At 60.5% G+C, this 57394-nt stretch carries 49 protein-coding genes; 25 read left to right on the plus strand and 24 right to left on the minus strand.

What is annotated here, in order from left to right; genetic code table 11:
• Positions 1–85 precede the first annotated feature (85 nt).
• On the plus strand, positions 86–1363 hold the full coding sequence (gene gabT / locus KW838_RS22685) for a 4-aminobutyrate--2-oxoglutarate transaminase (protein ID WP_007975624.1): 1278 nt from the start codon (positions 86–88) through the stop codon (positions 1361–1363).
• 137 nt (positions 1364–1500) lie between these two features.
• Positions 1501–2715, plus strand: coding sequence for a response regulator (locus tag KW838_RS22690; RefSeq protein ID WP_218503657.1), 1215 nt, complete (start codon positions 1501–1503; stop codon positions 2713–2715).
• Positions 2716–2840: 125 nt separating this feature from the next.
• Here the strand turns inward: KW838_RS22690 and KW838_RS22695 are convergent, their stop codons facing one another.
• Both KW838_RS22695 and desA read right to left on the minus strand, forming a co-directional pair.
• Positions 2841–3830, minus strand: a complete 990-nt coding sequence (locus KW838_RS22695; RefSeq protein WP_218503658.1) for a sensor domain-containing diguanylate cyclase — start codon at positions 3828–3830, stop codon at positions 2841–2843.
• A 254-nt stretch (positions 3831–4084) separates the two neighbouring features.
• Positions 4085–5269 carry a delta-9 fatty acid desaturase DesA gene (gene desA, locus KW838_RS22700; protein ID WP_095964474.1) on the minus strand — a complete coding sequence of 395 codons (1185 nt, stop codon included), beginning with the start codon at positions 5267–5269 and terminating at the stop codon, positions 4085–4087.
• A 147-nt stretch (positions 5270–5416) separates the two neighbouring features.
• On the opposite strand from desA, the gene dibA reads away from it, so the two are divergent.
• From dibA to KW838_RS22730, 6 genes are all read left to right on the plus strand, one after another.
• Entirely contained in the window at positions 5417–7330 is a 1914-nt protein-coding gene (gene dibA, locus KW838_RS22705; RefSeq protein WP_218503659.1) for a phosphodiesterase DibA, read from the plus strand.
• Positions 7331–7633: 303 nt separating this feature from the next.
• The gene (gene oscA / locus KW838_RS22710) at positions 7634–7816 is read left to right on the plus strand and encodes a sulfur starvation response protein OscA (RefSeq protein ID WP_007975618.1); all 183 of its coding nucleotides are present in this window, start codon (positions 7634–7636) and stop codon (positions 7814–7816) included.
• A gap of 114 nt (positions 7817–7930) precedes the next feature.
• Positions 7931–8944 carry a sulfate ABC transporter substrate-binding protein gene (locus tag KW838_RS22715; RefSeq protein WP_102701901.1) on the plus strand — a complete coding sequence of 338 codons (1014 nt, stop codon included), beginning with the start codon at positions 7931–7933 and terminating at the stop codon, positions 8942–8944.
• A 181-nt stretch (positions 8945–9125) separates the two neighbouring features.
• A complete protein-coding gene (gene cysT / locus KW838_RS22720; protein ID WP_007972956.1) occupies positions 9126–9944 on the plus strand; it encodes a sulfate ABC transporter permease subunit CysT in 819 nt (272 codons plus the stop codon).
• Between the two features lie 12 nt (positions 9945–9956).
• The gene (cysW, locus tag KW838_RS22725; protein ID WP_007972954.1) at positions 9957–10826 is read left to right on the plus strand and encodes a sulfate ABC transporter permease subunit CysW; all 870 of its coding nucleotides are present in this window, start codon (positions 9957–9959) and stop codon (positions 10824–10826) included.
• Positions 10827–10829: 3 nt separating this feature from the next.
• Positions 10830–11819 (plus strand): sulfate/molybdate ABC transporter ATP-binding protein, encoded by a 990-nt coding sequence (locus KW838_RS22730; protein WP_015092978.1) that lies wholly within the window; start codon positions 10830–10832, stop codon positions 11817–11819.
• 107 nt (positions 11820–11926) lie between these two features.
• Here the strand turns inward: KW838_RS22730 and KW838_RS22735 are convergent, their stop codons facing one another.
• Positions 11927–12451 (minus strand): DUF962 domain-containing protein, encoded by a 525-nt coding sequence (locus KW838_RS22735; protein ID WP_218503660.1) that lies wholly within the window; start codon positions 12449–12451, stop codon positions 11927–11929.
• Positions 12452–12534: 83 nt separating this feature from the next.
• Here KW838_RS22735 and KW838_RS22740 point away from each other — a divergent pair, with 83 nt between their 5' ends.
• Complete coding sequence (locus tag KW838_RS22740; protein ID WP_102701898.1) at positions 12535–13221, plus strand: Crp/Fnr family transcriptional regulator; 687 nt, start codon at positions 12535–12537, stop codon at positions 13219–13221.
• A 208-nt stretch (positions 13222–13429) separates the two neighbouring features.
• On the opposite strand, the gene KW838_RS22745 is transcribed toward KW838_RS22740, so the two are convergent.
• Positions 13430–14434 carry an AraC family transcriptional regulator gene (locus KW838_RS22745; RefSeq protein WP_102701897.1) on the minus strand — a complete coding sequence of 335 codons (1005 nt, stop codon included), beginning with the start codon at positions 14432–14434 and terminating at the stop codon, positions 13430–13432.
• Between the two features lie 100 nt (positions 14435–14534).
• Here KW838_RS22745 and KW838_RS22750 point away from each other — a divergent pair, with 100 nt between their 5' ends.
• On the plus strand, positions 14535–15608 hold the full coding sequence (locus tag KW838_RS22750; protein ID WP_218503661.1) for a fatty acid desaturase: 1074 nt from the start codon (positions 14535–14537) through the stop codon (positions 15606–15608).
• A 306-nt stretch (positions 15609–15914) separates the two neighbouring features.
• Here the strand turns inward: KW838_RS22750 and KW838_RS22755 are convergent, their stop codons facing one another.
• The 4 genes from KW838_RS22755 to KW838_RS22770 form a co-directional block, all read right to left on the minus strand.
• On the minus strand, positions 15915–16478 hold the full coding sequence (locus KW838_RS22755) for a hypothetical protein (RefSeq protein WP_146025405.1): 564 nt from the start codon (positions 16476–16478) through the stop codon (positions 15915–15917).
• 177 nt (positions 16479–16655) lie between these two features.
• Positions 16656–18266, minus strand: a complete 1611-nt coding sequence (locus tag KW838_RS22760) for an arylsulfatase (RefSeq protein ID WP_218503662.1) — start codon at positions 18264–18266, stop codon at positions 16656–16658.
• Between the two features lie 15 nt (positions 18267–18281).
• The gene (locus tag KW838_RS22765; protein ID WP_218503663.1) at positions 18282–19097 is read right to left on the minus strand and encodes an ABC transporter ATP-binding protein; all 816 of its coding nucleotides are present in this window, start codon (positions 19095–19097) and stop codon (positions 18282–18284) included.
• Positions 19094–20692 carry an ABC transporter permease gene (locus KW838_RS22770; protein ID WP_102701894.1) on the minus strand — a complete coding sequence of 533 codons (1599 nt, stop codon included), beginning with the start codon at positions 20690–20692 and terminating at the stop codon, positions 19094–19096. Before KW838_RS22770 ends, KW838_RS22765 begins: the two co-directional genes overlap by 4 nt.
• Before the next feature lie 403 nt (positions 20693–21095).
• On the opposite strand from KW838_RS22770, the gene KW838_RS22775 reads away from it, so the two are divergent.
• Positions 21096–22109: an ABC transporter substrate-binding protein gene (locus tag KW838_RS22775; protein ID WP_102701893.1), complete on the plus strand. Its 1014-nt coding sequence runs from the start codon at positions 21096–21098 to the stop codon at positions 22107–22109.
• A 123-nt stretch (positions 22110–22232) separates the two neighbouring features.
• Here KW838_RS22775 and KW838_RS22780 read toward each other — a convergent pair whose 3' ends face one another.
• A complete protein-coding gene (locus tag KW838_RS22780) occupies positions 22233–23153 on the minus strand; it encodes a LysR family transcriptional regulator (protein WP_218503664.1) in 921 nt (306 codons plus the stop codon).
• A gap of 183 nt (positions 23154–23336) precedes the next feature.
• Here KW838_RS22780 and KW838_RS22785 point away from each other — a divergent pair, with 183 nt between their 5' ends.
• The 8 genes from KW838_RS22785 (at position 23337) to KW838_RS22820 (ending at position 31873) form a co-directional block, all read left to right on the plus strand.
• Positions 23337–24257: a TauD/TfdA family dioxygenase gene (locus tag KW838_RS22785; RefSeq protein ID WP_218503665.1), complete on the plus strand. Its 921-nt coding sequence runs from the start codon at positions 23337–23339 to the stop codon at positions 24255–24257.
• A gap of 134 nt (positions 24258–24391) precedes the next feature.
• Positions 24392–26752, plus strand: a complete 2361-nt coding sequence (locus KW838_RS22790) for a TonB-dependent receptor (protein ID WP_218503666.1) — start codon at positions 24392–24394, stop codon at positions 26750–26752.
• A 257-nt stretch (positions 26753–27009) separates the two neighbouring features.
• On the plus strand, positions 27010–27819 hold the full coding sequence (locus tag KW838_RS22795; protein ID WP_218503667.1) for an energy transducer TonB: 810 nt from the start codon (positions 27010–27012) through the stop codon (positions 27817–27819).
• Between the two features lie 44 nt (positions 27820–27863).
• Entirely contained in the window at positions 27864–28589 is a 726-nt protein-coding gene (locus KW838_RS22800; RefSeq protein ID WP_007972931.1) for a MotA/TolQ/ExbB proton channel family protein, read from the plus strand.
• 1 nt (position 28590) lies between these two features.
• Positions 28591–28992 carry a biopolymer transporter ExbD gene (locus tag KW838_RS22805; RefSeq protein WP_007972930.1) on the plus strand — a complete coding sequence of 134 codons (402 nt, stop codon included), beginning with the start codon at positions 28591–28593 and terminating at the stop codon, positions 28990–28992.
• A 288-nt stretch (positions 28993–29280) separates the two neighbouring features.
• Complete coding sequence (locus KW838_RS22810) at positions 29281–29862, plus strand: alpha/beta hydrolase (protein WP_007972928.1); 582 nt, start codon at positions 29281–29283, stop codon at positions 29860–29862.
• A gap of 55 nt (positions 29863–29917) precedes the next feature.
• Complete coding sequence (locus tag KW838_RS22815; protein ID WP_218503668.1) at positions 29918–30838, plus strand: sigma 54-interacting transcriptional regulator; 921 nt, start codon at positions 29918–29920, stop codon at positions 30836–30838.
• Positions 30839–31090: 252 nt separating this feature from the next.
• Complete coding sequence (locus KW838_RS22820) at positions 31091–31873, plus strand: MetQ/NlpA family ABC transporter substrate-binding protein (protein WP_007972924.1); 783 nt, start codon at positions 31091–31093, stop codon at positions 31871–31873.
• Between the two features lie 460 nt (positions 31874–32333).
• On the opposite strand, the gene KW838_RS22825 is transcribed toward KW838_RS22820, so the two are convergent.
• The gene (locus KW838_RS22825) at positions 32334–33530 is read right to left on the minus strand and encodes an AAA family ATPase (protein ID WP_218503669.1); all 1197 of its coding nucleotides are present in this window, start codon (positions 33528–33530) and stop codon (positions 32334–32336) included.
• A 177-nt stretch (positions 33531–33707) separates the two neighbouring features.
• Between KW838_RS22825 and KW838_RS22830 the strand changes: the two genes are divergently transcribed.
• From KW838_RS22830 to KW838_RS22840, 3 genes are read left to right on the plus strand one after another with little or no spacing between them, the layout of a single operon-like run.
• Positions 33708–34811, plus strand: a complete 1104-nt coding sequence (locus KW838_RS22830) for an efflux RND transporter periplasmic adaptor subunit (RefSeq protein ID WP_102701885.1) — start codon at positions 33708–33710, stop codon at positions 34809–34811.
• On the plus strand, positions 34808–35872 hold the full coding sequence (locus tag KW838_RS22835) for an efflux RND transporter periplasmic adaptor subunit (RefSeq protein WP_218503670.1): 1065 nt from the start codon (positions 34808–34810) through the stop codon (positions 35870–35872). Before KW838_RS22830 ends, KW838_RS22835 begins: the two co-directional genes overlap by 4 nt.
• The gene (locus KW838_RS22840) at positions 35869–38919 is read left to right on the plus strand and encodes an efflux RND transporter permease subunit (protein ID WP_218503671.1); all 3051 of its coding nucleotides are present in this window, start codon (positions 35869–35871) and stop codon (positions 38917–38919) included. The genes KW838_RS22835 and KW838_RS22840 overlap by 4 nt, the downstream gene beginning before the upstream one ends.
• A gap of 98 nt (positions 38920–39017) precedes the next feature.
• Here KW838_RS22840 and KW838_RS22845 read toward each other — a convergent pair whose 3' ends face one another.
• The 13 genes from KW838_RS22845 to KW838_RS22905 form a co-directional block, all read right to left on the minus strand.
• Positions 39018–39647, minus strand: coding sequence for a bifunctional 2-polyprenyl-6-hydroxyphenol methylase/3-demethylubiquinol 3-O-methyltransferase UbiG (locus KW838_RS22845; RefSeq protein WP_102701882.1), 630 nt, complete (start codon positions 39645–39647; stop codon positions 39018–39020).
• A 168-nt stretch (positions 39648–39815) separates the two neighbouring features.
• Positions 39816–40154: a DUF6124 family protein gene (locus tag KW838_RS22850; RefSeq protein ID WP_218503672.1), complete on the minus strand. Its 339-nt coding sequence runs from the start codon at positions 40152–40154 to the stop codon at positions 39816–39818.
• A 540-nt stretch (positions 40155–40694) separates the two neighbouring features.
• Positions 40695–41339: a methionine ABC transporter permease gene (locus KW838_RS22855; protein WP_102701880.1), complete on the minus strand. Its 645-nt coding sequence runs from the start codon at positions 41337–41339 to the stop codon at positions 40695–40697.
• Positions 41329–42450, minus strand: a complete 1122-nt coding sequence (locus tag KW838_RS22860) for a methionine ABC transporter ATP-binding protein (protein WP_218503673.1) — start codon at positions 42448–42450, stop codon at positions 41329–41331. The genes KW838_RS22855 and KW838_RS22860 overlap by 11 nt, the downstream gene beginning before the upstream one ends.
• 2 nt (positions 42451–42452) lie before the next feature.
• Entirely contained in the window at positions 42453–43262 is an 810-nt protein-coding gene (locus KW838_RS22865; protein WP_218503674.1) for a MetQ/NlpA family ABC transporter substrate-binding protein, read from the minus strand.
• Between the two features lie 120 nt (positions 43263–43382).
• Entirely contained in the window at positions 43383–44735 is a 1353-nt protein-coding gene (locus tag KW838_RS22870; RefSeq protein WP_218503675.1) for an LLM class flavin-dependent oxidoreductase, read from the minus strand.
• Positions 44736–45929 (minus strand): SfnB family sulfur acquisition oxidoreductase, encoded by a 1194-nt coding sequence (locus tag KW838_RS22875; protein ID WP_218503676.1) that lies wholly within the window; start codon positions 45927–45929, stop codon positions 44736–44738.
• A 23-nt stretch (positions 45930–45952) separates the two neighbouring features.
• On the minus strand, positions 45953–47185 hold the full coding sequence (locus tag KW838_RS22880; RefSeq protein ID WP_218503677.1) for an SfnB family sulfur acquisition oxidoreductase: 1233 nt from the start codon (positions 47183–47185) through the stop codon (positions 45953–45955).
• A 316-nt stretch (positions 47186–47501) separates the two neighbouring features.
• Positions 47502–48266 (minus strand): hypothetical protein, encoded by a 765-nt coding sequence (locus KW838_RS22885; RefSeq protein WP_218503678.1) that lies wholly within the window; start codon positions 48264–48266, stop codon positions 47502–47504.
• Between the two features lie 482 nt (positions 48267–48748).
• Entirely contained in the window at positions 48749–49504 is a 756-nt protein-coding gene (tcyN, locus tag KW838_RS22890) for an L-cystine ABC transporter ATP-binding protein TcyN (protein WP_007972898.1), read from the minus strand.
• 4 nt (positions 49505–49508) lie between these two features.
• Positions 49509–50174 carry a cystine ABC transporter permease gene (gene tcyL, locus KW838_RS22895; protein ID WP_007983131.1) on the minus strand — a complete coding sequence of 222 codons (666 nt, stop codon included), beginning with the start codon at positions 50172–50174 and terminating at the stop codon, positions 49509–49511.
• Complete coding sequence (gene tcyJ / locus KW838_RS22900) at positions 50174–50974, minus strand: cystine ABC transporter substrate-binding protein (RefSeq protein WP_102700214.1); 801 nt, start codon at positions 50972–50974, stop codon at positions 50174–50176. Before tcyJ ends, tcyL begins: the two co-directional genes overlap by 1 nt.
• Positions 50975–51274: 300 nt before the next feature.
• Entirely contained in the window at positions 51275–52267 is a 993-nt protein-coding gene (locus KW838_RS22905; RefSeq protein ID WP_102700215.1) for a D-cysteine desulfhydrase, read from the minus strand.
• A gap of 190 nt (positions 52268–52457) precedes the next feature.
• Here KW838_RS22905 and epsC point away from each other — a divergent pair, with 190 nt between their 5' ends.
• Together epsC and betT are read left to right on the plus strand one after the other, a co-directional pair.
• A complete protein-coding gene (gene epsC / locus KW838_RS22910) occupies positions 52458–53384 on the plus strand; it encodes a serine O-acetyltransferase EpsC (RefSeq protein ID WP_007972891.1) in 927 nt (308 codons plus the stop codon).
• Between the two features lie 403 nt (positions 53385–53787).
• Positions 53788–55743, plus strand: coding sequence for a choline transporter BetT (gene betT / locus KW838_RS22915; protein WP_165824813.1), 1956 nt, complete (start codon positions 53788–53790; stop codon positions 55741–55743).
• 24 nt (positions 55744–55767) lie between these two features.
• On the opposite strand, the gene KW838_RS22920 is transcribed toward betT, so the two are convergent.
• Positions 55768–56028 carry a hypothetical protein gene (locus KW838_RS22920; RefSeq protein ID WP_041474972.1) on the minus strand — a complete coding sequence of 87 codons (261 nt, stop codon included), beginning with the start codon at positions 56026–56028 and terminating at the stop codon, positions 55768–55770.
• A 237-nt stretch (positions 56029–56265) separates the two neighbouring features.
• Here KW838_RS22920 and mgrA point away from each other — a divergent pair, with 237 nt between their 5' ends.
• Positions 56266–57303 carry an L-glyceraldehyde 3-phosphate reductase gene (mgrA, locus tag KW838_RS22925; RefSeq protein WP_218485816.1) on the plus strand — a complete coding sequence of 346 codons (1038 nt, stop codon included), beginning with the start codon at positions 56266–56268 and terminating at the stop codon, positions 57301–57303.
• Positions 57304–57394: the final 91 nt, after the last annotated feature.

Here is a 57394-nt window from a genome sequence, read left to right on the forward strand (position 1 = left end):
TCGATCATCGCATGCTGCCTTAGTTACCTCCCCACCGCTTAATCCTTGAACCACGCCGACCGATGAGCGGCGAATGAGGAATGTAATGAGCAAGACTAACGCTTCTTTGATGGCCCGCCGTACCAATGCAGTTCCACGTGGTGTTGGCCAGATTCACCCGATCTTCGCCGAGTCCGCGAAGAACGCGACCGTGACCGACGTTGAAGGTCGTGAGTTCATCGACTTCGCCGGCGGTATCGCCGTGCTGAACACCGGCCACGTGCACCCGAAAATCATCGCGGCCGTGACCGAGCAGCTGAACAAGCTGACCCACACTTGCTTCCAGGTGCTGGCCTACGAGCCGTACGTAGAAGTGTGCGAAAAAATCAACGCCAAGGTGCCAGGCGATTTCGCCAAGAAAACCCTGCTGGTGACCACCGGTTCCGAAGCCGTGGAAAACTCGATCAAGATCGCCCGTGCCGCCACTGGCCGTGCCGGCGTGATCGCCTTCACCGGCGCTTATCACGGTCGCACCATGATGACCCTGGGCCTGACCGGTAAAGTCGTGCCTTACTCGGCCGGCATGGGCCTGATGCCAGGCGGCATCTTCCGCGCGCTGTACCCGAACGAACTGCACGGCGTGAGCATCGACGATTCGATCGCTTCCATCGAACGCATCTTCAAGAACGACGCCGAGCCGAAAGACATCGCTGCGATCATCATCGAGCCGGTGCAGGGCGAAGGTGGTTTCTACGTCGCTCCGAAAGAATTCATGAAGCGTCTGCGTGCCCTGTGCGACCAGCACGGCATCCTGCTGATCGCTGACGAAGTACAGACTGGCGCTGGCCGTACCGGTACTTTCTTCGCCATGGAACAGATGGGCGTTGCTGCCGACCTGACCACCTTCGCCAAATCCATTGCTGGCGGCTTCCCGCTGGCCGGTGTGTGCGGCAAGGCCGAATACATGGACGCCATCGCTCCAGGCGGCCTGGGCGGCACCTACGCCGGTAGCCCGATCGCTTGCGCCGCGGCCCTGGCCGTGATGGAAGTGTTCGAAGAAGAGCACCTGCTGGATCGTTGCAAGGCCGTTGGCGAGCGTCTGGTCACCGGTCTGAAGGCTATCCAGGCCAAGTACCCGGTGATCGGCGAAGTCCGTGCCCTGGGTGCAATGATCGCTGTCGAGCTGTTCGAAAACGGCGACAGCCACAAGCCGAACGCTGCCGCTGTGGCGTCCGTTGTGGCCAAGGCTCGCGACAAGGGCCTGATCCTGCTGTCCTGCGGCACCTACGGCAACGTTCTGCGCGTCCTGGTACCGCTGACCTCGCCGGACGAGCAACTGGACAAAGGCCTGGCGATCATCGAAGAGTGCTTCGCCGAGCTGTGATCACCTAATGTGACCTGATCGACAAAAAAACCCGCTTCGGCGGGTTTTTTCATGCCTCTGGAAACACATCCCGCGGATTAACGTTGTATCGAATGGCCTGCATTGGCTAAGGTTCCTGCATTGCCAGGGAGAGCTGTATGACAACTGTCATTTTACCCGCGGTTCCGAGAGTACTGATTGCCGAGGCCGACCCCTGGTCCCGGGATCTGCTCAAGGAAGTGTTGTTGAACGTACGCTGCGATGCGCGGCTGGATTTGTGCGCCGATGGCCAGCAAGCGCTGGAGCTATTGGCTGCCAACCCCTATGACCTGGTCATCGCCGATTGGGAGTTGCCGGGTGTCGATGGCCTGAATGTCCTGCGCAACATCCGCCAGCGCAAACGCAACCCGCCGCTGCCCTTCATCCTCATGAGCAGTCGCAACGACAGTGCCAGCGTGCGCGAGGCCTTGCCGCTGGCGCCGGCCGCGTACCTGACCAAGCCCCTGAACATGGAAAGCCTGACCCATCGGTTGCAGGGGTTGCTGCTGCACGCTGGGGAAGAAGTCTCGTGCGAAGTGCCGGCGCTGGCGCCGGGCATGACGTTGTCGGTGTTTCTGGAGCGTCGACGGGAGTTGGCCGACGGCGCGCCGCTGATGACCGACGTGCAAGTGGCGGTCAAACGCAGCCTCAATCCCAATGGCCTCGACCTGACGGTGCTGGAAGACGAAATCCGCACCGATCCGCAGGTCACGGCGGTGCTGATTGCCGCTGCCAACAGCGCGGCCCAGCACCATGGCGCGGGCGTGCAAACCCTGTCCCAGGCGCTGCATCGCCTGGGCACCGGACAGAGCATGAACCTGATTCTCGGCCTGGCGCTCAAGCGCAGTGCCCGGCTCAGCGATCCGCAATTGGCCGACTATGCCGAGCGCTACTGGGATCTGTCACTGCACACTGCCGAGTACGCACGAACCCTGGCGCGCTTGCTCGATCTGGATCAGGAGCGTTGCTATTGCGCCGGCATGTTGCATCGTCTCGGCGATCTGGCGTTGCTGCGCTGCCTGCAGGAATGGCAACAGGCTGGCGGCGAACTGGACGAGTTGGAAGAAGTGGGTGAAGCGCTGGTTGAATATGGCGCGGCCTATGGCTCGGCCCTGCGTACACGCTGGCGCCTGCCGCTGGAGTTGCGGGAGCTGATTGCGGCGGCCTACCAGCTCGGTGGCGGGGTTTATTCCCGCGAAGCGCTGGTGATGAACATGGCGGCGCAAATGGCGCGCCTGACCGAGCATGAGGGCATCGAGGAGTTGGCGAAGAGCCGGACGGCGCGGTTGCTCAAGATCGGCTTGCCGGAGTTGATGCGCCTTCGCAAGAAGTAGGTTTCACGCAATTCCCTGTGGGAGCGGGCTTGCTCGCGAAAGGGGTGTGTCAGCCAGCATCGACATCGACTGACACTCCGCATTCGCGAGCAAGCCCGCTCCCACATTGGTTTTGTGGTGGCCTGTCAGGCCGTAACAATCCTGTTCTTGCCCTCGCGCTTGGCCCGGTACATCGCGGCATCCGCCCGGGAAAACAGGTCCTCCACGGTTTCGTCCGAGGCGCTCAGGCTGGTCAGGCCCTGGCTGACAGTGATGCCGAACGTCCGGCCTTCATGGTTGAAACCCAACTGCTGAATCTGCCGATGCAGGCGTTCAGCCACTTGCAGGGCCATTTGTGGCGTGCACCCGGGAAACACCGCAGCAAATTCCTCACCGCCAATGCGCCCGAACAGGTCGCGACGGCGCAACGCGGCGCGACCGCTTTCGGCAATGCGTTGCAGCACGTTGTCGCCTTCCTGGTGACCGTAGGTGTCGTTGATCGTCTTGAAGTCATCAATATCCAGCATCAGAAACGACAGCGGCTCGCCCTGTTGCCGGGCGTGTGCGAACTCGCGGTGAGCGCATTCGAAGAAATGATGGCGATTGCTGCTCTGGGTCAGCGCGTCGGTGGTGGCCAGGCGATGCAGTTCGGTTTCCATCTGCTTCTTGTGGGTGATGTCTTCGGCAAAGCCGACGATGATCACCGGTTGCCCCGGCTCGGCCTGGCGATTGATGAAGCACTTGTCGCTGAGCCAGCGCACCTGGCCGTCGGCGGCAATGATTCGATACTCGCGGTCTTCGACGGCGCCTTTGTCCAGCACTTCGGCCAGGCTGCGTTCGGCGTAGTCGAGGTCGTCAGGGTGAATGCTGTCGCGCCATTGATTGCTGTCGGCCAGCAGCTGATCGGCTGAACGGCCAAAAATCCGCTCATAGGCCGGGCTGACGTAAAGCACCCGGCGGGTTTCCCAATCGAAGGCCCACAGCACCGCGTTGACGCTTGCCAGCAAGGTATTGAGCAACTGCTCCCGTTCGGTCAGGCGTGCGACTTCGCCTTGGGCGTGCATCAGCGCCATCAGGGTCTGCGCGGCCTCGGGGCAATGTGACGAAGATGAGTCTTGCAGGTTCTTTTGGGCCATCGACACAAATCTCAAAGGGCATGCGGTCAACACCAAGCCCGCCGGGGATGGCGAAGTGTCTTTGAGATAGGGCTTTTTAGATGAAGTTCCCGCCTTTTGTGGCGAGGGAGCTTGCTCCCGCTGGGCGGTACTGGCGACGTTTTTTTGCGGCCACAAATCAATGTGGGAGCGGGCTTGCTCGCGAATGCGGTGTGTCAGTCACCTTTTATGTCGACTGACACACCGCATTCGCGAGCAAGCCCGCTCCCACAGGTTTAGACAGCGGCAGGGCGCAGGGAGTAGGTTTTCAACTGATCGGCGAAGTCGCGCAGGGATTGAATCCCGCTGGCTTCTGCTTCGTGCACCCAGTCCTTAATGGCCGCCAGCATGTCGTGGCCATTTGAGCTGGTCTTGACCCAGATCTGCTGCAGGGCCAGGCGCTTCTCGTAGATTACCTTCAGTGCCTGACTGTGCTCGAGCATGTTCTGGATGCGTACATGGTGTTTGTCATCCAGCAGGCTGGTCTCTCGCGAAAGCAGGCGTTTGGCCCGGTGAAACTGGTGACGGACAGAGTGATCGACCTTTTCCAGCTCTTGCTTGACCAGCGGGCCGATCACCAATTTGCGGTACTGGGCCATGATCTGGAAGCGGTTGTTGAGGATCGCCATGGCGGTGTCCATGTCCAGGTTGCCCTTGCCTTCGACGCGATGGGCAATCGGCGCAACCCGTTGAACCTTGGCCAGGCGCAGGAAGCTGAAGACTTTGATCCATGCCCAGCCCAGGTCGAATTCCCACTTCTTCACCGACAGTTTTGCCGAATTAGGGTAGGTGTGATGGTTGTTATGCAGTTCTTCGCCGCCAATCAGGATGCCCCAAGGCACCAGGTTGGTGGCCGCATCGCGGCATTCGAAGTTGCGGTAGCCGATGGCATGGCCCAGGCCATTGACCACGCCGGCGGCCCACACCGGGATCCACATCATCTGGATGGCCCAGATGGTGATGCCGATGGTGCCGAACAGCAGCAGGTCGATAACGGCCATGATCGCCACGCCCAACAGCGGGAAGCGGCTGTAGAGGTTGCGCTCGATCCAGTCTTCGGGGCAGTTCTTGCCGTAGATGCGCAGCGTCTCGGGGTTTTCCGCTTCGGCGCGGTACAGCTCGGCGCCTTTGCGCAGCACCGTGGACAGCCCCTTGATGACCGGGCTGTGCGGGTCATCGACGGTTTCGCATTTGGCGTGATGCTTGCGGTGGATGGCCGTCCACTCGCGGGTGTTCTGCGCCGTGGTCAGCCACAGCCAGAAACGGAAGAAATGCTTGAGGCCCCCATTCAGCTCCAGGGAGCGATGGGCCGAGTAACGATGCAGATAGACCGTGACGGCGATGATCGTGACGTGGGTCATCAGCAGGGTGACTGCCACCAGTGACCAGGCCGACAAGCCAAGTAAACCTTCGTACCACATAGGCTGTAGGGCCCTCGATAAAGAAAAAAACAGCCGTTGCATTATCACTAAGCCCACACAGAAAACCAGTCGCCCTTTCAGATAAGAGTGGCTGGATGTGTCTTTAAACTATAATTCCAACCTTTTTGTATGGACATGGATCGCCGGATGCCTGCCACCTATCGCGATGCCTTGCGTGCAGCGCTGCTTTATCTGTTGCTTTCCGTCGTTTGGCTGCTAGTCAGTGGCTATTTATTGAACAGTTTATTCGATAGCTCCGCCGAGCGACTGCGATGGCAACTGATCAACGGTTACGTTTGGGTGCTATTCAGCGCCGGACTGATCCTCATTGCCCGGGCGCGGCTTCTGCGGGGTATCGACGCCAAACTGCGTGAGCGCGATGCCGACCGCATGCGCTTGCGACAGGCGGCGGCAGTGTTCGACTGCACGCGCGAAGGGGTGCTGGTCACCAATCGGGAAGGCGCGATCGTCCATGTGAACCGGGCCTTTATGGAGATCACCGGTTATGCCCTTGAGGAGGTGCTGGGGCAGCGGCCCAATATGTTCAAGTCGGGGCGCCATCCAGCGCAATTCTATCAAGCGATGTTCGCCACGCTTGCAAGCGCCGGGGAGTGGAGCGGGGAAATCTGGAACCGACGCAAAAGCGGCGAGATTTACCCGCAATGGCAGACAATCCGCCTGATTCATGATGACGACGGCCAGCCGAGCCAGTATGTGGCGGTGTTTTCCGATATCAGCGCAATCAAGAACTCCGAACACGAGTTGATGCACCTGGCGCACCACGACCCGCTGACCGACCTGCCGAACCGTCTGCTGTTCACCGACCGCGCCGAACAGGCCCTGGCCTCGGCACAGGTGCACAAGCGTGGTTGCGCGCTGCTGATGATCGATCTCGATCACTTCAAGATGATCAACGACAGCCTTGGGCATACCATCGGCGATCAGTTGCTCAAGGCGGTGGCCGGGCGCCTGGCCGCCATGTTCGGCCCGGGCATCACGCTGGCGCGCTTGGGTGGGGATGAGTTCGCGGTACTCGCCGAAAGCTGTCCGCAACTGGTTCAGGCCGCTGCGTTGGCCCAGCGGATTATCGATGGCCTCAAAGAGCCGTTCCTCATAGATGGGCACCAGTTGTTCATCAACACCAGCATCGGCATCAGCCTGTTCCCCAGCGATGCCTTGAGCGTCGAGCAACTGCTGCGTAATGCCGACTCTGCGCTGTTCAAGGCCAAAAGCACGGGGCGCAATGACTATGCCCTGTACACCGAAGAGCTGACGGCCCACGTGCAGCAACGGGTCGAGATCGCTTTCGAATTGCGCCGCGCCCTGGACCAGCAGGAACTGCAGGTTTATTACCAGCCGGTTCACGACCTGAAGACCAGCCGCCTGATGGGCGTCGAGGCGCTGGTGCGTTGGCAGCACCCGCAGAGGGGGCTAGTGTCACCGGCGGAATTCATTCCAGTCGCCGAACGAACCGGTCTGATCGCCGAAATCGATGCCTGGGTCATGGCACAGGCGTGCCGGCAGATGTGTCAGTGGCAGCAGGACGGGGTGGTGCTGTCGTTTGTGGCGGTCAACGTTTCATCGCGCCTGTTCGCCCGTCGCGAGCTGTATCAGCAGGTGGCGCAGGTACTGCGCGAAACCGGGCTGGAACCGGACTGTCTGGAACTGGAAGTGACCGAAAGCGCGGTGATGGACGATCCGGAAGTCGCGCTGGAACAGATGCACCGCCTGCGCGAGTTGGGTGTGCGCCTGGCCATCGACGACTTCGGCACGGGTTACTCATCGCTGTTGCGGCTCAAGCGCCTGCCGGTGCAAAAACTGAAAATCGACCAGGGCTTCGTCGCCGGATTGCCGTGGGACGAGGATGATGCGGCGATCTCGCGGGTGATCATCGCTCTGGCCCAAAGCATGGGCATGCAGGTTCATGCCGAAGGGATCGAGCAGGTCGAACAGGCGGCTTTCCTCCTCGAGCAGGGCTGTGATCTGGGGCAGGGCTACTGGTTTGGGCGGCCGGTGCCGGCGGTGCGGCTGGATTGGACATGTGCGCCGGTGATCGGATAGGTGCCCAGTTCAGTTGATGCCCAAACCCTGTGGGAGCGAGCTTGCTCGCGATAGCGGAATATCAGCCGACATTTCTGGCGACTGACACTCCCTCATCGCGAGCAAGCTCGCTCCCACAGGTTTTTGGTGCGCTTGAAAGAGGGTGATTCGCCTCAAGCCCTTGTCCCTTCAATTAATGTTTTCTGGTTATATAAACATTCTTAAATAGTCTTTTTAAGAATATCCAGACCTCACTAGTATTGCTCCCAAGCCGCAAGCAGTGCCGACACTGCGAGGCAATCTCTCAGTTGAAGGAGCAGCAATATGAGCGCATCCCTGCGTAGCGTCGACGGTCAAGACGAAGCCACCATCCTGCGTGAAATCCAGAGCGCCCTGCGCGACCTGCGGTTTGGTGCCGTGGAAATCACTGTGCACAACGCGCAGGTGGTGCAGATCGAACGCAAAGAAAAATTCCGTTTGCAGCAGCCAGGCAACAAGCCGGGCTGAAGTGGATCGCAGCCCCCTGTAGGAGCTGCCGAAGGCTGCGATCTTTGAACCGGCAACGCGATTCCAGAAGTCCATAAAAAAGCCAACAAACCAAGAATTCCAGGAGCTTTCACCATGTCGTCGATTCGTCATTTCGCTTTGGCCGCCCTGGCCAGCGCCCTTTTTGCCGGTTCCGCAGTTGCCAAGGACTACGAGCTGCTCAACGTGTCGTACGACCCGACCCGCGAGCTGTACCAGGACTACAACGCCGAATTCGTGAAGTTCTGGCAAAAGGAACATGCCGGCGACACCGTGAAAATCCAGCAATCCCATGGTGGCTCGGGCAAGCAAGGCCGGGCGGTGATCGATGGCCTGCGCGCCGACGTGGTGACCCTGGCCCTGGCCGGTGACATCGACGAAATCGCCAAGCTCGGCAAGACCCTGCCGGCTGACTGGCAAAAGCGCCTGCCGGATGCAAGCACGCCTTACACCTCGACCATCGTGTTCCTGGTGCGCAAGGGCAACCCTAAAGGCATCAAGGACTGGGGTGACCTGGTCAAGAATGACGTTTCGGTGATCACGCCGAACCCGAAAACCTCCGGCGGTGCGCGCTGGAACTTCCTCGCGGCCTGGGCCTATGGCCTCAAAGCCAATGGCGGCGACGAAGCCAAGGCCAAGGAATACGTGCAAACCCTGTTCAAGCACGTGCCCGTGCTGGACACCGGCGCCCGTGGCTCGACCATTACCTTCGTCAACAACGGTCAGGGCGACGTGTTGCTGGCCTGGGAAAACGAAGCCTTCCTGGCCCTGAAAGAAGAGGGCGGCGCCGACAAGTTCGACATCGTCGTGCCTTCGCTGTCGATCCTCGCCGAGCCACCGGTGGCGGTGGTCGACAAGAATGCCGAGAAAAAGGGCAACGAGCAGATCGCCGAAGCCTACCTCAAGCACCTGTACAGCCCGGCCGGCCAGGAAATCGCGGCGAAGAATTTCTATCGCCCGCGTGACAAGGACGTGGCCGCCAAGTACGCCCAGCAGTTCCCGAAACTGGAACTGGTGAGCATCGACAAGGACTTCGGTGGCTGGAAAACCGCACAGCCGAAATTCTTCAATGACGGCGGGGTGTTCGACCAGATCTACCAGGCGCAGTAATCTTAAATTGCCACTACGAGCCCCAATGCAAGTCAGCTAAGGTGCTTAACATGTGGGAGCGGGCTTGCTCGCGAAGACGGTGTATCAGGCGGCATTAACGTTGACTGACACACTGCTTTCGCGAGCAAGCCCGCTCCCACATGAGTGGGTTTAGCAGATCGCTTTTTAACCAAGGACTTTTATGTCGCGTCGTATCTCCCCCGTCATACCCGGCTTCGGGCTGACGCTGGGCTACACCTTGGTGTACCTCAGCCTGATTGTGCTCATACCACTGGCGGCGATGTTCGTGCATGCCGCTCAACTCACCTGGGATCAGTTCTGGGCAATCATCTCGGCGCCACGGGTGCTGGCGGCGCTGAAGCTCAGCTTCGGCACTGCCCTGTGTGCGGCAATCATCAACGGCATCATCGGCACGCTGCTGGCTTGGGTATTAGTGCGCTATACCTTCCCTGGACGAAAAGTGATCGATGCAATGATCGACTTGCCGTTCGCATTGCCCACGGCGGTGGCCGGTATTGCGCTGACGGCGTTGTACACCCCTACCGGCCTGGTCGGTCAGTTTGCAGCGGATCTGGGTTTCAAGATCGCCTACACCCCCCTGGGCATCACCCTTGCCCTCACTTTTGTGACACTTCCATTCGTAGTACGTACCGTACAGCCAGTATTGGCGGACATTCCTCGTGAAGTCGAAGAAGCAGCGGCGTGCCTGGGGGCGAAGCCATTGCAGGTTTTCCGCCATATCCTGCTGCCGGCACTGCTTCCGGCATGGCTGACCGGTTTCGCGCTGGCCTTTGCCCGCGGGGTCGGCGAGTACGGTTCGGTGATTTTCATCGCCGGCAACATGCCGATGAAAACCGAGATTCTGCCGCTGCTGATCATGGTCAAACTCGACCAATACGATTACACCGGCGCTACCTCCATTGGTGTACTGATGCTGGTGGTTTCCTTCGTCCTGTTGCTGCTGATCAACTTGTTGCAGCGACGCATCGAAACCCCATAAGGAGGCGCACCCATGTCCCAATCGTCTATTGCTGCCGCTTCCTCGAACGCTGCCCGCCGTGGCAGCGCGACTTCGCGGCGAATCCTGATCGGCCTTGGCTGGCTGATTTTTGCGCTGTTCCTGCTGCTGCCGCTGTTCATCGTGGTGTCCCAGGGACTGAAGCTCGGCCTCGGTGCGTTCTTCACCGCGATCTTTGAGCCGGACGCGCTGTCGGCACTGAAACTCACGGTCATCGCCGTACTGATCTCCGTGCCGCTGAACCTGGTGTTCGGCGTCAGCGCCGCCTGGTGCGTGAGCAAGTACTCGTTCCGCGGCAAGAGCATGCTGGTAACGCTGATCGACCTGCCGTTTTCGGTGTCGCCGGTGATCGCCGGTCTGGTCTATGTGTTGATGTTCGGCGCCCAGGGCCTGTTTGGCCCATGGCTGCAGGACCACGACATCCAGATCGTCTTCGCCCTGCCGGGCATCGTGTTGGCGACGATTTTCGTCACCGTGCCGTTCGTGGCCCGTGAACTGATCCCGCTGATGCAGGAACAAGGCACTCAGGAAGAGGAAGCCGCGCGCCTGCTCGGCGCCAACGGCTGGCAGATGTTCTGGCACGTCACCGTACCCAACATCAAATGGGGCCTGATCTACGGCGTGGTGTTGTGCACTGCGCGGGCCATGGGGGAATTCGGTGCAGTATCGGTGGTTTCCGGGCACATTCGCGGGGTGACCAACACCCTGCCGCTGCACGTCGAGATCCTCTACAACGAATACAACCACGTGGCCGCGTTCGCCGTGGCGAGCCTGTTGCTGATCCTGGCGCTCTTCATCCTGCTGCTCAAGCAGTGGAGCGAAAACCGTATTAACCGCCTGCGCGCCAGCGCCGCGGAGGAATAATTCATGTCGATCGAAGTGCGTAACGTCAGCAAGAATTTCAACGCGTTCAAGGCGCTGGACAACATCAGCCTGGACATCCAGAGCGGCGAACTCGTCGCGTTGCTCGGCCCGTCGGGCTGCGGCAAGACCACGCTGCTACGGATCATTGCCGGCCTGGAAACCCCGGACAAGGGCAACATCGTGTTCCACGGTGAAGACGTTTCCGGCCACGACGTGCGTGATCGCAACGTCGGTTTCGTGTTCCAGCACTACGCCCTGTTCCGCCACATGACGGTGTTCGACAACGTCGCGTTCGGCCTGCGCATGAAGCCGAAAAACCAGCGCCCGAGCGAAAGCCAGATCGCAACCAAGGTTCACGAGCTGCTGAACATGGTGCAACTGGACTGGTTGTCGGATCGCTACCCGGAGCAACTCTCCGGTGGTCAGCGCCAGCGCATTGCCTTGGCCCGGGCGCTGGCGGTGGAGCCGAAAGTGCTGCTGCTCGACGAACCTTTCGGCGCTCTCGACGCCAAGGTTCGTAAGGAGCTGCGCCGCTGGCTGGCGCGTCTGCACGAAGACATCAACCTGACCTCGGTGTTCGTGACCCACGACCAGGAAGAAGCGATGGAAGTCGCCGACCGTATCGTGGTGATGAACAAGGGTGTGATCGAGCAGATCGGCTCACCGGGCGACGTCTACGAAAACCCGGCCAGTGACTTCGTCTATCACTTCCTTGGTGATTCGAACCGACTGCACCTGGGCGAAGACAACCACGTGCTGTTCCGCCCGCACGAAGTGTCGCTGTCGCGGCATGAACTGGAAGATCACCACGCGGCCGAAGTGCGCGATATTCGTCCGCTGGGCGCGACAACGCGGGTGACGCTGAAGGTCGAAGGGCAGAGCGATCTGATCGAGGCCGAAGTGGTCAAGGATCACGACAGCCTGATCGGGTTGGCGAAGGGTGAAACACTGTTCTTCAAGCCGAAGGTCTGGCAGAAGGTTGCCAACATCTAAAGCAAAAGCATCGCGAGCAAGCTCGCTCCCACAGGGATTTGGGTTGGCCACAGCTATTGTGTTCGACCCTGATCCACTGTGGGAGCGAGCTTGCTCGCGATTGCTATCTAGACAGCAGCACGCTTCGGATTGACCCGCACTTCACCCGCCCGCGCCTCAATCTGCTCTTTGAGCTCACGCCGCATCCCCAGCATGAACGCCACTTCAGCCACCACAAACAGCGGCCCGACAATCAACCCGGTCACGTCATCGACAAAGGCCGGTTTGCGCCCTTCATAGTGATGGCCGACAAACTGGATCGCCCAACCGATCACGAACATCGCCACGCCGCTGCCCAGCCAGACCAGCGTGCTTTGCTGTGCCAGCGCATGACCGGCCCACACGCACAGCCCGAGCAAGACGGTCATCAACACGCCCAGGCGCAATTCCAGGCGCAGGTAAAACCACGCCGATGCCAGCGACACGAGCACCGCCGGTGACAGCCACACGCCACCCAGCGACCACTCCGGCCGGGACAGCAACACCGCGACGGCGACCACGATCAGCGGAATACCGATAAAGTGCGATGCAATATTGCGCGGGTCACGGTGGTAGGCGGCGTATTGACTGAGGTGGTCGACGAGGCTTTTCATTGTTGTTCTCCTGTGGGGTGATTGATCATGCCCCGGGGCCACTTCCCGCTCTGTCAGCCAGGCGACAATCTCTAGGAGTTTTCATGGATATGCAGGTCTGGCGCCCACGCCTGATGAGCGGTCAGTGGTTCAGCCATTTGCCTGTTTCCCTACAGGATAGCCTGCTGTCGGCGGCCAGGCTGCGGCGCCTGTCGCCGGGCCAGCGGCTGTTCAAGCGCGGCGATCCGCCCTGTGGCCTGTACGCGGTGCTTGAAGGCGCGGTACGCGTCGGCGCCGTGAGCGAACAGGGCAAGGAAGCCTTGCTGAGCCTGGTGGAGCCGCCGCACTGGTTCGGCGAGATTTGCCTGTTCGATGGCCAGCCACGCACCCACGATGCCTACGGCGTGGGCCAGTGCACACTGCTGCATATTCCCCAGAACACCGTTCTGGCGTTGCTCGACGAGCATCCGCAGCACTGGCGGCAACTGGCATTGTTGATGAGCCAGAAACTGCGCATGACCTTCATCAACCTTGAACAATTGAGCCTGTTGCCAGCCCCGGCACGGCTGGCGCACCGCTTGCTGATGATCGCCGAAGGCTATGGCGAGACCGCCCCGCCGCGGCGCGTCCTGCAACTGCCCCAGGAGCAGCTTGCCGCCATGTTGTCGCTGTCGCGCCAGACCACCAACCAGATCCTCAAGGAGTTGCAGGGGCAGGGGGTTATCGGGCTGAGTTACGGCGAAATCGAAATTCTCGATGCCGAGCGGTTGCGGGAACTGGCGACAATCTGACGGTGAACACTGAATCATTGTGGGAGCGGGCTTGCTCGCGAAGGCGCCAGGTCAGGTATATCAATTTCAACTGACACACCGCTTTCGCGAGCAAGCCCGCTCCCACAGTGGACCTGTGTAAAATCACAAGGTTGTGGTCACCGAAAAACCTGTGGGAGCGGGCTTGCCCGCGATGGGGCCAGACCAGCCAACTCACCTTCCGGATCAATCAGCGCAACCCATCCCGAAACTGCCCCGGCGTCATCCCGGTCCAGCGCTTGAATGCGCGACTGAAGCTGCTGGTATCGGCAAACCCGAGCAGATAACTGATTTCGCTCAGCGACACCTGCGGGTCCCGCAGGTGCAGCAGCGCGAGGTTTTCGCGGCTTTCGTTGAGCAGCGTATCGAACCGGCAGCCCTCATCCGCCAGGTGCCGTTGCAGGCTGCGCAGGCTCAGGTGCAGGGCCTTGGCGATGTGTTCGGCGCTGGGTTCGCCTTCGGGCAGTTGTTCTTCAATGGCGTCGCGGACCTTGCGCTCCCACGTCAGCGGCTTGAGTTGCGCCAGGGTGCGCTTGAGCACGGTTTCGTTGTGTTCGGCCAGTTCCGGGTTCGCGTCATCCAGGTGGCTGTCGAAGTCGATGAGGGCGAACTCCAGCCGATCCTCGTCGGCGCCGAAGTGCACGGGCGAGCGAAAGACTTTATGCCATTGGTGCGCGTCTGCCGGCTCCGGGCGGCGCAGGTAGGTCGCCAGTGGTGCGTATTCACGGCCCAGGCGATTGCGGCAGGTGCGCACGTAAATCGCCATGAACGCATCGATGGCTTCGAAGGCCGGGGCCGGGTTGCCGGCAGGGATTTTCAGACGGAAATGGTAGCGATCCTCGGCGCGGGTCAGTTCCAGTTCGAGGGCATCGCTGACCACCTGGTGATAGCGCACGATGCGCTCGAACACTTCCCGCAGGCTGCCGCTGGCCACCAGTGCATACCCTAGCGCATGGAAGGTGGTCGGGCTGACGAAGCGCGAAACCCGTAAACCGATCGCCGGGTCACCGCTGGCCTGCACTGCCAGATTCCACAGGTGTGTGGTGCCCGACAGGGGATAACGCGCGTTCGGGTCGTCCATCAGTTGCGGGTCGAGCCCCGATTGCTGGCACAGGGCGGTGCTGTCAATGCCCAGGGCATCGAGCTGCTTGCGCAGGGCGCGGGTCCAGCTGGCGAGGGAGGTCGGTTCAGTCATGCTGATTGGCGCTTCCAGTCAACAGGTTGGCGTTCACGGCTACCGCATTGCGAGGTTCCGCAAGGCAGGATGCAACCATCAATAACCAGAGGATGGAAGCATGGACCGTACTTCTGCAAGCCCCCAACGACTGAATGCAGCCCAACGTTCAGCCCATATCCGTGAAGTGGTGCTGGCCAGAGGTGTCGAATTGCGTGAGAAATACCCGATTCTCAAGCATCAGGACGCCCTCGGCGCAGGCATTCTGACCTTCGCCATCGCCGGTATGGTCGGTTCGGCGGCGCTCTACATGAGCGGGTACATGGCCTGGTGGGCGTGCCTGTTGCTCAACGCTTTTTTCGCTTCGCTGACCCATGAGCTGGAACACGATCTGATCCACAGCATGTACTTCCGCAAGCAGAAGGTGCCGCACAACCTGATGATGGGATTGGTGTGGCTGGCGCGGCCGAGCACCATCAACCCCTGGATTCGCCGCCATTTGCACCTCAATCACCACAAGGTGTCGGGCTCTGAGACCGACACGGAAGAGCGCGCCATCACCAATGGCGAACCCTGGGGTTTTGCGCGGCTGTTGATGATCGGCGACAACATCATGTCCTCGGTCATCCGCATGCTGCGGGCCAAGACCTGGGCAATGAAGTTCAGCATCATCAAACGCACGCTGAAGGTCTACGCACCGCTGGCGTTGATGCATTGGGGCGCGTGGTACGTGTTTCTCGGTTTCCACGCAGCGAACGGTGTTGCGCACCTGATGGGCGCACCGATCGAGTGGTCGGCGACGACGTTGTCGGTGATGCAGGTGATCGACATCGCGGCTGTCGTGATCATCGGCCCGAACGTGTTGCGCACCTTCTGCCTGCACTTCATCAGCTCGAACATGCATTACTACGGTGACGTGGAGCCGGGCAACGTGATGCAGCAGTGCCAGGTGCTCAATGCCCCGTGGCTGTGGCCGCTGCAGGCGTTCTGCTTCAACTTCGGCAGCAGCCACGGGATCCATCACTTTGTGGTGAAGGAGCCGTTCTACATCCGCCAGTTGACCGTGCCGGTGGGGCACAAGGTGATGCGCGAGATGGGTGTGCGGTTCAATGATTTCGGTACGTTTGCGCGGGCTAACCGGTTTGAGCGCAGGGAAGAAGTGGCTGCGGAAAAGGTGCGTACGGCTCAAGTCTAGTCGTCGTTTGAAAGGGCCTCTTCGCGGGCAAGCCCGCTCCCACAGGTTTCTGCGATGAACGCAAAATTTGCGTTCGGCACAAATCACTGTGGGAGCGGGCTTGCTCGCGAAAGCGTTGTATCAGGCAGCATCAATCCGGCTGAAACGGCCATTCACTCAAGATCACCCCAGTCTCATCCACATACTTCTCGTACCTGGCTCGATGCTTATTAGAATTTTTTTAGCTTTAAAACACTAATTTCAGCGGCGGCGGTGGTGGAGCAAACGATTATTTTGAGTGATAAGAGGTTCAGCTTCTATAAGGAATTAATGGCGAACGCGATAACAGTATGCGGCATCGCATTTTTGCCTTTCGATCAGAATTGTTTTCATAAAGCCTTTAATAGAAAATCCTGAGCCGTGGATGCCAGTAATTTTGAATCTTCCACCAGGACCTATGATTGTTTTAATAGGGTCTCCTGTTTTTTGCACTGTAATTTCTGCAGAGCCATCGTTGAGTACCTCAAAATCTGGAATTGTAAGATTTTGCTGTGTGGAATAATGGTCACTTGTAGTGCTTTCGATCTTAGAGTCGGAAAATAAAAAGCACAGATTTTTGGAACATCCAGACCTTGAAATTGAAAAAAATTGGAATTCGGTGTGTGGTGCAGCATTGAAAATTCCACCCGCGGTTGGAAAAAATGGGATAGACATACTTTGCCCGGGTTGTAATGTAGTATCCGGATGGTTATAAATCCGAGCCGTGATTGCACGGCTTGGTGATTCATTTTTGAATTCGGAACTTTCAGAAAGTGGTTTTGTATCCTCTGCAGCATAAATTATGGGTGATAAAAGGATGGATAATAAGGTTGTCAAGGTTGCAACTTTCATAATATTTGCTCGCAGTGGTTAGTTAGCTACTCCTGTATTTAATGTCGCTTTGTTTGGTTTATCTACTGACAGAAATGACAGGTTTTCCGGAATGCTCATTGTATTTTCGAAGTGCTATTTATTTTTTGATACCATTTCCGAATATGGCCACTGAGACGACTCGTCTTACAGGCAGCATCAATCCGGCTGAAACGGCGACTCACTCAAGATCACCCCAGTCTCATCCACATACCGCTGCCAATGCTCGATCAAGGCACTGAGCTTCTGCGGCTGGCTCGACGCCAGGTCATGAATCTCCCCCGGATCACTGCCCAGGTCATACAGCTGCCAGGTCGCCGGTCCAACGGGCCCGGGGATGTACACCGCCTTCCACTGCCCCTGGCGAATCGCCCGCCGACCGAACAATTCCCACCCGGTCACGGTGTGCTCGTCATGCACGTGCGCCGTCTCGCCCGACAGGAACCCCAGCCACGACTTCCCGCGAACTGGCGCCACGGGTTTGCCGTGCCATTGCTTGCCCGGATGGCGCACGCCGGCCAGGTCGAGAATGGTCGGCGTGATGTCCATCACCGTGCCGAACCCATGGCTGATCTGGCCCTTGAGCGGCAGCTGCGGGTAATGCACCAGCGCCGGCACGCGAATCCCGCCTTCGGTGGTGAAGGCCTTGAACAGTCGCGACGGCGCGGTCGCCACTTGCGCCCAGTTCGGCCCGTACCAGACGTAGGAATTGGCCCGGCCGATGTTGTCCAGGCTGTTGTCGTAGTGCTGGTTGAGATAGGTCAGCAACTGCGGCCCGAATTTCGGGAAAGCCTCCAGCAACGCCCCTTCGGCGCCGTTATCGGACATGAACAGGATGAAGGTGTTGTCCAGTTGTCCCTGCTGGCGCAAGTAATCGACGACACGCCCGATGTTCCAGTCCATGCGCTCGACCATCGCCGCATAAACCTCCATGGCCCGCGCGGAAATCTGCCGCTGTTCATCACTCAACGCATCCCACTGTGCGCTCAGCTGGATCAGGGGATGCGGCTCGACATCGGCCTCGATCAATCCCAGCTTCTTGAGTTTTTCCAGGCGTTCCAGGCGTAGCACTTCAGGGCCGGCGTCATAGCGCCCGCGGTATTTTTCCACCACCTCGGCCGGTGCCTGCAGCGGCCAGTGCGGTGCGGAAAACGGCAGGTAGGCGAAGAACGGCCGGGTCTGGTCGCGCTCCTTGAGGTATTGCAGCAGCTTGTCGCCGAAGGCGTCGGAGGAATAAAAATCCTTCGGCAGTTCGTCGATGAACCGGTCGTCTTCGATATACAGCGCCGGCGTGGATTTCAGCAGCCGTGGCGTCGTTTCATCGTAAGTCGGCTCGAAGCCGTAATGGTTGGCCGCACCGGGCAACAGCGAAAACGAACGCTCGAAACCCCGGGCGTGGGGTGCCAATTCGGCGGTCAGGCCCAAGTGCCATTTGCCGCTCATCAACGTCTGGTAACCCGCCTCGCGCAGCAGCTCGGGCAGGGCGACCACGCGGTCGTTCAAGTGCCCTTCGTAGCCTGGCTTACCGATCAGGTCCGGGGTCAGGGCTTCGGCCATGGTGCCGATGCCGGCGATGTGGTGATCGGTACCGGTGAGCAGCATCGAACGGGTCGGCGAGCAGGTCGGTGCGGTGTGGAAATCGGTCAGGCGCAGGCCATTGTTGGCCAGGGCATCGAGGTTCGGTGTATTGATTTCACCACCGAAGGCGCCGAGGTCGGAGAAGCCCAGGTCATCGGCCAGGATCACTAAAAAGTTGGGACGTTGCGGCATCAAGCATTTCCTTTTTCAGTAGGCAATGAAGGACAGCGGAAGATCGCGGACCTGCACCGGCACGGGGGGCTGGTAGTGACCGTTGCTGGTGAGTTCGTGAAGCAGTTCTTCGCGCAATTGGTGGAAGTCGAAACTGCTGCGCTGGCGCGGATGGGGCAGGGCAATGTCGACCACTTGCTTGATCCGCCCCGGACGCGGCTCCATCACCACCACGCGGTCGGCGAGGAAGATCGCTTCCTCGACATCGTGGGTGACCAGCACTGTGGTGATTTTTGCCCGCGCGCGGATCGCCAGCAGTTCGTCCTGCATCTGCTGGCGGGTCAGTGCGTCGAGAGCACCGAAGGGCTCGTCCAGCAACAGAATCCGTGGGCTGGCCACCAGGCCGCGGGCGATGGCCACGCGCTGCGCCATGCCGCCGGAGAGCTGGTGCGGATAGGCCCGGGCGAAGTCGCCGAGGCCCACCAGCTCGATGAAGTCATGGATACGCCGGTGCTTTTGCGCGGTGCTCAATGGCTCGTTGACCAGGCCCAGGCCGATGTTGTCGGCCACGCTCAGCCACGGGAACAAACGGTGTTCCTGAAAGACGATGCCGCGCTCGCCACCGATGCCGCTGACGGCTTTTCCGTCCACGGTGATTTGCCCGCGAAATTGCGTATCCAGGCCCACCAACAGCCGCAGTAAAGTGGATTTGCCGCAACCGCTGGAGCCGACGATGGCGACGAATTCGCCCTCGGCGATGTCCAGGTTGAATTCGCGAATGGCCTCCAGTTCGAAGCCGTCGACGTCGAAGGTCTTGCCCACGTGATTGAAGCTGACAATCGGTGCGTTCATGCGTGTCTCCAGCGAGTGGCGCGGATTTCCAGGCGTTGGCCAATGAGGTTGAGCAGGGCGCCGGTCAGGCCCACCAGCAGCATGCCGGCCATGATCAGGTCCATGCGCAGCAGTTGCTGGGCGCCGATCATCTGGCTGCCGATGCCGCCGTTGGACGGCATGAAATATTCGGCGCCTATGGTGCCGAGCCAGGCGTAGATCAGGCTCAGCCTGAGCCCTGCGAAAATCCCTGGCGCCGCTCCCGGCAATATCAGCCGGCGCAGGCGCTGGGGCAGGTTCAGGCGCAACACCTGCGCGGCCTCGTTGAGTTGTGGCGAGAGATTGGCGACGCTGCGTTGGGTGGCGATGAACAGCGGGAAAAACGCGGCGAGGGCGACGAACACCCACTTGGCCAATTCCCCCAGGCCGAACCACGCGGTGAGCAGCGGCACCCAGGCGAAAATGGCGATCTGGCGGAGGGCGGCGAGGGTCGGGCCGAGCACGCGTTCACTGCTGCGCGACAGTCCCAGCAGCAGGCCCAGGGCAAAGCCGAGCCCGCCACCGAGCAGTAACCCGCCAAGGGTTCGGCCCAGACTCAGGGCCATGCCGCCAATCAGCGTGCCGTCGAGCAGGCCATGCCAGGTGGTGTGCAGGACGGCCAGCGGGCTGACCAGAATGTTCGGGTCAATCCACTGCTGATCCGAGCTCAGTTGCCACAACGCCAGCAGCGCCAGTGGCAGCAGCCACGGTTGCAGCCGTTGCCAGCCTTGATAACGCGGCCCGCGACGGATTTCGGCGGTGGCCGGGTGCGGCCAGTGCACCAGCTTCCTGTCCAGCAGGCCGATGCCGCGGTCCATCGCCACGCCGATCAAGCCGATCACCACAATGCACACGAAGACGATGTCGAGCATGAACAACTGGCGTGCCCAGACCATCAGGTAGCCGATGCCTTCGCTGGACGCGAGCAGTTCGACAGCGAGCAGCGAGGTCCATCCGGCGGCCAGCGCAAGGCGCACACCGGCCATGAAGGCCGGCAGTGCGGCAGGCAGCACAAGACGGCGGATCAACAGGTGCCTGGGCAGGCGCAACACGGCGGCGGCTTCGCGCAGCCTGGGTTGCGCGTCGCGCACGCCGACCAGTGTGTGCAGGGTCACCGGCACCACGATGGCCTTGATCAGCACCACCAGTTTCAGCACTTCACCGATGCCGAAAAACACCATGAACAAGGGAATCCAGGCCAGGGTCGGGACTTGCGCCAACCCGGCGAAGGTGGGAAACACCAGGCGCTCCAGTCGACGGCTGAAACCCAGCGCTGCACCCAAAACAGCACCAGCGCTGATCCCGGCCAGCAGCCCCCAGAACAAACGTTGCAGGCTGATCCACAAATGGCTCCACAGCTCGCCTTGGGACAATTCCACCGCGCTGGTCCAGACCAGCGATGGCGCCGGCAGGATTTGCTCACTCATCCAGTGATTGCGGCTGGCGAGCCACCAGAGTGCAAACAGGCTGAAGGGCAGCAGCCAGGGCAAGAGCCGCTGGCTCAGTGTCGGCCAATGCCGTCGACCATCAAGCCGGGGTGAGGCCAGCGGCAGGCTCAGAAGGGAAACACGGGCCATGGGTGACCTCCGTTGTCGGGTTGCAATGCAAGCCTGTTTTTTGTGGGAGCGAGCTTGCTCGCGATGAGGGTGTGTCAGGCGACTTATGTGCTGGATGACACACCGCTATCGCGAGCAAGCTCGCTCCCACAGGGGGTTAAGATGTATGCGAAATTGATCTATAAAAATTCAAATCAATGCTATTGAGAGATAAGCGAGACCATTTAAGGCCTCGATCAGCCGCCGCATCCAATGCATTCGAAGAATATTTTCGATGCTGCCAAGGCATACCCGGCGGAGAGGTCCGCCGGTGTTGATATAGATCCATATGATCTAAAAATGTGAATTTATAGTATTTAAATGTTGGTTCTGATTCGGCCTACCTTCGGCTCCTCAACGCCCGTTGCCCCAAGGAGCCGCACCCATGAACCTTCCCTTCAAACGTGTCATCAGCCTGTTCGCCGCACCGGCCCTGGCGGGTCTGCTGGCCTTCACGGCCAACGCCGGTGAGCTCAAGGAAATCCGCATTGCCGTGCCGGACCTGAGTGCCGGTACCCAGCACAGCGGTGGCGGTGTAGTGGATGTGTTGCGCGATCAACAGATCTTCGAAAAGGCCTTTGCCGATCAAGGCATCAAGATTCAGTGGAGCTTCTTCAAGGGCGCAGGCCCGGTGATCAACGAGGCGTTCGCCAACGGTCAGGTGGACCTGGCCTACCTCGGCGACCTGGCAGCCATCATCGGCAAGTCCAATGGTCTGGATACACGATTGCTCAGCGCCTCGGCGCGCGGGGTCAAGCACTACCTGGGCGTGGTACCGGGTTCGGGGATCAAGACCCTGCAAGACCTCAAGGGCAAACGCGTGGCGATCTTCCGTGGCACCGCCAGCCAGTTGTCATTCGATGCGGCGCTGGCCAGTCAGGGGTTGAGCGAGAAGGATGTGAAAGTCATCAACCTCGACTTCAACGCGGCGGTGGCGGCGCTGGCGGCGAAGCAGATCGATGCCTCGTGGGGTGGTTCCGGGCTTACCGCATTACAGGCCAAGGGATTGGCCGAGCTGCCTCTGACCACCAAGGACCTGGGCGGCGCCGGCAGTGTGCAGGCCGTGTTGGTGGGGACCGGGAAGTTCGTCGATGAGCACCCCGAGGCGGTCGCCACACTGCTCAAGGCTCAACAGCAAGCGGTGGCGTGGCTGACCCAGGATAGCAACAAGGACGCTTACGTTCAGTTGGTGTCGGGGCTGGCGAGTTACCCACCGGTGATTCTCAGCCAGGATCTGAAGGATCAGAAATTGAGCGAGGTATTCCCTTCGACACTTGATCCGGTGTTCCTTGGCAAATTGCAGGATGCGGTGGACCTGGCATCGCAGCAGAAGCTGATTCGCAAGCCGTTCAAGGTGACGGATTGGGTGGCGCCGGAGTTGGCTGCTGCCAAACTTTGAATCTCTATCGTCAATTCGGACGCTTTCGCGAGCAAGCCCGCTCCCACACTGGTTCTGCGCCGTACACAAATTTTGTGTTCGCGGGAAATCAAATGTGGGAGCGGGCTTGCTCGCGAAGAGGCCCTAAACCGCGACGCTGACTTGCTGCCTGTCCACCGCCACCAACGTCTCGATCATCGCCCGCGCCGCTGGCGACAACCGGAACCCGGTGCGGCTGACAATCCCGCACCGCGCATTCATGCTCTCGATGTTCTGCGGCAAATTACGCCAGTGCAGCAGCACCAGCGAACCCTGGGCAATGTCTTCGATGAATGCCTCTTGCGTACCCACGCCGATGGCATTCGATTGCAGCACCACCTTCACCAGCGCCGGAAAATGTTCGGTCTCGAGGGTCGGCGAAAAATCCACCCGTCCACTGAGGTTCGCCAGCAATTTGCGAATGCCTGGCGGGATCTTCGTAGTCGCCAGCGGGTAATCGAACATGTCGTTGGTCGACAGGCTCTCCTTGGCCAGCAGTGGATGTCCGGGGCGGCAGAAAAACACACCGCGCTTGGGCGTCAGCGCCTGGGTCTGGAAGTTCGGGTCGGACTCGAAATGGCGGATGTCGGCGATGAAGAATTCAATCTCCTCACGGCTCAGGGCGCGGCTGAGTTTTTCCCAGTTATCCACCTCGAAACAGGTGCGCACTTTCGGGTGCGCATTGATGAATTGCGCCACCGCATCCGGCACCAGTTTTACCGCCGGCGCCGGGCCACAACCGAAGCGCAGTTCCCCGGCATCGAGCTTGGTCATCTGCGTCACTTGCGAGCTGAGCAGCGCCGCACCCTGCACCAGGCTACGGGCATGTTGCAGCACCACCAGGCCTTCCGGGGTGGGGCGCAAATCCTTGTTGCCACGGTCCACCAGGACGCAGCCGAACTCGTGCTCCAGCCCCTGAATGCTGCGGCTGAAGGCCGGTTGGGTAATGCCCATGGCCTCGGCCGCGCGCACGAAACTGCGGTGTTCGTCGAGGGCGATGAAGTAACGCAACTGGCGAAGATCCATATGCTTTCCCGGCATCCTAAAAATAGCTCGAAGGCATTTGCGACGAGGGTTGACTGAGGTTTTAAATGCAACCTCTTATTCCGTCAACGAAGCATGATGATATCTATTAGATCTAAATAGAATATAGATAGAGCAGTGTTTCGCGGCCGGTTCAACCGCAAGCAGTCTGATGAGGGTCTACCCATGAGCAATGCCGCTTTCGCAGTACAACCCGCTGTTCACGCGCTTGAAATCCATCCGGTGGCCGGTCGCATCGGTGCCGAAATCCGTGGCGTACAGCTTTCCGGCGAGCTGGATGCCGCCACTGTTGAAGCCATTCAACAGGCACTACTGCAATACAAAGTGATCTTCTTCCGCGAGCAGACCCAACTCGACGATCAGCGCCAGGAGGCGTTCGCCCACCTGCTCGGCGAACCGGTGGCGCACCCGACCGTGCCGGTGCGTGAAGGCACGCGTTTTCTGCTGGAACTGGACGGTGCCGAGGGCCAGCGTGCGAGCTCCTGGCACACCGACGTGACCTTCGTCGAGGCCTATCCCAAGGCCTCGATCCTGCGCTCGGTGGTGGCCCCGGCTTTCGGTGGCGACACCCTGTGGGCCAACACCGCCGCCGCCTACAACGGGCTGTCGGCGGAGCTGCGTGAGCTGGCCGACAAACTGGTCGCCGTGCACAGCAACGAATACGACTACGCCGGCACCCGGCCGGACGTTTCGGCGGAGAAGCTGGAACGCTATCGCAAGGTCTTCACCTCGACGGTCTACGAGACCGAACACCCGGTGGTGCGCGTGCACCCGATCAGCGGCGAGAAGAGCCTGTTGCTGGGGCATTTCGTCAAACGCATCAAGGGCTATTCCCAGGCCGATTCGGCGCACCTGTTCGGGTTGCTGCAAAGCCATGTGATCCGCCAGGAAAACATCGTGCGCTGGCGCTGGAAGGCCGGTGACGTGGCGATCTGGGACAACCGCTCCACCCAGCATTACGCGGTGGATGACTACGGGACCCAGGACCGGATCGTGCGTCGTGTGACGCTCAAGGGTGAAGTGCCGGTGGGTGTGAACGGGCAGGTCAGCCAGACGGTGAAAGGGCCGGATATCGACGGCGTCTGAGCCGACGCTATCGCGAGCAAGCTCGCTCCCACAGGGGGTCTTCGGTGTTCACAGGATCAGTGTGGGAGCGAGCTTGCTCGCGATGGCGGCCTGGCAAGCAATAAAGCATTTCTTCTGATCGGGAACCCCGCCTTATGAGTCCGTTGCATCTCGCCCCAACTCACTCTCCACAACGGCTCAAACGCCTGCCCCTGGCTCTGCTACTGGCAGGCAGTGCCAGCTGGACCCAAGGCTATGCGGCCGAAAGCGCCACCCCTGAAACCACCCCGGCAAAAACCGCCACGGCCGACAATAGCCAACTGGCAACCGTGACGGTCACGACTCGCCGCCGCGAAGAAAGCTCGCAGGACGTACCAACGCCGATGAGCGTGGTCAGCGGCCAGACCCTGGAAGCCCAGCGGGTCTATCGCATCCAGGATTTGCAGCAACTGGTGCCCAGCGTCAACGTCGCCTACATGCATGCGCGCCAGTCCAGCGTGTCGATTCGTGGCCTGGGCAACAACCCGGCCAGCGATGGCCTGGAAGGCAGTGTCGGCCTGTACCTCGACAACGTTTACCTCGGCCGGCCGGGCATGGCCGTATTCGACCTGATGGACATCGAGCAGCTTGAAGTGTTGCGCGGTCCGCAAGGCACCTTGTTCGGCAAGAACACCACCGCCGGTGTGATCAACATCAGCACCCGCGCGCCGACCTTCACCCCGGAACGCAGCATCGAATCTTCGGTGGGCGAGGATGGCTACTTCCAGACCAAGGGCACGATTTCCGGCCCGTTGAATGACCAGCTCGCCGGGCGCTTTTCTGCGTATCGCACCCGCAGCGACGGCGATATCAAGAATGAATTCGACGGCCACGATTTGAACGGCGGCTCGCGCGATGGCTTCCGTGGCCAGTTGCTGTTCAAGCCGAACGAATCGTTCAACCTGCGCTGGATCGGCGACTACAACGAAGAAGATTCCAGCGCCGGCACCCGCGTGTTGTTCAGCACCGGGCCGACCATCAATGGCACCAACCTTTACCAGACCCGGGCCAATGCCGCGGGCGCGACACTGGTCGACGGCACCCACCGCAAGGTCAACCTGAACAACGACCAGCATGTCACCGTGCATCAGGGCGGCACGTCGGTGGAGGCCAACTGGACGCTGCCGAGCGACTTCACCCTGACGTCCATCAGCGCCTATCGCTGGTGGAATTTCACCCCGCGCAATGATGACGGCCTGAACGCAACTGTCTTCTACAACGCCGGGGTTTCGGTGGAGGACAAGCAGTACTCCCAGGAGTTTCGCCTGGCGTCGCCTACCGGCGGGTTCTTCGATTACGTGCTGGGCGCCTATTACTTCGGCTCCGACCTGGACAACAAATCCTTCACCTTTTACGGGCCGCAAGCGGACATCTGGAGTGGCACGCCCACCGGTGCGCTGAACAACATCGACAGTGTCGGCAACGGTCATATCGAAACCAACAGCTTCGCGCTGTTCGCACAGGGCACCTGGCACCTGACCGAACGCCTGGATTTCACTGCCGGCCTGCGCGGCACCTATGAAGAGAAAAACGCCTGGGTGACCCGCAATGCACCCGCCGGTGGTGCCGCAGTCACCGGTGCGGCGGCCGCGGCACGACGTGCTCGTGCGGGGGCCTACGATTCCGGCGATCTGAACCAGTACAGCTCCAGTCCTTCGGGCCTGTTGAACCTCAGCTACCACCTCACCGACGACCTGCTCACCTACGCCACGTTGTCCCACGGCGAAAAATCCGGTGGGGTCAACCTGGCCGTCGGTATGGCGCCGGTGGCTGGGGCCGACTCATTGCTGATCGGCACCGAGCGCGCCAACAACGCCGAGCTCGGTTTCAAGAGCACCCTGTGGGACCGTCGCCTGCAACTCAACGCCAACCTGTTCTGGACCCAGGTCAACGGCTATCAGACCAACGCCTATGACGACGTCAATCGCGTGCAATACCTGACCAATGCCGGTTCCGTGCGCTCCCGTGGCGTGGAGTTCGAAAGCACCCTGATCCCGCTGCGTGGCCTGACGCTGAACATCAACGGTTCGTACAACGACGTCAGCTACCTCTCCTACAAGGATGCACCGTGCCCGCCGGAAGTCAGCCTGAGGCCGGGTGCTCCAGCCTCCTGCGACCTGACCGGGCATCAAGTGGTCGGCGCCTCGAAATGGATCGGCAACGCCAACGGCGAATACAAGTGGAACCTGAGCAACGGCTTCGAGGAGTACGTCACCGCCAGCTATGCGTTCCGCTCCAAAGCGGTGGGCACAGTGGAAGACTCCGACTTCGGGCAGATCCCGAGTTATGCGGTGGTCAACCTGTCCACCGGTCTGCGCGGCGACTTCAACCAGGGGCAGTGGGACGTTTCGTTGTGGCTGAAAAACGCCTTCGACAAAACCTACTACACGACGCTGTGGACGGCCGCCAATGGTGGTTATGAAGGCCTGCTCGGTACGCCACGCACGCTGGGTGTGACCGGCCGATACGACTTCTGACGGCGAAAAAGCATGCTTCGAATGAATACTTTCAATGCCCGAAAAGCATCGGATTTTTTCCACTGCGCCGGAGCCCTTGAACGACGGGCTCTGGCGGTGGGTTGAGGTTTTTTTATTCGTATTAGTTCTAAATATAAGTTTAAACATTACTTTAAGAGCTAAGCATTCAAGCCAATGATTGCTCTACCGGGACGTCGTCGGGGGATGTTCAGCACGACGTTCCGGTTATCCGCAAAGAGACCGCAGGGAGTTAAACAATGGGCAATGTCCAGATCGCCGCCGGTGCACATGAGGTGCTTTGGCGCCAGGCACCCGGTGGCGAATTGGTCGACCTCGGCCGACCGCACCGGGTGCCCTTGGGGCAGTTGCGTTTGCAGCGAGCCCCCAAAGGCGTCCTTCGCCGGTGTGAAGCAATCGTGCTGGGCGTGTTGGCGTTGCTGGTGCATGGCGCGGTGATCTATTGGGTCAATCAGCAACCGACCCCGGTGCTGCCGATCGTGCCGCCAGAAGTCCCGCCCATGACCATCGAATTTTCGCGTCCGGCGCCACCAGTGGTCGAGCCGCCGCCTCCACAACCTGTGCAACCCGTGATTGAGCCGCCACCGCCTGTGGAGGATGAACTGGCGGTGAAGCCGCCTCCACCGAAGCCGGTTCCCAAGCCCAAACCGGCCGCCAAACCGCTACCGAAACCGGCGCCAAAGGCCGTTGAACAGCCACCCGCGCCAGCGAAGCCGGCAGCACCTGTCGCGGCTCCGGCGCCACCTGCACCACCGGCCCCTGCGCCCGTAACACCGGCCTCCGCCACCGCCGGCTACTTGAAAAACCCGGCGCCGGAATACCCGTCGCTGGCCCAGCGTCGCGGCTGGGAAGGCACGGTGTTGTTGCGCGTGCATGTGTTGGCCAGCGGCAAGCCCGGCGAGATTCAGATCCAGAAAAGCAGTGGTCGCGATGCGCTGGACGACGCCGCGCTGAACGCGGTGAAGCGCTGGAGTTTTGTGCCGGCCAAGCAAGGTGATGTCGCCCAGGATGGCTGGGTCAGCGTGCCCATCGATTTCAAGATTCATTAAACAGAAACCAATTTCGCGCGAAACGTTTACACGAGGAATACATCATGACGTTACTGGCCTCTCCACTTGAATCCATCGAAAGCGCGGTGATCTGGCTGCTGGTGGTTTTTTCCGTCGCGACCTGGGGCCTGGCATTGCTCAAGGGTGTGCAGTTCGGTCGCCTGAAGGCACAGGATCGAAAGTTTCATCAGCAGTTCTGGGCCGCTTCGAGTCTCGACTCGGCGGCCGAACTGAGCGAAACCCGGCCCGGCGCGGCAGCCCGGGTGGCGCAGGCCGGTTATGCGGCCATCCAGGTGGGCGAGACGCCACAGGCGGCGGACTTGAGCCAGGCGATCAACCATCAGGATCGTCTGGAGCGAGCCTTGCGCCAGCAGATCGTGCGCGAGCGCCGGTCGCTGGAAACCGGGTTGGCCGTGCTCGCGAGTATTGGCAGCACCTCGCCGTTCATTGGCTTGTTCGGCACGGTGTGGGGAATCATGGAAGCGTTGAAAGGCATCAGCGCGGCAGGCTCGGCAAGCCTTGAAACGGTTGCCGGGCCGATTGGCGCGGCACTGGTCGCCACGGGTGTGGGGATCGCCGTCGCGGTGCCGGCGGTGCTGGTTTACAACTACTTTTTGCGTCGCTTGAAACTGACGGCGGCGGATCTGGATGACTTCGCCCACGACTTCTACAGCCTGGCGCAGAAGAGTTCGTTCCGCGTGCTGATTCACCCGACGGCGCACAAGGTGGCAGCCCAGGGCAACGCGCAGAAAGTGAAGGAGGCGTCCTGATATGGCCTTCTCCACGCAAGACACCGATGAGGTGCTCAGCGAGATCAACGTAACGCCGCTGGTGGATGTGATGCTGGTGTTGCTGGTGGTGTTCATCGTCACCGCACCGCTGCTGACCAACGCCATTCCGATCAACCTGCCCAAGACCGAGGCGGTAGCGCCGGTGGAGCAGAAGGATCCGTTGGTGGTGAGCATCGACGGTGCCGGCAAACTGTTCATCAACAAGGACGAGATACAGCCGGACTTGCTGGAGTTCAACCTCAAGTCGGCGAAGGCCAAGGACCCCGAGGTGCGCGTGCAGTTGCAGGCGGACGATGGGGTGAATTACGGCGAGGTGGCGCGGGCCATGGCATCGATTGAACGGGCAGGGATTACCAAGCTGTCGGTGATCACTGCGCGTTAACAGATTTTCGTTTTCCGGGGCCGTCTCCTTGGCAGGGTGCGGCCCCTTTTTTTGCTTCAACTTTCGCGAACACACTGTTCCCTGTGGGAGCGAGCTTGCTCGCGATGGCGGTGGATCAATCGACATCGATGGTGAATGTCCGGGCCCTATCGCGAGCAAGCTCGCTCCCACAGGTTGCATGTTTAATATTCGATATAGATCTTAATAAATAGCTTCTTATTCCTTAACGAATATAACTCTCCTCCCTATACTCGACCGGGAACAGACACGCAGCAGGAGAGCTCCCCCATGCGCAACGAATCAATTCGCTACCTGATTGTGCCGGGCTGGCAAGGATCGCCAGAAGATCATTGGCAAAGCCACTGGCAGAACAGCCTGCCGAACAGCGCACGGGTGGAGCAGGCCGACTGGCTGACGCCGCGCCGTGAAGACTGGGTCGCGGCGCTGGCCGAGGCGATTGCCGCCGACAGCACGCCGGTCATCCTGATCGCCCACAGCCTGGGTTGCATCACCGTCGCCCATTGGGCGGCCACTGCGCCTGTGCAATTCCTGCGTCAGGTGCGCGGTGCCCTGCTGGTCGCACCGGCGGATGTCGAGCGCCCGGCCTGTGCGCCGGCCTTGCGCAACTTCGCGCCGATCCCGACGGACCTGCTGCCATTTCCGAGCCAGGTTGTCAGTTCCGACAACGACAGCGCCGTCAGTGCGCCGCGAGCCCTGGAGCTGGCGCGCAACTGGGGTGCCGAGGCGGGGATTCTGGCGGGGGCGGGGCATATCAACGTGAAGTCCGGTCACCAGCGTTGGGAGCAGGGTTTTGCCTATCTCTATCGCCTGCAAAACCGCATGGAACACCACGCCCTGCGCCGCGCTTGAACACTTTCTTTATTTAACGCCCCCGTCTCCCGGCGGTTTTGGGCGGGAGTCTGCCATGAGCTTTGAAACCTTCGGTCAGCCACTGCTGACCTTTCCCGACGCCGAAAAAAGTCCCCTGAGCATCCGCGCCAAGGCGCTGGTGTTTGTCGACCCGCGTTCGCGGCAATTACGTGAAGACCTTGAGCAACTGGCCACGCGTTCAGTCTCGGTGCTGATCCGTGGCGAAACCGGCACCGGCAAGGAGTTGCTGGCCCGACATATCCACCGCGCCAGTGATCGCGGCGGGTTGTTCGTATCGGTCAACTGCGGCGCCATCAGCCCGACCTACGCCGACGCCGAGTTGTTCGGTTATGCGGCGGGCAGCTACAGCGGATCGGCGAGCAGTCGTGCCGGCTGGTTCGGTTCGGCCAACGGCGGCACGCTGTACCTGGACGAAATCGGTGACCTGCCGCTGCCGATCCAGATCAAGCTGCTCGCCGCCCTGGAAAACCACGAAGTCACCCGCGTCGGCGCGCAGCAACCGAGCCCGGTGGATGTGCGGCTGGTGGCGGCCACCAGCATCGATCTGGCCCAGGCAGTGGCCGCCGGGAAATTCCATGAGCGGCTCTATCACTACCTCAGCGAAGGCCCGCTCGAACTGCCGGCACTACGCGAGCGTACGGGGGACATTCTGCCGCTGGCCGAATACTTCCTCGGCATCTACAGCCAGCGCCTCGACCTGCCGGTGCCGCTGATCAGCGAAGCGGCGCAGCTTGTGCTGGAACGCCACAGCTGGCCGGGCAATACCCGGGAGCTGGAAAACATCATTCACTTTGCGCTGCTGGTGAGTACGGGCGACGAGATTTTGCCGGAGCATTTGAATTTGCCTGATCCGCTGACGCAGATCGACAGTCAGATCAAGCAGATTCTCGCCAATGGATCAGCCGCCGAACAAGCAGCCCTGAAAAACCTCCTGCAAGACGCCCGGCTTTTGTAGGAGCTGCCGAAGGCTGCGATCTTTTGATCCTCGCAAATTCGGGCCGCCAAAGATCAAGAGCAAAAGATCGCAGCCTGCGGCAGCTCCTACAGGGTTGTATGAACAAAATGGAATATGAAGCTGAATAAACGTTATTGTTCGGGAATAAAAAATCCCGGTATTGTCCGCTTCACGCCAGCGATAGCACTTCACTGGCACTCTCATCTTCAAGCCGTCGCCACAAGCGACTGTGATTTTCGATAAGGACACTGCATGAAAAAGGTTCTGTTGTTCACCGCACTGGCGGCTGCCCTGACCGCGGGCCTGGCCCAGGCTGGCGAAAAACTGGTGGTTGCCGCGACCCCGGTTCCACACGCCGAGATTCTCGAGCTGATCAAGCCAACCCTCGCCAAAGAAGGCGTGGACCTGGAAATCAAAGTCTTCACCGACTACGTTCAGCCGAACGTGCAGGTCGACCAGAAGCGTCTGGACGCCAACTACTTCCAGACCCTGCCGTACCTCAAGAGCTTCAACGAAGGTAAAGGCACTCACCTGGAAACCGTGATCGGTGTGCACGTCGAACCGTTCGGCGGCTACTCGAAGAAAGTCAAAACCCTGGCTGAGCTCAAAGACGGCGCGACCATTGCCATTCCGAACGAAGGCAGCAACAGCGGCCGTGCCCTGATCCTGCTGCAGAAGGCTGGCCTGATCGAGTTGAAAGACCCGAAAAACGCCCTGGCCACCCCGAAAGACATCGCCAAGAACCCGCACAACTTCAAATTCAAGGAGCTTGAGTCGGCCATGCTGCCGCGTGTGCTGGATCAGGTCGACTTGGACATGATCAACACCAACTACGCGCTGGAAGCGGGTCTGAACCCGGCTAAAGACGCGCTGGTGATCGAAGGTGCCGACTCGCCTTACGTGAACTTCCTGGTGGCCCGTCCGGACAACAAGGACAGCGTTGCCATCCAGAAACTGGCCAAGGCCCTGACCAGCCCGGAAGTGAAGGCTTTCATCGAGAAGAAGTACAGCGGCGCGGTATTGCCAGCGTTCTGATTCGCGAAGCAAACCCCTTCAAGGTTTCAAACGCCGACGGCTGATTTAGCGTCGGCGTTTTTTATTGGGCGATGAATGCGCCTTTGTGGCGAGGGAGCTTTTGTGGCGAGGGGGCTTGCCCCCGTTCGAATGCGCAGCATTCGCCCAAGGGAGCGCGGGAGATCTGTTTGGGGCCGCTTCGCAGCCCAACGGGGGCAAGCCCCCTCGCCACAAGATCAAAAGCGCTCAGGCCGGCCTGGCCTTCAACGCCCTGCGCAACGCCATCAATAATTTCAGAATGTCCTGCGGATCCAGCCGTTGTGGCGTTTTTACGTCTGCCATGTTCTCGTCCTTGTGAGATGTTGGCCGGGAGTCTGGCCAAAAGTGGTTCGTCCTTGGAGTTGTGTTTCGAAAAAAAGATCCTTCCTACGACGCAAGGGAAAATAGACGTCTTCCTTCAACCCGGCAAATCACGCGCCGTTCAATCCGGCCAATGCCATGCCGGCTCATCCAGCATGCGCTGGCCTACGATCCCGGTCTGGCCAAGATTTTTCTCCAGCACGATGCAGTTGCAGTCCGGGTCCTCCTGCAACGCCGAAATCAAGCGCCGGGCATGGGACACCACCCACACCTGGCACTGCGCCGAGGCACGGATGATCAGGCGTGCCAGCGCCGGCAGCAGATCCGGATGCAGGCTGGTTTCCGGCTCGTTCAGCACCATCAGTGTCGGCGGCCGTGGCGTCAGCAGTGCCGCGACCAGCAGCAGGTAACGCAAGGTTCCGTCCGACAGCTCGGCGGCTGAGAGCGGCCGCAACAGACCTTCCTGAAAGAACTCGATGGCGAAGCGTCCACCGGGCAGAGGGTCGATGTTCAGCCGTGCGCCGGGAAAGGCGTCGCTGATTGCCGCCCGCAAGGCGTCGGGATCACCGATTTCGATGATCGTCTGCAAGGCCGCCGCCAGATCGCGTCCGTCGTGATGCAGCACCGGCGTGCGAGTGCCCAGTTGCGGTTGACGCGCCGGGGCATCGGCATCGCTGCGAAAATGATCGTAAAAGCGCCAGCGGCGGATGAACTCGCGCATCTCCAGCACTTCCGGCGAACCGCGCAGGCGGCCGACCTGATCGAACAGGCTGTCGAACGTCGGCGTGTGCTGCGCCAGTACATCCCACTTGCGCTCGGTGCGGGCGCGGATCATCGGGCCGTCACGATCGACCAGCAGACTGGCCGGGCGGTAGAACGCGCCTGCCCACAGGCATTCGCGCTTGATCTGCGGGTCGAGGCTGAAATAGGACGGGATCGGCGTGCTGCGCCCGGGCAGCATGAAATGGCCGTTGGAATCGGGAAGGCCGAGGCTGATCGAGTAGCCGAAATCCTCTCCCGCAAACCCCAGGCGCAGGCGCTTGACGCCTTGGCGCACGGTGGGTTCGATGGCGACTTCGCCGGTGCGCATGCGCCGGGAGAGGGTTTCCGGGCCGGCCCAGAAGGTCGAATCCAGCCCGCCTTCACGGGCCAGGGCATTGACCACGCCGCCGTGGGCGGTTTCCGCCAGCAGGCGCAGCGCACGGTACAGGTTGGACTTGCCGCTGCCGTTGGGACCAGTGATCAGATTCAGTCGGCCCAGCGGGATCACCAGTTTGTTGATCGAGCGGTAGTTGGCTACCGCGAGCGTGTTGAGCATGTGGGGTCCTGTGGCGGGGTCGAGCGAGGCCCATTGTCCGGTACGGGCAGGTGTCTGGCGCAAGTGTTTTGGACGTAAGGCAGGGTGAATTTTTTCTTCATAAGACGCTCGTGCAAGGTTCCTGTCCTGTTCTAAGCTCTCTGTCGTGCTGTAAATGAAAAAGGCCAAGGAGATTGCATGGTGGTTCCCGGATTCAAAGTAGTCATGGCCTTGAGTGTCGTCACCCTGCTGACGGCTTGCGACGAGAAAAAACCCGTGCAGGAATTCCTGCCACGGGTGTTCGTGCAAGTCGTCAAGCCGGCGGACTACGCGGCCCCGGTTACCCTCACCGGCGATATTCAGGCGCGGGTACAGACGGAGCTGTCTTTCCGTGTGGGTGGCAAGATCATCCAGCGTTCGGTTGATGTCGGCGATCGAGTGACCGCCAAGCAAGTGTTGGCCCGGCTCGACCCCAAGGACTTGCAGAGCAACGTCGACTCGGCCCAGGCGCAAGTGGCCGCCGAACAGGCGCGGGTGAAGCAGAACGCGGCGGCATTCGTACGCCAGCAAAAACTCCTGCCCAAGGGTTATACCAGCCAGAGTGAATATGACTCGGCCCAGGCCGCCTTGAACAGCAGCCAGAGCGCCTTGAGCGCTGCCCAGGCGCAGTTGGCCAATGCCAAGGATCAGTTGAGCTATACGGCGCTGATCGCCGATGCGCCGGGGATCATTACCGAGCGTCAGGCGGAAGTCGGCCAGGTGGTTCAGGCGACAATGCCGATCTTCAGCCTGGCCCGTGACGGCGACCGCGATGCGGTGTTCAACGTTTATGAATCGCTGCTGGCCGAGAAGCCGAGCGATGACACCATTGTCCTGAGCCTGCTCGACAACCCGGCGATCAAAACCACCGGCACCGTGCGCGAAATCACCCCGGCGGTGTCAGCGCAATCCGGTACCGTGCAGGTCAAGGTCGGCCTCAACAGTCTGCCCGACGGCATGCAATTGGGCTCGGTGGTGAGTGCCACGGCCAGGGGGTCGGGCAAGTCGGTCATCGAGTTGCCGTGGTCGGCGCTGACCAAAAACATCAGTGAACCCGCTGTCTGGATTGTCGACGACAAGGGCAAGGCCCAGTTGCATTCGGTCACTGTCGGCCGCTACCTGACCGGCAAGGTCATCATCAGCGGCGGGTTGAAAGACGGCGACAAAGTCATCATCGCGGGTGGTCAACTCTTGCACCCCGACATGGACGTCGAGATTGCCGAAAACACTTACAAGGATCTGACGTGGGGAGCCAAGCCATGAAGCCTTTATGGGCGTTGTCCATCGGGCTGGTGCTGAGCGCCTGTTCCAAAAGCGAACCACCGCCGGAACCGGTACGGCCGGTGCTGTCGATCAAGGTCCAGACCTTGAACGAAGAGGATCTGGGCCGCTTCGCCGGCAGCATCCAGGCGCGCTATCAAAGCGATACCGGCTTCCGCGTGGGCGGGCGGATCGCCAGCCGTAACGTCGATGTCGGCACCGAGGTGGAGAAGGGGACGCTGCTCGCCACCCTCGATCCTTCCGATCAGCAGAACCAATTGCGCTCGGCCCAGGGCGACCTGGCGAAAATCCAGGCGCAACTGATCAATGCCAAGGCCAGTGCCCAGCGTCAACAGGCCCTGTTCGATCGCGGGGTCGGCGCGCAAGCGCAACTCGACGCGGCCAACACGGACCTGAAAACCACCCAGGCTTCCCTCGATCAGGCTCGGGCGGCCGTCAACCAGAGCAAAGACCAATTGGGCTACACCGAGCTGCGCGCCGACCATAAAGCCGTGGTCACCGCGTGGAGCGCCGAGGCCGGACAAGTGGTGACGGCGGGTCAACAAGTGGTGACCCTGGCCCAACCGGACATCAAGGAAGCGGTGATCGACCTGCCCGATACCCTCGTTGACCAGTTGCCCAGCGATGTGGTGTTTCAGGTCGCTGCGCAACTCGATCCGAGCATCAACACCACTGCCGTCATCCGTGAAATCGAACCCCAGGCTCAAAGCGCGACACGCACCCGTCGCGCCCGCCTGACCCTGGCCGAAACGCCACAGGGCTTCCGCTTGGGCACGGCCATCAGCGTCACCCTGAGTTCGGCGATCAAGCCGCGCATCGAGTTGCCAGTCACCGCGCTGCAGGAGGTCGATGGCAAGCCGCGCATCTGGGTGATCGATGCACAGAGTAAAACCGTCTCCCCCCGCGACATCACCGTGATCAGCCGCACCGACAGCACCGTGGTGCTGGCCGGCGGCGTGAAGAACGGCGAGCGGGTGGTCAGTGCCGGTGTCAACAGCCTCAAGCCGGGGCAGCAAGTGAAAATCGACGAGGACAGTCAATGAAAGGGCCTTTCAACCTCTCGGAATGGGCCCTCAAGCATCAGTCGTTCATCTGGTATCTGATGTTCGTCGCGTTGCTGATGGGTGTGTTCTCGTATTTCAACCTGGGGCGCGAAGAAGACCCGTCGTTCACCATCAAAACCATGGTGATCCAGAGCAAATGGCCGGGGGCGACCCAGGAGGAAACCCTCAAGCAGATCACCGATCGGATCGAAAAAAAGCTCGAAGAGCTCGACTCCCTCGACTACGTGAAAAGCTACACGCGCCCCGGCGAATCGACGGTGTACGTGTACCTGCGCGACACCACCAGTGCCAAGGACATCCCGGAAATCTGGTACCAGGTGCGCAAGAAGATCAACGACATCAGATACCAGTTCCCACAGGGCATACAGGGGCCGTCGTTCAACGATGAGTTCGGTGACGTCTTCGGGTCGATCTACGCCTTCACCGCCGACGGCCTGACCCTGCGTCAGTTGCGCGACTACGTGGAACAGGCGCGCATGGAGATTCGCGGTGTGCCGGGGCTGGGCAAGATCGAAATGGTCGGCCAACAGGACGAAGTGCTGTACTTGAACTTCTCCACGCGCAAACTCGCCGCGCTGGGCATCGATGAGCGTCAGGTGGTGCAGAGCCTGCAATCCCAGAACGCCGTGACCCCGGCGGGTGTGATCGAGGCCGGGCCGGAGCGGATTTCGGTACGCACGTCTGGGAAGTTCGCTTCGGAGAAAGACCTGGCCGAGGTCAACCTCAAGCTCAACGACCGTTACTATCGTCTGGCCGACATTGCCGAAATCCGCCGCGGCTACGTCGATCCGGCCTCGCCGGAATTCCGCTTCAACGGCAAACCGGCCATCGGCCTGGCGATTGCCATGCAAAAGGGTGGCAACGTCCAGGCGTTCGGCAAGGCCTTGCACGCCCGTATTGACGAGTTGACCGCCGACCTGCCGGTGGGCGTCGGCATTTACAACGTGTCCGACCAGGCCGTGGTGGTCGAGGAGGCCGTCGGCGGCTTTACCAGCGCGCTGTTCGAGGCGGTGGTGATCGTGCTGCTGGTCAGCTTCGTCAGCCTTGGCGTGCGCGCCGGGCTGGTGGTGGCCTGCTCGATCCCGCTGGTACTGGCGATGGTGTTTGTATTCATGGAGTACAGCGGCATCACCATGCAGCGGATTTCCCTCGGTGCACTGATCATCGCCCTCGGTCTGCTGGTGGACGATGCGATGATCACCGTAGAGATGATGGTCACGCGCCTGGAATTGGGCGAGACCAAGGAGCAGGCGGCGACCTTCGCCTACACATCCACGGCGTTCCCGATGCTCACCGGTACGCTGGTCACGGTGGCGGGCTTCGTGCCGATCGGCTTGAACGCCAGCTCGGCCGGTGAATACACCTACACCCTGTTTGCGGTGATTGCCTGCGCGATGCTGGTGTCGTGGGTGGTGGCGGTTCTGTTTGCGCCGGTGATCGGCGTGCACATTCTCAGCACCAAGGTGAAACCTCATGAAGGCGAACCCGGGCGCATCGGCAAGGCGTTCAACGGTGGGCTGCTGTGGTGCATGCGCAATCGCTGGTGGGCCATCGGCATTACGGTGCTGTGTTTTGTGCTGGCGTTGTTTTGCATGCGCTTCGTGCAGAACCAGTTCTTCCCGTCTTCGGACCGGCCGGAAATCCTGGTGGACCTGAACCTGCCGCAAAACGCCTCGATCGACGAAACCCGCCGGGCTGTCGATCGCCTCGAAGCCACGCTCAAGGACGATCCGGACATCGAGCGCTGGAGCACTTACATCGGTCAGGGTGCCATTCGTTTTTATCTGCCACTGGACCAGCAACTGCAGAACCCCTTCTACGCGCAGTTGGTGATCGTCAGCAAAGGCCACACCCGTGAGGCCATGATGCAGAAGCTTCGCGAGCGCTTGCGCAACGACTTCGTCGGTATCGGCAGTTATGTCCAGGCGCTGGAAATGGGCCCGCCGGTAGGGCGTCCGATCCAGTACCGGATCAGCGGCAAGGACATCGACCAGGTGCGCCGACATGCCATCGACCTGGCCACTGAGCTGGACAAGAACCCGCATGTTGGCGAGATCATCTACGACTGGAACGAACCGGGCAAAGTGCTGCGCATCGACATCGCCCAGGACAAGGCGCGGCAGTTGGGGCTGTCTTCCGAGGATGTGGCTAACCTGATGAACGGCATCGTCAGCGGCCAGTCGGTGACCCAGGTCGATGACGACATTTACCTGATCAACGTGGTCGGTCGTGCGGTGGATTCCGAGCGCGGAACGCCGGAAACCCTGCAGAACCTGCAAATCGTCACGCCGAACGGCACGTCGATTCCGCTGCTGGCGTTCGCCACGGTGCGCTACGAACTGGAGCAACCGCTGGTGTGGCGTCGCGATCGCCTGCCGACCATCACCATCAAGGCGGCGATCCGCGACGAGATCCAGCCGACCGACCTGGTGAAAATCCTCAAGCCGTCCATCGACGCGTTCGCAGCCAAACTGCCGGCGGGCTACAAGGTCGCCACCGGTGGTACGGTGGAGGAAAGCGGCAAGGCCCAGGGCCCGATTGCCAAGGTTGTGCCGCTGATGCTGTTCCTGATGGCGACCTTCCTGATGATCCAGCTGCACAGCGTACAGAAGCTGTTCCTGGTGGCCAGCGTCGCGCCGCTGGGGCTGATCGGCGTGGTGATTGCGCTGGTGCCGACGGGTACGCCCATGGGCTTCGTGGCGATCCTCGGGATCCTCGCGCTGATCGGTATCATCATCCGTAACTCGGTGATCCTGGTGACCCAGATCGAGGAGTACGAACTGAAGGGTTATGCGCCGTGGGATGCGGTGGTACAGGCCACAGAGCATCGACGTCGGCCGATCCTGCTGACCGCGGCGGCGGCGAGCATGGGGATGATCCCGATTGCCCGGGAAGTGTTCTGGGGGCCGATGGCCTACGCGATGATCGGCGGGATCGTCATCGCCACCTTACTGACGCTGCTGTTTTTGCCGGCGCTGTATGTGGCCTGGTACAAGATTCGCGAGCCGAAGAAAGAGGCTGTTTAAAAAGCGAGCGCTTCGCGCTCATCGCGAGCAAGCTCGCTCCCACAGGTGTACGCGGTCAACTGTGGGAGCGAGCTTGCTCGCGATGGCGTCGGGACTGACTACACAGCTTTACGCCACACACTCGCCAACCAAGGCTGCTGCTCCCGCGGCAGCCCTGCCGGCCGGTAGTAATGCTCAAGCTCCTCAAACCCCGCCTCGGTCAACAATTGCTGCCAGGCCGCCAGGTCGTGATACGACCCATAACGCGGTCCATTCCAGCCTTCCTGATTCTCGCCACGGGGATTGGAACTGAACAACACCCCGCCCGGTTTCAACGTTCCCCACAACTGCTTCAACACCCGCGGCAACTCCTGACGCGGAACATGAAACAGCACCGCGTTGGCAAAAATTCCGTCGAAGCGCTCGGCCGGCAGATCAAGCTTCAGGAAGTCTTGCTGCCATACCTCGCACCCGCTGTCCTCGCGGGCCATCTGCGCGAATTTTTCCGAACCGTCGAGGCCGACGGCCTTGTGGCCTATACGGGTGAACGCCTGCAAATCACGCCCCGGCCCGCAGCCGAAATCGAGAATGTCGAAAGGCGCATCGCCCTGAATATGCCGCAACAGGGCATCGATGTTCTGGCTGACGTCGTGATCTCGCGTCCCTTCACGGAAACTTTCGGCCACCGCGTTGTAGTGGCCCAGGGTCGTGGTGGTGATCTGTTCGAGGTCGATGGGTGTTTGTTTCATGGTCGGCTGCGCAGGCAATTTGGATTCACCGAATATACGCCATGGCGCCGGGGGCTGCTGCGCAGCCCATCGCGAGCAAGCTCGCTCCCACAGATATCCACGGTCAACTGTGGGAGCGAGCTTGCTCGCGATGGCGGTGGCATAGACAACCGATGATTAAAGTCAGACTCAGCCCTTTTTCATCCCCAAACACTCGATGGAGTGATCCACCATCGCCTTGGCAATCTCCAGCAAATGCCAGATCGAGTACACCATCGCCCGGTCGGCCCCCTTGAGCTGGTCGCCACACTGATACGCCGAGACCGAAGCACAGCGCAGCAAGTCGGCGACATAGAGCTGGGTGTCTTCGAAACTCACGTCCTTGCTGACGTTGTAGAAGCGCATTTCATCGGGTGCTGCGGGTTGCTTGCCGGTGAGGTGGAAATCGATGGCGCGGTAGAGCGCTGAGCGATCCCGGAGCGGGTCTTCGGTGGAGGTTTCGGGGGGATCGGGAACGGATTTTTCCATGAGTGTTACTCCTATTGCTGCATGGGAGCCATCACTTATCGCCTACTAAACGATTGGGTGGCGGCTGTACGCAGGTTAGTAGGCCGGTCAATAGGAAAACCGGTGCACCCGAAGGTACCCCACGCACAGCCACCATATTCTGCATGCGGCAAAATTTGCCGGACATGAGCATGGAATCGCTATGCGCCTATTGTTCCGGGCTACTAAACCCGATCACTGATGAGCAGTGACGGACCGAGACTAGCCACAGAATTTGGCAGGCGCAAGCGAGCGAAATGATCTAGGAAATGTCCTGCAAAGGAAAGGGAACGAGCCTGCAAAATCGCTGATTTCCCTGTACGAAAACTTACCTCCGAAGACCAATGATGACCTGTGGCAAGGGCGCTTTTGTGGCGAGGGGGCTTGCCCCCGTTCGACTGCGCAGCAGTCGTAAAACCAGCGGCCTCGTTTTTTCTGACACACCTTATGGAATGGTTTTAGGGCCGCTTCGCGCCCCAACGGGGGCAAGCCCCCTCGCCACAAAGAGTGTTCACAACATGCCTACCGCTTGTTGAGGCCCCGAGCCAACCGATCCCCACCCAGCTGAATCACCGCCACCAACGCCACCAGCAGCACAATCACCGTCAACATGATCTGACTATCAAACCGCTGATACCCATACCGATAGGCAATATCCCCCAATCCGCCCGCACCAATCGCCCCGGCCATGGCCGAGGAGTTGATCATCGTCACCAGGGTAATGGTGAACCCACCGACAATCCCCGGCAGTGCTTCCGGCAACAACACATGCCAGACGATGTGCCAGCGCCGGCAGCCCATGGCTTGTGCCGCTTCGATCAACCCATGATCGACCTCGCGCAAACTGACTTCGGCAATGCGCGCAAAGAACGGCGTGGCTGCGATGGTCAACGGCACCACGGCCGCCCATACGCCATATGTGGTGCCGACGATGAGCCGGGTGAACGGAATCAATGCCACCATCAAGATCAGGAAAGGAACCGAGCGAAACAGGTTCACGAACGCACCCAAAACGCGGTTCAGCGCCGGTGCTTCGTAGATACCACCCTTGGAGCTGGTGACCAGGATCACTGCCAGCGGAATGCCCGCCAACAGCGCGATCAGCGACGACACGCCGACCATCAGGAACGTGTCGATAAAGCCCTGCAGCAAGCGATCAAACCACATAACCCAGCACCTCCACCTGTTGCGCCCATTGGCCAGCGCGTTGACGCAATTCCTCGGCACCATGGGGGGAGCCCGTCACCGCCAGCAGCAGTTGCCCGAGGGCATGCCCCTGAATCCGTTCCACGCCGCCTTGCAGCAATCGCACACGGCCTCCGAGGGCGCTGAACAGTGCCGCCAAGTCCGGTTCGTCGCGTTGGCTGCCGGTGAACTGCAAGCGCAGGACCACGGCGGCATCCGGGGCGTTCGATTGCGGCTGCAGACGGCTTTGCAGCTCTTCCGGCAGTGCGTGTTGCAACGGCGCCAGCAACGTCTTGCTGACCTCATGTTGTGGATTGCCGAAGACTTCCCACACCGGGCCTTGCTCGACGATGCGCCCGTGTTCGAGGACGACTACGCGATCACAGATCTCGCGGATCACCGCCATCTCGTGGGTGATCAAAACGATGGTCAGCCCCAGGCGTTGATTGATCTCGCGCAGCAGTCCGAGGATCGATTGCGTGGTCTCCGGGTCCAGTGCCGAGGTGGCTTCGTCGCACAGCAGGATTTGCGGGTCATGCACCAGCGCCCGGGCAATGCCCACGCGCTGTTTCTGCCCACCGGACAATTGCGCCGGGTAAGCTTTGTGTTTGGCCTGCAAGCCGACCAGTTCCAGCAGCTCACGGACCTTTTGCTCGCGTTGTTCCCTGGGCACGCCGGCGACTTTCAGCGGCAACTCGACGTTCTGCCAAACGGTCTTGGCCGACATCAAATTGAAGTGCTGGAAGATCATGCCGATGCGCCGACGCAGCGCCACCAGGCGGTCTTCGTCGAATTCGCCGATGTCGACCTGATCGATCAGTACCCGACCGCTGCTCGGTTGCTCCAGGCGATTGATGGTGCGAATCAGCGACGATTTGCCGGCGCCGCTGCGGCCGATGATGCCGAACACTTCGCCGCGCTGGATCGCCAGGTCGATGCCGTGCAACGCGGCCACCGGTCCTTGCTGGCCGTTGTAGGTTTTGCCCAGGCCGATGAAGCGCACGTGGGCATGGTTGAGTTCGGGATGCAGCTCGGTGCGCTCGGCGCTTTGCGGCTCTGGATTCTCCAGTCGCCGTTGGATGGCGGCGGTCATGCTCAGCTTTCCCAACCGGCTTGGTAGAGCTTGCCGTGAGCCTTATCCAGTGCGGCGCGCACTGCGGGTGAGTGCTGGTAGATGTCGACGAACTTGATCAGTCGTGGGTCGGTTTTGCTCTTCGGCTGGATCACGAACTGAATCACGTACTCCTTGTGATCGAGGCCGTCGAACAGCAGCGCGGAGCCCGCGTCGAAGGTTTTCGACAAGCGAATGTAGGCCGGATAGCCCTGCACCAGATCGGCATCGTCATAGGCGCGTACCAGTTGCACGGCTTCGACCTGGAGGATCTTGATGTTCTTCGGGTTGGCGATGATGTCTTCTTCGGTGGCTTTGTAGCCGACACCAGGCTTGAGGGTGATCAGGCCGGCCTTGGCCAGCAGTTGCAAGCCTCGACCGCTGTTGATCGGGTCGTTGGCGATGGCCACGCTGGCGCCTTGCGGCAGTTCGTCGAAGCTTTTGTATTTCTTCGAGTAGAGGCCGACGTTGTTGATGATCCCCGGCGCGAACGGCACCAGGTCGAAACCCGAGGCGGCCTTGGCGTTTTCCAGGAACGGGATGTGCTGGAAGTAGTTCACGTCGATGTCGCCGGCGGCGAGGCTGACGTTCGGCGCGATCCAGTCGGTGAACTCCACCAGCTCGACTTTCAGGCCTTGCTTGGAAGCCTCTTCGACGGCGGCTTCAAGGGGAATGGCGAAGGCGGCGGTGGTGCCGATTTTCAGCGGCGCGTCGGCGGCGAAAACCGCAGAGCTGAACAGGCCGAGGGCCAGGGCCAGTGCTTTGACTGGGTGGGAGAGGGAGTGCTTTTTCATGGTGAGTTATCCAGTCAGTGCATTAATTTTTTGGTGTCTGGTGGGGCCTCTTCGCGAGCAAGCCCGCTCCCACATTTGGAATGCATTCCCCTGTGGGAGCGGGCTTGCTCGCGAAGCTTTTTAGCGGCGGTAAGCCGAGCCCGTATGTTGTTCAGGCAGATACGCCTCCTGCTGAAACAGCTTTTCGCGCAAGGTGCCACTGTCATAAGCCGTCTTGTACGACCCCCGCCGTTGCAACTCGGGGATCACCAACTCGATGAAATCCTCATAGCTTTCCGGGGTGACGATGCGGGTCAGGTTGAAGCCATCCAGCCCGGTTTCGGCGATCCACGATTCCAGCTCATCCGCCACTTGCTGCGGTGAGCCGACCACGGTGATGTAGCGACCGCCGAGGGCGTGTTGTTCCAGCAGTTTGCGGCGTGTCCAGTCGTTGTTTTGCAGGTGTTTGGTGGCGGACTGGATCGCGTTGCTCTTCACGTACTGGATCGGCTCGTCGATTTCATATTGGGAAAAATCGATCCCGGTGGACGCCGAAAAGTGCGCCACGCCGGCCTCGGCACTGGCGTAGCTCAGGTACTCGGCGTGCTTGGCCCAGGCCAGTTCTTCGGTGGCGCCGACGATCACATTCAGGCCCATGAACACCTTGATGTCCTCGGGATTGCGCCCGGCTTCGACGGCACTGGCACGGACCTTGTCCACCTGCGCCTTGGTCGATGGCTTGTTCTGGCCACTGATGAACACGCACTCGGCATGCCGCCCGGCGAACAGCAAGCCGCGATCCGAACTGCCGGCCTGGAACAGCACCGGTGTGCGCTGCGGCGAGGGTTCGCAGAGGTGATAACCCTCGACCTGATAGAACTCGCCCTTGTGCTCGACCTTGTGCACTTTCTCAGGCTGCGCATAGATCCGCTGCTGTGGATCGTTCAGCACCGCGCCGTTTTCCCAGCTGCCTTCCAGGAGTTTGTAGAGCACCTCCAGGTACTCGTCGGCCTGGTCGTAGCGACGGTCATGCTCGACCTGTTCGCTCAGGCCCATGGCCTTGGCGGCACTGTCGAGGTAGCCGGTGACGATGTTCCAGCCGACCCGGCCACGGCTGAGGTGATCCAGCGTCGACAGGCGTCGGGCGAACAGGTACGGCGCTTCGTAGGTGAGGTTGGCGGTCAGGCCGAAACCGAGGTTTTTCGTCACCGCGGCCATGGCCGACACCAGCAACAGCGGGTCGTTGACCGGCAGCTGGATCGACTCTTTCAACGGCACGTCCACCGAGTTCTGGTAGACGTCGTAGACCCCGACGATGTCGGCGATGAACAGGCCGTCGAACAGCCCGCGCTCGAGCAATTGCGCCAGTTCGGTCCAGTATTCGATCGTGTTGTAGCGGGTGGACGTGTCGCGCGGGTGCGTCCACAAACCGTGGTTGATGTGCCCGATGCAGTTCATGTTGAAGGCATTGAGCAGGATCTTTTTCTTGGCCATTCAGATGGTCCCCCGCAGTGGCGGGTTTTCATCGTTGAGGTAGTAGTTGCCCACGGCGTGGTACTTCCAGCGCACCGGATCGTGCAGGGTGTGCACCCGGGCATTGCGCCAGTGACGGTCGAGGCCGTGTTCGATCAAGGTCGCCTGACTGCCGGCCAGTTCGAACAGCGTGCTGCCGGTGGCCAGGGAGATTTCGGTGCTCAGGGCACGGGCTTCGGCGACGGCAATCGACGCGGCTGCGACGGTCTCGGCCTGGGTGTCGGCCTGGGCCTTGTCGAGGTATTCACCGGCACGCTCCAGCAGTGCCTCGGCAGCGTGCAGGCGAATGCTCAGGTGGCCGAAGCTCTTGAGGGTCAGCGGATCGTCCGTGGCTTTTTCGTGGGTGGCGTCGATCCACGGCCGGGTTTTCGTGCGTACGAAGTGCAGTGCATCTTCATATGCAGCGCGGGCGATGCCGGTGTCGATGGCGGCATGGAGAATCTGCGCCAGCGGGCCGACCGGGGTCGGGCGTTCGAAGGCGCTTTGAAAGGGGATGACATCTTCGGCCGCGACGTAGACATCTTCGAACACCACCGAACCGCTGCCGGTGGTGCGCTGGCCGAAGCCGCTCCAGTCGTCGATCACTGTCAGGCCTTTACTGTTGCGCGGGACGAACGCCAGTTGCTGCACGCCGTTTTCATCCACCACTGAGGTGGGAATGCGCTGGGCATAAATCGCACCCGTGGCGTAGAACTTGCGGCCATTGATGCGATAGCCGCTGCCATCGCGGGTCAGGCTGGTGATGCGATCGTGGGCGGTTTTGGTGCCGAGTTCGGCGAGAGCGTTGCCGAAGCGCTGGCCGGCCAGCACTTCGGCATAAAGACGTTTTTTCTGCTCATGATTGCCGTTCACGCGCAGCACTTCGAGGGCATAAAAATGGTTCTGCGGGATTTGCCCCAGCGAGCCGTCGGCCTGGGCGATCAGGGCGATGACCTTGGCCAGGGTGACGTTGGAAACACCGGCGCCGCCATATTCCTTGGGCACGCTGATGCCCCACAGGCCCGAGCGGGAAAACACTTCCAGTTCCGGGTGTGGCAAGCGGCGCTCGCGGTCGCGCAGGGCGCTGTCACGTTTGAAATCTTCGGCCAGATCGCTGGCGACAATCAGGGCTTGCTCATCGCTGGTGATGACCGCGACGTGTTGAGAAATGCTCATGTGCTTCTCCAGATGTCTGGTCGTTAAATCCAGGAATGACGATTAGGCAGCGTGCCGTTGAGGCGATAGGCGCCGATGGCGTGGTATTTCCAGCGCACCGGATCGTGCAGCGTGTGCACCCGGGCATTGCGCCAGTGGCGGTCGAGGTTGAATTCGGCAAGGGTGGCGCGGCTGCCGGCCAGTTCGAACAGCTTTTCGCTGGCCTGCAACGAAATCTCGGTGGTCAGCACTTTGGCTTCGGCCACGGCAATCGAGGCGCGGGCGGCGGACTCGGCGGTGAGCGGTGCGGCGCTGACTTCATCGAGCACCTGCCCGGCCTTGCGCAGCAGCGCTTCGGCGGCGTGCAGTTCGATTTTCAGCTTGCCGATATCGGCGATCACATACAGGTCATCGCTGGCCCGCTCGACCTTGGCGTCGATCCACGGCCGGGCGCGGGTTTTCACGAAGTCGATGGCGTCGTCGATGGCGCCCCGGGCGATACCGGCGTCGATGGCCGCCTGAATCAGTTGGGAGACGGCGCCCTGGATGTTCGGCGTGTCGTTGATCCGCCAGTTATCCACCACCAGTTCGGGATCGACCTGCACGTTGTTGAGCAAAATCGTGCCGCTGGCGGTGGTGCGCTGACCAAAGCCGGACCAGTCATCGACGATGCGCAATCCCGGCGTGCCGCGACGGATGAACGCCAGCACTTGTTTGCCGTCGTCGTTCAATGCCTTGACCGCCACCCAATGGGCGAACAGTGCACCGGTGGAATAGAACTTCTGGCCGTTGAGGACGCCGTCAGCGGTGATGCGCGCTTTCAGTTCCAGGGTATTTTTGGTGCCGCGTTCCGGCCCGGCATTGCCGATGCGCCAGCCATCCAGGACGCTTTTGAACAGTTGCCTTTTCTGCGCTTCGGTGGCGCTGCCGAGGATCAGGTTAAGAATGCCGAACTGGTTTTGCGGGATCTGCCCAAGCGCCGGGTCGGCGGCGGAAATGATCGCGAAGACCTCGGCCAGGGTGACGAACGAAACCTGTGGGCCACCGTACTCGCGAGGGATGGAAATGCTGCCCAGGCCGCTGCGGGTGAACTGTTCGATTTCAGACCATGGGAGCTTGCGCAACTGGTCACGCTTGGCCGCTTGCAGGCGCGCGACGTGCGCCAGTTCGTGGGCTGCCTTGATGGCTTGGGCATCGTTGCGCAAGATTTGTGCGGGCAACAACAACGGGGCGATGTCCAGGTCACTCTGGACGATTGCATCTGCCAGACTGGACATCAGTGCCACTCCTTGGCTGCTCGCAATGCCCTGGCGATCTGCACTGGGGTGATTGTGTTCCGGACCATACCTACCTCACATCTTATGGAAGCGCCGCTTGTGGCCGCGCATGAAAACAAGAATGTCCGGTGGTCCGGTTTATATACCCTAAACGTGTATAAATATTTTATGAACTAACTTTTAGGAATATAGATAGAAGGGTGGCAATGGTGCTGTCGCCAAGATCGCAGCCTTCGGCAGCTCCTACAGGGTTTATGCCTTAACCCTGTAGGAGCTGCCGAAGGCTGCGATCTTTTGATTTTCTACAGTAACGACATCATCCTCTGTGAGTCTCGGCAGCCTTGAGGTGCTGTTTCTTCGGGACTTTCAGATAAGGATTGGCGCAACCGATCTTCAGCGTGCGGGCCGGTGCCCAGCGGGAGTTGTTGCCCACCCTGTCGAGAATGCAGTACGTCACTTCCAGCCGCAGATCTTCGCCGGCTTCGAGGATGATGGCCGGCGGTATCCAGACCTGGATCGGCTGGCCTACATCGGCGGACTTGAGCGGTGGGAGATCCAGGCGCACATCGCCCCAGCGCAGGGTGATCTCGTCGTCGAAGGCCATGTTCAGGTACGGCTCGATGGTCAAGGGAACACCGCGTTTGACCTGGCTCGGATTGACCCCCTGACGGCAAATCGCCTCGGGAATGCTCACCGGTGCCAGGCACTGGTTTTCATCGCCGCACAGCGCCGAGGGTTGGCCGCCTGGACAGTCGAGTTTGATCTGCACGTTTTGACTGGCCGATACCGCCGGACCCCGGCCAATCTGCATGACCCGGTAGTGAATGCGCGAGGTACCGTTGGCGACAAAACTCTCAGGCACCCGCAACTGCACCGGTCGGCCGACATCGCTGGCCGTCAGCACGCGGGAGGCCACGTAGCAGTTGTCCCAGAACAGTTCGATCAGGTCTCCTGCGTCCATGGCGGGGTAGGGCGCCACATCGATCAGCAGGTGCGCCGCGCAGGTGACGTTGATGCCGGCCTTGTTGGATTGCGCCAGGGTCGGGGCTGCAAGCCCGGATTTGTTCGAGGTGCTATTCATGAAGTCTCCTTGAAGTCTTGCAACGAAGTCCGTTTCTGGAATATCAAAAACCAATAATTGAACAGATAAACCATTCATTACTTTGAGCGGGAATGATGATTTAAGTGTGATGGGTGTCGTTGGTTTGAGACTAGATAAGAGTCAGGGAGATCAGGTGTCAATAAGAATTGTTAGTTATGGGTGGTGTGTGGTGCTATTCAGAAAGTTCCTACGGTTCCAAGTAATTAAACCATGTCGGTGCGTCGAATTTTTCTGCTGAAGGCGCGGGAATATGGGTGGATTGATGCAAGTCGTGGACACCGTCTTGCGATCGAGGATCTGATTGAATTGGCGCTGTTCAATTATTGTGATGCATATATTTGTACCGCGCACGCGTACAGGATATGCATGTTTAATAGATGAATTTTATTTGGTATTAATGAAGCGTATTTCGAGGGGTATCACTTCCATCCATGGAAGTTTACCGTTGTTGCGCAGGGTTGTTAGTTGTGAGCGTTATTCAGGAACTTGCTCAGGAACTGCCGGGTTCGCTCTTCTTTCGGATTGGCAAACAACGCCTTCGCTTCGCCTTGTTCGACGATCACGCCCTTGTCGAAAAACACCACGCGGTTGGCCACGTCCCGGGCAAAACCCATTTCGTGGGTGACGATCACCATGGTGCGCTTCTCTTCGGCCAGGCCGCGGATGGTCGCCAGTACCTCGCCCACCAGTTCCGGGTCGAGGGCCGAGGTCGGCTCATCGAACAGGATCACTTCGGGCTCCATCGCCAGCGCCCGGGCAATCGCCACGCGCTGTTGCTGGCCACCGGAGAGGCGACGCGGGTAAGCGTCCTCCTTGCCTGCCAGACCGACCTTGGCCAAGAGTTTTTTACCCAGGGCTACGGCGTCGGCGTGCGGGGTCTTCTTGACCACGATCGGGCCTTCGATGACGTTTTCCAAAGCGGTGCGATGGGGGAACAGGTTGAAGTTCTGGAACACGAAGCCCACGTGCTGGCGCAAACGTCGCACCAGGCTCTGCTGCTGGTTCAGGGGACGGCTGGTATCGATCTCGATATCGCCGACCTTGATCCGGCCGCTGGTGGGTTCTTCCAGAAAATTCAGGCAGCGCAGAAAGGTGGTCTTGCCCGAACCGCTAGGGCCGATGATCGCGACCACCTCGCCTTCCTTGACCTCAAGATCGATGCCATTGAGCACGACTTGACCCTTGAACTGCTTTGTCAGTTTTTCCACGACAATCATGGGGTCAGGACTCCTGGTCGTGCCGATTGACCCGCGCTTCCAACTGGTTCTGCAGGTGCGACAGCACCGTGGCCAGGACCCAGTAGATCAGTGCGGCGGCAAGATACATGGTGAAGATTTCGAAGGTACGGGCGGTGATCAGCTGTGCCTGACGGAACAGCTCCGGCACCTGGATGGTAGCGGCCAGCGCCGTGTCCTTGACCAGCGAGATGAAGCTGTTGCCCAGCGGCGGCAAGGCGGTGCGCATGGCCTGCGGCAGGATGGCCCGGCGCAGGGTTTGCGCGCGGGTCATGCCGATACTGGCAGCGGCTTCCCACTGGCCGCGCTCGATGGAGCTGATCGCGGCACGCAGGATTTCGCAGGCGTAGGCGGCCATGTTCAGCGAGAAGCCGATCAGGGCCGCCGGCAGCGGATCAAGTTCCAGACCCAATTGCGGCAAGCCGTAATAGATCACGAACAGTTGCACCAGCAACGGCGTGCCGCGAAAGAACGACACGTAGATGCGGGCGATCCAGCTCACCAGTTTGAAGCGCGACAGGCGCATCAGCGCCAGGCCGAACCCCATCACCAGGCCGAAGAACATCCCGCCCAGGCTGAGGATGACCGTGTAGTACGCGCCCTTGAGCAGAAAGGGCGCGGAGTCCAGTGCGAGTTGGAAAGCTTCTTCCATTATTGAGTGACGTCAGCGTTGAAGTATTTTTCCGAGAGCTTTTTCAGGGTGCCATCGGCGCGCAGCTTGTCGATTGCCTTGTTCACCGCGGCCAGCAGTTCAGGCTCGCCTTTGCGCAGGGCAATGCCGGCTTCCTGGCGGGAGAACGCGTCACCGGCGGCGGTGGTGTCCTTGGCTTTCTTGGCGTATTCCAGCGCGGCCAGGCGGTCGATCAGAATGGCGTCGATACGGCCGACACGCAGGTCCTGGAACTTGGTCGGATCATCTTCGTAGGTGCGGACGTCAGCGGTCGGCACATTGGTTTTCACCCACTCTTCGTAGTTGGTGCCCAGGCCTACGCCGACTTTCTTGCCACCCAGGTCGGCAGCGGTCTTGATGTTCAGCTCGGGGGCCTTCTTGGTCAGCACCAGCGCCTGGATACCGGAAACGGTGTACGGCTCGGAGAAGTCATACTTCTTCTTGCGCTCTTCGGAGATGGTCACCTGGTTGATCACTGCGTCCAGGCGCTTGGACTCCAGGGCCGCGAGGATGCCGTCCCATTTGGTCGGTTGCAGTTTGACCTTGACGCCCAGCTCTTTGGCCAGGGCTTCGGAGAACTCGACTTCGAAGCCGGTCAGTTTGCCGTCGGCATCGACGAAACTGAATGGTGGGTAAGTGCCTTCCAGGCCAACGTTGATCACGCCGGCGTCTTTGATTTTTTGCAGTTGCTCACCGGCAACGGCTTGGCCAATCAGGCCGGCGCTCAGTGCCAGGCCCAGCGAGCCCACCAGCAGATTGCGACGTAGTGCGGAAAAATTCATGACAAGCCCCTGTGTTTTCTTATGGAAGACGCTTTAGGAAAGTTGGCAAATTCGGGAATTCAGCGACAGCGCTATCCTGCCTTAAAGCAGCGTATGCGTCTCTCGGGAAATTCGCCTGTAGCATGACTATATGATGGCGTTTTTAGATTGGAAAATAATAATTCTTCTTCTGGTTATTCCATTTTTGAATAGCTTGCGTTTTTACTGTAGGAGCGAGCTTGCTCGCGATGGTCGTCAACGATAACGCGGGCAACCTGACACCCCGCGGTGCCCTGTCGTCCATCGCGAGCAAGCTCGCTCCTACAGGAAATCCTTATAGGCAAACAACGCCGGTGCCCCGCCAGTGTGCAGGAAGATAATCGGACCTTCGTCGAAACGCTGACGCCCGATCCCGTCCAGCAGGCCTGCCATGGCCTTGCCAGTGTAGACCGGGTCCAGCAGCAAGCCTTCCTGACTCGCCAGCAGCTTCACCGCCGCCAGTGTTCCGGCATTCGGCTCGCCATAACGCGGGGCGAAGTATTCGTCCCACAACTCGACCTTGAAAGCGTCCGGCAGGTCCACGCCCAGCAGCTCGGCAGTGCGTTCGGCCAGGCCTTGTACCTTTGGCCGCTGGTCTTCATCGCTGCGCGAGACCGTCACGCCGATCACTGGCAGATCCGGCAGTGCTTCACTCAAGGCCAGTGCCAGGCCGCTGTGGGTACCGGCACTGCCCGAAGCCAGGACCACGGCGGCGAACGTCAGGCCGGTGTCCTTGATCTGTTCGGCCAGTTCCAGCCCGGCACGTACGTAACCGAGTGCGCCCAGCGCGTTGGAGCCTCCGATCGGCACCAGGTACGGCTTCTTGCCGTTGTTGCGCAGTCTGTCGGCCAGGGCTTGCAGTTGTTCGTCGGCGTTGTCGAGGTTTTCCACCAGTTCGACCTTGGCATCGAACAGGTCGAGCAGCAGGCGGTTGCCGTTGCCGGTGTAATTGTTGTCATCGGTGCCGAGGGGGTTTTCCAGAAGGGCTACGCAGCCCAGACCCAGTTTCGCCGCAATGGCAGCCGTCTGGCGCACGTGGTTCGATTGCAGCGCGCCGGCGGTGATCAAGGTGTCGGCACCCTGGGCCAGCGCATCGGCGGCCAGGTATTCGAGTTTGCGCAGCTTGTTGCCGCCCATTGCCAGCGGCGTCAGGTCATCGCGTTTGACGTACAGGTCGCGACCCAGCCAGGTCGACAGACGTTCGAGTTTTTCCAGGGCGGTGGGTTGACCGAGCAGGTCGAGGCGGTTAAAGCGGGCGAGCTGTTGTTTGATCATGGGTCCGTACTGGCCGTGGAAGATCTCAGGACTATAGGCACGCGAAAAAGGCTGGGCAACCGTCAACTGCTTATAGCTAATCGTAATGAGCACAGCATTATTGGTTCTTAATTTGCCCCGCTGCCCTTGCCGTAAAGTAATCGCCGTCAGTGCGGCCAGACAGTCCGGTCGCCCGTGAGGAGTTTTTACCGTGAGTGAGCGTTCCAGCCATTGGCAATTGCAGACCATCGTCAGCCAGCTGCGCACCGCGCGTGAGCAGTGGCGAGCGCAAAATGGCCGGGCCAGTACCGAGCAGGGCGGTCGCGAGCTGCCCTCCCGGGCGGCCATGGCAGAGATTCTCGAAGCCTTGTGCGGTGCGCTGTTCCCGATGCGCCTGGGGCCGGTTGACCTGCGCGAAGAGAGTGAAGACTTCTACGTCGGCCACACGCTGGATGTGGCGTTGAATGCGCTGTTGGCCCAGGCGCGACTCGAATTGCGCTATGCCGCGCGCCACAGTGCCCAGGCCGATACCGAAGTCGAAGCCAAGACCATCCAGATCATCCAGGACTTCGCCCTCGCCCTGCCGGGGTTGCGCAGCCTGTTGGACACCGACGTACTGGCGGCCTATCACGGCGACCCGGCGGCGCGCAGTGTCGATGAAGTACTGTTGTGCTACCCGGGGATCCTGGCGGTGATTCACCATCGGTTGGCCCACCATTTGTACCGTGCCGGGCTGCCGTTGCTGGCGCGGATCAGCGCGGAAATCGCCCACTCGGCCACTGGCATCGACATTCACCCCGGCGCGCAGATCGGCCGCAGTTTCTTCATCGACCATGGTACCGGCGTGGTGATCGGCGAAACCGCGATCATTGGCGAGCGCGTGCGGATTTATCAGGCCGTGACCCTGGGCGCCAAGCGCTTCCCGGCGGACGAAGACGGTCAGTTGCAGAAGGGTCAGCCGCGGCATCCGATTGTCGAGGATGACGTGGTGATTTATGCCGGGGCGACGATTCTGGGGCGGATCACCATCGGCCAGGGTTCGACCATTGGCGGCAACGTCTGGCTGACCCGCAGCGTGCCGGCGGGCAGCAACCTGACCCAGGCGAATTTGCAGCATGAAGATGGGGCGCAGAAGTAGCCTCCTGAATCTTCTTTGACTAGTCTGGCCTCATCGCGAGCAAGCTCGCTCCCACAATGTTTTTCGTCGTTCACAACGCTTGCGTCCGGCGCAAATCAACTGTGGGAGCGAGCTTGCTCGCGATTGGATTTCAAGCCGAATCGAGCCAGTGGCCCTGATCCAATCCCGCGTCAACCTCTTGCTTGAGCTAGCGTACAACCACTACCGCCGAGCCCTGCGATTAGTCCTTAGCCCCCTATCCATGTTTAACTTGAACGTTCATTCAAGTTAAACCGGTGGTTCGCCGCCCGCTCACAACAGGAGGCTTGCCTTTGCTGAGTCCGATTTCTACAGCCACGTTTTACCCCTTCGAGGTGCACCGTACATGAGTGCATCGTCCATCCCTCCAAGCGGCCTGGTCCGCATGAATCCGCCGGTGTTCTGGTTCTCGGCGAGTTTCATTCTGTTGTTTGGTGTCGTTGTCATCGCCATGCCCGAACAGGCCGGTGCCTGGTTGCTGGCGGCGCAAAACTGGGCGGCCAACACGGTCGGCTGGTATTACCTGCTGGCGATGACCCTGTATCTGGTCTTCGTGGTGGTCACCGCCTTGTCTGGCTACGGCAAGATCAAGCTCGGTGCCGACCACGACGAGCCCGAATTCAGCTATTTGTCATGGGCCGGCATGCTGTTCGCCGCGGGGATCAGCATCACCCTGTTTTTCTTCTGTGTGTCCGAACCGTTGACGCACATGCTGCAGCCGCCGCAAGGCGAGGCCGGCACGGCGGACGCGGCGCGTCAGGCGATGCAGATTCTGTTTTTGCACTGGGGTTTGCATGGCTGGGGCGTGTTCGCCTTTGTCGGTATGGCGCTGGCCTATTTCGCCTATCGCCACAACCTGCCGCTGGCCCTGCGCTCGGCGCTGTATCCGCTGATCGGCAAGCGCATCAATGGCCCCATCGGCTACGCGGTGGATGGCTTCGGCATCATCGCCACGGTGTTCGGCCTCGGCGCGGACATGGGCTTTGGTGTGTTGCACCTCAATTCGGGCCTGGATTACCTGTTCGGCATCGCCCACACCCAGTGGGTTCAGGTCGGCCTGATCACCCTGATGATGGGCGCGGCGATCATCGTTGCGGTGTCGGGCGTCGACAAGGGCGTGCGGGTCATGTCCGACATCAACATGCTGCTGGCCTGTGCGCTGTTGCTGTTCGTGTTGTTTGCGGGCCCCACGCAGCATTTGCTCAATACCCTGATCCAGAACCTCGGCGATTACCTCGGCGCCTTGCCGATGAAGAGCTTCGACCTCTACGCCTACGACAAACCCAGCGACTGGCTGGGTGGCTGGACGGTGTTCTATTGGGCCTGGTGGATCGCATGGTCGCCGTTCGTGGGCTTGTTCATCGCGCGGATTTCCCGTGGTCGCACCATCCGCGAATTCGTCTTCGGCGTGCTGCTGATTCCGCTCGGCTTCACCCTGGCGTGGATGTCGATCTTCGGCAACAGCGCCATCGATCAAGTGCTCAACCACGGCATGAGCGCGCTCGGCCTGTCGGCTATCGACAATCCGTCGATGACGCTCTACCTGCTGCTGGAAACCTACCCGTGGAGCAAAACCGTCATCGCGGTGACGGTGTTCATCAGCTTTGTGTTCTTCGTCACTTCCGCCGACTCCGGCACCGTGGTGCTGTCGACGCTGTCCGCCAAGGGCGGCAATCCCGATGAAGACGGGCCGAAATGGCTGCGGGTGTTCTGGGGCGCAATGACCGCACTGGTGACCAGCGCGCTGCTGTTTTCCGGCAGCATCGATGCGTTGAAGTCGGCGGTGGTCCTGACTTCGTTGCCGTTCTCGCTGATCTTGCTGTTGATGATGTGGGGGCTGCACAAGGCGTTTTATCTGGAGTCGCAGAAGCAGATTGCGCAGATGCATTCGCTGGCGCCTGTGTCCGGGTCACGACGCGGCGGCTGGCGGCAACGCCTGAGCCAGGCCGTGCATTTCCCGTCGCGAGACGAGGTTTATCGCTTCCTCGATACGACGGTGCGACCGGCCATTGAGGAAGTGTCGGCGGTGTTCCGCGAAAAGGGGCTGCACGTGGTCATGCACCCGGACCCGGCCCATGACAGCGTCAGCCTGGAAATCGGCCACGGCGATCAGCACCCGTTTGTTTATCAGGTGCAGATGCGCGGCTATTTCACGCCTTCGTTTGCCCGTGGTGGCATGGGTTCCAAGCAACTCAACAATCGCCGTTACTACCGGGCCGAAGTGCATCTGAGCGAGGGCAGCCAGGATTACGACCTGGTGGGCTACACCAAGGAACAGATCATCAACGACATCCTCGACCAGTACGAGCGGCACATGCAGTTCCTGCATCTGGTGCGTTGATCGAGGGCAGGGCGCCGGGGCTTTTCAGCTCTCGGCGCTCAGCACCATGAACAACACCAGCGCCGCCACCGGAATGCTGAACACCATCGTGCCGATCCCCAGCTCCGTACTCAACGACTGGCCGGCCGTCACCACGCCGATGGCGCCGTTGATCACCGTCAGCGCCAGCCACAGGATCACGAAACTGTAGGTGAGTGTCTGGCGGCTGAAGCCGAGTTTCTCGCCGATGAACAGCATCATCGCGAGCAGGGCCAGGCCGAAGGTGATGATGATGGTGGTGTGCATGGCTTATTCCATCCTTGCGATCGTTATCGCTTCTTCGTTGCTTTGGCGACTGTGTTCCTGTGGACCCGGATCACGCAAGCCTGTCGCTGTTCTGTTCGATTGTGCGGGCAGAATGAATTTCTGTGAAACGTTTCAGCATTTAGTCGAATCCCGGGTTTTCTGGCGTTGATCCGGGCGTATGCTGGGCGCCTGGCGAAGCAGTCGATACCAGATTCAAGATAGACAAGAGAGGATTCGATGACCTACACCGCTGCCGAAAACCGCTACGACTCCATCCCATACCGCCGCGTGGGCCGCAGCGGGCTGGTGCTGCCTGCGCTGTCGTTGGGCCTGTGGCACAACTTCGGCGACAGCACGCCGATCGATACCCAGCGCGCGTTGTTGCGCACGGCGTTCGACCTGGGGATCAACCATTTCGACCTGGCCAACAACTACGGCCCGCCCTATGGCAGCGCCGAAATCAACTTCGGCCGATTGCTGCGTGAAGATTTCAAGCAGTACCGCGATGAACTGATCATTTCCAGCAAGGCCGGTTGGGACATGTGGCCGGGGCCTTACGGTCAGGGCGGCGGTTCGCGCAAGTACGTGCTGGCCAGCCTCGACCAGAGCCTGCAGCGCCTGGGTGTGGACTATGTCGACATCTTCTATTCCCACCGTTTCGACCCGGACACGCCACTGGAAGAAACTGCCAGTGCGCTGGCGACCGCGGTGCAGCAGGGCAAGGCGCTGTACATCGGTATCTCGTCTTATTCCGGGGTGAAAACCCGCGAAATGGCGGCGTTGCTCAAAGAGTGGAAAGTCCCGTTGCTGATCCACCAACCGGCCTACAACCTGCTCAATCGCTGGGTGGAAAAAGACCTGCTGGACACCACTGACGAACTCGGCACGGGTGTGATTGCGTTCACGCCGCTGGCGCAGGGATTGCTGACCGACAAGTACCTCAACGGCGTGCCGGCGGATGCGCGGGTCAATCGTCCGGGGGGTGGTTCGTTGCAGGCATCGCACTTGTCCGAGGCCAACATCGCCCAGGTGCGCGCACTCAACGAAATCGCCAGGCGTCGTGGCCAGAGCCTGGCGCAACTGGCGCTGGCCTGGACCCTGCGCGATCCACGGGTGACTTCGGCATTGATTGGCGCGAGCCGGCCGGAGCAGATCATCGAGAACGTCGGGGCGTTGAAGAACCTGAGCTTCAGTGCAGAGGAACTGGCGGAGATTGACCGGTTTGCCCAGGAGGGCGGGATCAATCTTTGGGAGAAGCCTTCGACGGCGGAGTAAGAGTCAGGCGCCGGGTCTTCTGGTGCCTGTCCCGGCCTCATCGCGAGCAAGCTCGCTCCCACAGGTTGGTGGTCGACACAAATCCAATGTG

Origin of the sequence: Pseudomonas sp. PDM27 (assembly GCF_019219205.1) — a bacterium.
Lineage (GTDB): Bacteria > Pseudomonadota > Gammaproteobacteria > Pseudomonadales > Pseudomonadaceae > Aquipseudomonas > Aquipseudomonas laurylsulfatiphila.

Excerpts from the sequence above, each read along its gene's own strand:
- KW838_RS22795 (WP_218503667.1), top strand. The coding sequence starts at position 27,010 with ATGGGCAATGTCCAGATCGCCGCCGGTGCACATGAGGTGCTTTGGCGC.
- desA (WP_095964474.1), bottom strand. The coding sequence starts at position 5,269 with ATGTGGTACGAAGGTTTACTTGGCTTGTCGGCCTGGTCACTGGTGGCA.
- KW838_RS22875 (WP_218503676.1), bottom strand. The coding sequence starts at position 45,929 with ATGAGCATTTCTCAACACGTCGCGGTCATCACCAGCGATGAGCAAGCC.
- betT (WP_165824813.1), top strand. The coding sequence starts at position 53,788 with ATGAATCCGCCGGTGTTCTGGTTCTCGGCGAGTTTCATTCTGTTGTTT.
- KW838_RS22825 (WP_218503669.1), bottom strand. The coding sequence starts at position 33,530 with ATGCTCAACACGCTCGCGGTAGCCAACTACCGCTCGATCAACAAACTG.
- mgrA (WP_218485816.1), top strand. The coding sequence starts at position 56,266 with ATGACCTACACCGCTGCCGAAAACCGCTACGACTCCATCCCATACCGC.
- tcyJ (WP_102700214.1), bottom strand. The coding sequence starts at position 50,974 with ATGAATTTTTCCGCACTACGTCGCAATCTGCTGGTGGGCTCGCTGGGC.
- KW838_RS22850 (WP_218503672.1), bottom strand. The coding sequence starts at position 40,154 with ATGGAAAAATCCGTTCCCGATCCCCCCGAAACCTCCACCGAAGACCCG.
- KW838_RS22920 (WP_041474972.1), bottom strand. The coding sequence starts at position 56,028 with ATGCACACCACCATCATCATCACCTTCGGCCTGGCCCTGCTCGCGATG.
- KW838_RS22905 (WP_102700215.1), bottom strand. The coding sequence starts at position 52,267 with ATGATCAAACAACAGCTCGCCCGCTTTAACCGCCTCGACCTGCTCGGT.
- KW838_RS22845 (WP_102701882.1), bottom strand. The coding sequence starts at position 39,647 with ATGAAACAAACACCCATCGACCTCGAACAGATCACCACCACGACCCTG.
- KW838_RS22765 (WP_218503663.1), bottom strand. The coding sequence starts at position 19,097 with ATGAACGCACCGATTGTCAGCTTCAATCACGTGGGCAAGACCTTCGAC.
- KW838_RS22835 (WP_218503670.1), top strand. The coding sequence starts at position 34,808 with ATGAAGCCTTTATGGGCGTTGTCCATCGGGCTGGTGCTGAGCGCCTGT.
- KW838_RS22775 (WP_102701893.1), top strand. The coding sequence starts at position 21,096 with ATGAACCTTCCCTTCAAACGTGTCATCAGCCTGTTCGCCGCACCGGCC.
- KW838_RS22770 (WP_102701894.1), bottom strand. The coding sequence starts at position 20,692 with ATGGCCCGTGTTTCCCTTCTGAGCCTGCCGCTGGCCTCACCCCGGCTT.
- KW838_RS22860 (WP_218503673.1), bottom strand. The coding sequence starts at position 42,450 with ATGACCGCCGCCATCCAACGGCGACTGGAGAATCCAGAGCCGCAAAGC.
- KW838_RS22830 (WP_102701885.1), top strand. The coding sequence starts at position 33,708 with ATGGTGGTTCCCGGATTCAAAGTAGTCATGGCCTTGAGTGTCGTCACC.
- KW838_RS22805 (WP_007972930.1), top strand. The coding sequence starts at position 28,591 with ATGGCCTTCTCCACGCAAGACACCGATGAGGTGCTCAGCGAGATCAAC.
- oscA (WP_007975618.1), top strand. The coding sequence starts at position 7,634 with ATGAGCGCATCCCTGCGTAGCGTCGACGGTCAAGACGAAGCCACCATC.
- KW838_RS22760 (WP_218503662.1), bottom strand. The coding sequence starts at position 18,266 with ATGCCGCAACGTCCCAACTTTTTAGTGATCCTGGCCGATGACCTGGGC.
- KW838_RS22840 (WP_218503671.1), top strand. The coding sequence starts at position 35,869 with ATGAAAGGGCCTTTCAACCTCTCGGAATGGGCCCTCAAGCATCAGTCG.
- KW838_RS22690 (WP_218503657.1), top strand. The coding sequence starts at position 1,501 with ATGACAACTGTCATTTTACCCGCGGTTCCGAGAGTACTGATTGCCGAG.
- tcyL (WP_007983131.1), bottom strand. The coding sequence starts at position 50,174 with ATGGAAGAAGCTTTCCAACTCGCACTGGACTCCGCGCCCTTTCTGCTC.
- cysT (WP_007972956.1), top strand. The coding sequence starts at position 9,126 with ATGTCGCGTCGTATCTCCCCCGTCATACCCGGCTTCGGGCTGACGCTG.
- gabT (WP_007975624.1), top strand. The coding sequence starts at position 86 with ATGAGCAAGACTAACGCTTCTTTGATGGCCCGCCGTACCAATGCAGTT.
- KW838_RS22885 (WP_218503678.1), bottom strand. The coding sequence starts at position 48,266 with ATGAATAGCACCTCGAACAAATCCGGGCTTGCAGCCCCGACCCTGGCG.
- KW838_RS22780 (WP_218503664.1), bottom strand. The coding sequence starts at position 23,153 with ATGGATCTTCGCCAGTTGCGTTACTTCATCGCCCTCGACGAACACCGC.
- KW838_RS22870 (WP_218503675.1), bottom strand. The coding sequence starts at position 44,735 with ATGGCCAAGAAAAAGATCCTGCTCAATGCCTTCAACATGAACTGCATC.
- KW838_RS22750 (WP_218503661.1), top strand. The coding sequence starts at position 14,535 with ATGGACCGTACTTCTGCAAGCCCCCAACGACTGAATGCAGCCCAACGT.
- KW838_RS22755 (WP_146025405.1), bottom strand. The coding sequence starts at position 16,478 with ATGAAAGTTGCAACCTTGACAACCTTATTATCCATCCTTTTATCACCC.
- KW838_RS22715 (WP_102701901.1), top strand. The coding sequence starts at position 7,931 with ATGTCGTCGATTCGTCATTTCGCTTTGGCCGCCCTGGCCAGCGCCCTT.
- dibA (WP_218503659.1), top strand. The coding sequence starts at position 5,417 with ATGCCTGCCACCTATCGCGATGCCTTGCGTGCAGCGCTGCTTTATCTG.
- cysW (WP_007972954.1), top strand. The coding sequence starts at position 9,957 with ATGTCCCAATCGTCTATTGCTGCCGCTTCCTCGAACGCTGCCCGCCGT.
- KW838_RS22815 (WP_218503668.1), top strand. The coding sequence starts at position 29,918 with ATGAGCTTTGAAACCTTCGGTCAGCCACTGCTGACCTTTCCCGACGCC.
- KW838_RS22800 (WP_007972931.1), top strand. The coding sequence starts at position 27,864 with ATGACGTTACTGGCCTCTCCACTTGAATCCATCGAAAGCGCGGTGATC.
- KW838_RS22790 (WP_218503666.1), top strand. The coding sequence starts at position 24,392 with ATGAGTCCGTTGCATCTCGCCCCAACTCACTCTCCACAACGGCTCAAA.
- KW838_RS22735 (WP_218503660.1), bottom strand. The coding sequence starts at position 12,451 with ATGAAAAGCCTCGTCGACCACCTCAGTCAATACGCCGCCTACCACCGT.
- KW838_RS22855 (WP_102701880.1), bottom strand. The coding sequence starts at position 41,339 with ATGTGGTTTGATCGCTTGCTGCAGGGCTTTATCGACACGTTCCTGATG.
- KW838_RS22740 (WP_102701898.1), top strand. The coding sequence starts at position 12,535 with ATGGATATGCAGGTCTGGCGCCCACGCCTGATGAGCGGTCAGTGGTTC.
- tcyN (WP_007972898.1), bottom strand. The coding sequence starts at position 49,504 with ATGATTGTCGTGGAAAAACTGACAAAGCAGTTCAAGGGTCAAGTCGTG.
- KW838_RS22745 (WP_102701897.1), bottom strand. The coding sequence starts at position 14,434 with ATGACTGAACCGACCTCCCTCGCCAGCTGGACCCGCGCCCTGCGCAAG.
- KW838_RS22730 (WP_015092978.1), top strand. The coding sequence starts at position 10,830 with ATGTCGATCGAAGTGCGTAACGTCAGCAAGAATTTCAACGCGTTCAAG.
- KW838_RS22810 (WP_007972928.1), top strand. The coding sequence starts at position 29,281 with ATGCGCAACGAATCAATTCGCTACCTGATTGTGCCGGGCTGGCAAGGA.
- KW838_RS22785 (WP_218503665.1), top strand. The coding sequence starts at position 23,337 with ATGAGCAATGCCGCTTTCGCAGTACAACCCGCTGTTCACGCGCTTGAA.
- KW838_RS22865 (WP_218503674.1), bottom strand. The coding sequence starts at position 43,262 with ATGAAAAAGCACTCCCTCTCCCACCCAGTCAAAGCACTGGCCCTGGCC.
- KW838_RS22695 (WP_218503658.1), bottom strand. The coding sequence starts at position 3,830 with ATGGCCCAAAAGAACCTGCAAGACTCATCTTCGTCACATTGCCCCGAG.
- KW838_RS22880 (WP_218503677.1), bottom strand. The coding sequence starts at position 47,185 with ATGTCCAGTCTGGCAGATGCAATCGTCCAGAGTGACCTGGACATCGCC.
- KW838_RS22820 (WP_007972924.1), top strand. The coding sequence starts at position 31,091 with ATGAAAAAGGTTCTGTTGTTCACCGCACTGGCGGCTGCCCTGACCGCG.